Raw genomic sequence first — 57,671 nt, 5'->3', positions numbered from 1 at the left:
ATCGGTACCTGCAGCCGCAGGCTTGGCCTGCAGGATGTTGTTCGCCAGGTTGGTGACGTCACCGACGTTGCGGAACATGTTGTGGATGCCGTCTTCGACGAATTGCGGCGTTACAAATTCGTATCCCTGCGCCAGAGGCTTCAGCGCATAGGTGTCAACGAAGTCGTTGAACTGGAAGATCGGACGGTTAACGCTTTCCCAAGGGTCTTCTTCCGTGGCGGCCTGAGCGGCGAACGGAACCAGCATCACGCCGGCATATATACATAGCTGAGCGAGAGGGTTGCTCAAGCGCATAGAAAAACTCCTTGGATTTGTACTGGCGCTGGCCCCGGGGCCACGGCGGTAAGGCCGCTAGTATAAGACGGAAACACGATTTTAGGCAGTTCCTGAATGAAGCTCCCTGTCAGGGTTTTCCTACGCTTGCATTCATACGCCTGTCATCCAACTGTCACCGCCGTCGCCTAACCTGCTGGTTATTTCAGGGACGTCTCCATGCCACACGCCGAAGCATTGCCTGTTGTTGCGCCAAGCCTGACTGCCGTGCTGTTCGGACTCAGCGGCTGCCTGGTGGACTTCGGTGCGCGCGCTCGTCATCAGCCGAGCGCCACGGCAGAGCACGCAGATGCGACGCCCGGCGCGCTCGACAGCCTGCGCAGTTTGCAGCGTCAGCAAATCCCCTGCGCCTGGCTCGATGAGCTGCCCCCTGCCCTCGCCCAGCCGCTGTCAGCCGCGCTGCCCGAGTGGATCAAATCCTCGCAACATCCGGCAACACTCAAGCCGTGGCCCGCACCCAACGCCTGCTGGCAAGCGCTGATGGCTTTGGGCGTTGAGCGCCTTGACGGCTGCGTGCTGGTCAGCGGCGAGCCACGCCTGCTGCAATCGGGCCTGAATGCAGGTTTGTGGACGATTGGCCTGGCCTCCTGCGGTTCGCTGTGTGGTTTGGCGCCGAGCGAATGGCAGGCATTAGGTCAAAAGGAACGTGAACAACTGCGCGGTAAAGCGACCATGCAACTGTTCAACCTCGGCGTGCATTCGGTGATCGATCATCTGGGCGAACTCGACACCTGTCTGGCGGACATTAGTCTGCGCCGGCTCAAAGGCGAAAAGCCCTGACCGGGATCATGCAGTTTCAGCGCGAGTGGATTAGTCTTAGGGAGAGCCATAGACCTTTGGCGCACGGCTGCGGTCTATGCCTGTGCCTATCGATAAAAGGAAAACACGATGCCCGCTCAAGAACTGCAGAAACAGCTCGATACCCTGCGCGAGCAACTGGAGCAGAATCCGCCGCTGACTGAAGCCGAACGGGACGATCTGCATAGGTTGATGGCGCGGATCGAGCTGGAACTGGATCTCGAAACCAAAACCAAGGATTCCAGTATTGCCGATGGCGTAAACCTCGCCGTCGAGCGTTTTGAAGTCGAACACCCGGCCATTGCCGGCACGCTGCGCGACATCATCAATACGCTGGGCAGCATGGGGATCTGATTCCCGCACAGACAAAAAGCCCTGCCATCACTGGCAGGGCTTTTTTCATGTCCGCGATTTGCTTACTGACGCACGAGCCGGTGATTCGGCAACTGCACGCTTTCAGTGCTGCGGTACGGATTGATATCCAGCCCGCCGCGACGCACATAGCGCGCAAACACGGTCAATTTCTCCGGTTTCAGCAAGCGTTGCAGGTCGAGGAAAATCCGCTCCACGCACTGCTCATGGAAATCCGAGTGCTGGCGGAAACTGACGATGTATTCCAGCAAACTCGCGTGATCCAGCGCCGCGCCGCGGTATTGCACCACCACGCTGCCCCAGTCCGGCTGACTGGTGACCGGGCAGTTGGATTTGAGCAAGTGCGTATGCACGCTCTCCTCCACAATCCGCGAATCATCGCAACGCAGAAGCTCCGGACGCGGATGCTCATAGTTGCTGACGCTGATGTCCAGATCATCGATGCACACGCCCGGCAACGCCACGACGCCCTCGGCTTCGACATCTTTCAGGCTGCGAACCCGTACGCCCACCGGTTTGCCGGCAGCGGCGGACAAGTCCTTGACCAGCGTCGCTTCGAGACCCGCCACATCAGCGAACGGCGTCTGATTCAGCGAGTTCAGATACAGCTTGAATGACTTCGACTCGATGATATTCGGCGAATCCGCCGGAATGCTGAATTCACCGATCGCCACCACCGGTTTGCCCGATGGCAGCAGCCACGACAGCTCGAAGCAGTTCCAGAAATCCACGCCTTTATACGGCAGGGTTTCGGCGGTCAGGCCCAGCTCGGCCCATTTCGCGGTGCGCGGAATCGGGAACAGCAGGGATGGCGTGTACGTGGCGATGTATTCGCTGGATTTGCCCAGCGGCGAATGTTCGGCTGCGGGATGCATGGCGGAAACCTGACTGAATAATCAGCGGATTCTAACAGCCTTTGCCCGCGCCTTTGAGTGCTTACTGACTGACAGTCAATTTGCCGACCATCCCTGCCTGGTAATGACCGGGAATATTGCAGGCAAACTCCAGGCTCGTGGCTTTGCCGAAAGTCCAGGTCAGTTCGGCGGTCTTGCCCGGCTCGACCAGCACGCTATTCGGGTCGTCATGCTTCATGCCATGCCCCATCGCGCCATGATCCATACCGGCCATATCGTGGGACATTTCCTTGATGCCGGTAGGCGTAAGCATGCCGCTTTGCTGCATCTGCAACATTTCCTGCTGGTGCCTGGCATGCATCGCCGCGTCGCCGAGGTTGAATTCGTGCAGCAGCTGTCCCTTATTCACCAACACAAAGCGAACGGTCTCACCGGCCTTGATCTGAATCACCTGCGGATCGAAGCTCATATCGCCCATCACCACTTCGATGCTGCGAGTGGCCTTGGCGGCAGGCGCCGGTTGCCCGAATGCGTAGGTGTGCGCCGGTGCAGCCCAGAGCGGTACACTCAGCGCCAACAAACACGCGGCAACTGCCAGACGGTTACGCAAAAACATAGTCGTACTCCAACAAATCAAGGATCAGCTTGTGGGAAACTCTAGCCCGTGTGCGCTGCCATCAACCTGACAGGCAGATTACAACTTTGTCAGCTTGGGCTGTAGCGCCGGCGCAAACGGTATAAAAGCCACTGTTCCTTTCACCCGAGCCATTGCATGAAACTGCTGATCGTCGAAGACCAAGCGAAAACCGGGCAGTACCTGTGTCAGGGCCTGACCGAGGCCGGCTACAACAGCGAATGGGTGGCCGATGGCAACACCGGTCAACAACGCGCATTGAGCGGCGAATACGCATTGTTGATACTTGACGTGATGTTGCCCGGCCGCGATGGCTGGCAGATCCTGCAAGCAGTACGCAGCGCCGGACTCGACACACCGGTGCTGTTTCTGACAGCCAAAGACGCGGTGGAGGACAGGGTTCACGGCCTCGAACTCGGTGCCGACGATTATCTGGTCAAACCGTTCGCCTTCTCCGAACTGCTGGCGCGAGTGCGCAGCCTGTTACGCCGTGGCAGCAGTACAACCCAGGAAACCAGCCTGCAACTGGCGGACTTGCGCCTGGACCTGATCCGCCGCCGCGTCGAACGCAGCGGTCAACGCATCGACCTGACCGCCAAGGAATTCGCCCTGCTGGAGATGCTCCTGCGCCGTCAGGGTGAAGTGCTGCCTAAATCGCTGATCGCCTCGCAGGTATGGGACATGAACTTCGATAGCGACACCAACGTCATCGAAGTGGCGATCCGCCGCCTGCGCCTGAAGATCGACGACGACTTCCCGAACAAACTGATCCACACCGTGCGCGGCATGGGTTACGTACTCGAAGAGCGTGCCGAGTGATGCGCCGCCTCTCGCTGAGTGGGCGTCTCGCGCTGCTGTTTGCCGCGTGTACGGCCGTGGTGTCGCTGGCCGCCGGGATTTTATTCAACCGGGCCAGCGAGGCGCATTTCGTCGAGCTCGACCAGCAATTGCTCGACAGCAAGCTGATCGGGCTACGTCGGGCGTTACAGGATGTGCAAGCGAGTGAAAGCGCAGCGCGGCTGGCGGATGAACTCAGTCGCCAAGTCGATCTTTCCCTGCGCATCAGTGGCAGCGACGGCCAGCGCTGGTATGACAGTTCGATCCAGATTCCCCAGGATTTGCCGCAGACCACCGGGCTGGCGACCGTCAGTGACAACGGCACCGACTACCGCGTGCTCAACGCCCCGCTTTACCCGCAGAAAACCGACACGCCGCAACTGACCTTGCTGCTCGACATCACTCATCACCAACACTTCCTGCAACGCATGCAGCACCTGATCTGGCTGACTGTTGGCCTGTCGGCGCTGGCCACCGCAGTGCTCGGCGCATGGGCAGCGCGCAGCGGCTTACGGCCGTTGCGCCAGATGAGCGCGGTGGCGCGTGGGATTTCCGCGCAATCGCTGAATGCCCGACTGCCAGAAGCGCAGATGCCACCAGAGCTTGAGGAATTGGCCCACAGCTTCAACGCCATGCTCGGACGTCTGGATGATTCTTTTCAGCGTCTCTCGGCGTTCTCTGCCGACATTGCCCATGAGCTGCGCACACCGTTGTCGAACCTGCTGACTCACACGCAAGTCACCCTGACTCGTCCGCGTGCGATCGAGGACTACCGCGAGGCGCTGCACAGCAATCTCGAAGAACTGCAATGGATGGCGCAACTGGTCAACGACATGTTGTATCTGGCCAAGGCTGATCACGGGTTGTTGATGCCCAAACGTGAAGCGCTGGAACTGGCGGATGAAGCGGATGCGCTGCTGGAGTTTTTTGCGCCGCTGGCGGAGGACGCGCGGGTCAGGCTGATTCGCGAGGGCCACGCGCGCATTGACGGCGACCGCTCGATGTTGCGCCGGGCGTTATCGAATCTGCTGGATAACGCTTTGCGCTTCACGCCCGCCGAAGGCGATGTGCGGCTGCTGATTGTCGAGCAACCGAAGTCTTTGCAGGTGATCGTCGAAAACAGTGGCGAGGGGATTTCTGCGCAGAGGTTGCCGAAGTTGTTCGACCGCTTTTATCGGGCTGATCCGGCGCGGCAAGAAGGGAGTCATGAGCATGCGGGGTTGGGACTGGCGATCACTCAATCAATCGTGCGGGCGCATGGCGGGCAGATTCATTGCGAATCGGCGCAGGGTTGGACGCGGTTTGTGATTGAGTTGCCTAGAGACTGAGGCAAGACGTACCGGCCCTATCGCGGGCTTGCCCGCGATAGCTATTTCAAAGGTTACGAATATCTCAGAGCATGCGCCGGTTCGATCTTGGCCGCGCGCCACGCCGGATACAGCGTCGCCAGGAAGCTCAGCACAAATCCCGCCGAGCAGATCAGCAGCACATCACCACCCTGCAATTCGGACGGCAGATTGCTGACGAAATACACATCGGAACTGAAGATGTGCTGCCCGGAAACCCGTTCGACCCAGCCCACAAGCTCGCTGACATTCAGTGCCGCGATCACGCCGAGCACACCACCAATCAGCGTGCCGACAATCCCGATCACCGTACCCTGCACCATGAAGATCGCCATGATCTGCCGTGGGGTGGCGCCGATGGTGCGCAGGATCGCGATGTCCGCGCCCTTGTCGTTCACCACCATGATCAGCGTTGCGATGATGTTGAACGCCGCCACCGCGACGATCATCAGCAACAGCAGGCCGATCATGGTTTTTTCCATTTTCATCGCGCTGAACAGACTGCCCTGGGTGTGGGTCCAGTCGTCAGCCTTGAACTCGGCGCCCAAACCAGCGGCGATGTCCGAGGAGACTTTCGGCGCGGCGTACAGATCTTTCACCGCCAGGCGCACGCTCTGCACCTGATTCGGTTCCCAATGCTGCATGGTCGCGGCATCGGCCACATGGATCAGGCCCATGGAGCCGTCCAGCTCAGCGCCGACCTTGAACACGCCAACCACATTCAAACGCTGCATGCGCGGAGTGATGCCGCCCGGTGCAGTGCTGACTTCCGGCACGATCAGGGTGATCTTGTCACCGACGTTCAGACGAAAGCGTCGTGCGGTAATTTCACCCAGTACCACGCCGAATTCACCTGGCTTGAGCGCATCAAGACGACCCTGCACGATGTGCTGGGCGACAATCGACACCTTGCCTTCCTGAGCCGGATCGACGCCGCTGATCTGGATCGGCTGCATCAAACCCTTATAGGAAAGCATGCCTTCCATTTCGGTGAACGGCACGGCGGCGGTGACTTCAGGATTTTTCATTGCGGCGGCGGCGACTGGCTGCCAGTCGTCGATCGGCTTGACGCCAACGATGGTCGCATGCGGCACCATACCGAGAATGCGCGAGCTCATTTCGCGCTGGAAGCCATTCATCACCGACAACACCACGATCATCGCCAGCACGCCGAGGGCGAGGCCGATCATCGAGGTCATCGAAATGAACGATACAAAGCGATTGCGACGCTTGGCGCGGGTATAGCGCGCGCCGATGAAGATCGATAACGGTCTGAACATTCGCTGGGGCACCGTATAAAAACAAAAAGACCCGGCGTCTTTTCAGACGTCGGGTTTCGGCCGGTCAGATGGCAGTCAAGCGACCTTCCTGCAGATGCAGGACGCGATCCATCTGGCGAGCCAGGTTCATGTCGTGAGTCACCACCAGAAACGCTGTGCGCATCGAGGTGCTGAGTTCGAGCATCAAGTCCTGAATGCCTTGGGCAGTGTGCGAGTCGAGGTTGCCGGTCGGCTCGTCGAGCATCACCAGTCCCGGCTTGTTCACCAGAGCGCGGGCGATCGCCACACGTTGGCGTTCGCCACCGGACAGTTCGGACGGTTTGTGCTCAAGGCGATGGCCCAGCCCTACCCGCTCGAGCAACGCCGTGGCACGCTGACGCGCTTCCGGGATCGGCGTCTTGCCGATCAGCAGCGGCATGCAGACGTTTTCCAGCGCGGTGAATTCCGGCAGCAAGTGGTGGAACTGGTAGACGAAGCCCAGCGAACGATTACGCAGCAGACCGCGCTTCTTCTCGCTCAGGGCCGAAAGTTCTTCACCATCAAGCCAGACACTGCCCTTGGTCGGTGTATCGAGACCGCCCAGCAGGTTGAGCAACGTACTTTTGCCCGAACCCGAGGTGCCGACAATCGCCACACGCTCGCCCGGGTGCAACTCCAGTTGCAGACCGGCCAACACTTCTACCGATTCCGGGCCTTCCTCGTAGGATTTGCCCAGGTTGCGGCAGCTCAAGATTGCTTGTTCACTCATGCCCGACTCACTCATAACGTAGCGCCTCCGCCGGCTGGGTGCGCGCGGCACGCCAAGCTGGATACAGGGTGGCGAGGAAACTCAGGACCAACGCGGCGGAGCAGACCATGACCACGTCCTGGCTCTGCACCTGCGACGGCAGGTAATCGATGAAATACACGTCGGCGTTCAAAAACTTGTGGCCGATCAAGCCTTCAAGGGCCGAGATCGCGGCGCTGACGTTGAGCGCGGCGAAGATCCCGACCACGGCGCCGATGGCCGTACCGACCACACCGATAACGGTACCCTGAACCATGAACGTGCGCATGATCGTGCCCGGCGTGGCGCCGAGGGTGCGCAGGATCGCGATGTCGCCCTTTTTGTCATTGACCACCATCACCAGCGTGGAAATGATGTTGAACGCGGCAACTGCGACGATCAGCAGCAACAGCAGACCGATCATGGCTTTTTCCATACGGATCGCCTGATACAGATTGCCGTGGGTACGAGTCCAGTCGCGGGCGTAGTAACGGTCTTCGCCGAGCTGCTGGGCGATGTTCCACGCCACACGCGGTGCCTCGAACAGATCGTCGAACTTCAGGCGCAGGCCCTGCACCTGATCAGGTTTCCAGCGGCGCATCTTCGCCAGATCCTGCAGGTTGGTCACGCCCAGATAGCCGTCGAGCTCGCCGGCGCCGACATGGAAAATGCCGACTACGGTGAAGCGCTTCATGCGCGGGAACATCCCTGCCGGGGTCACGCTGACTTCCGGTGCAACAAAGGTGACCTTGTCGCCGATGCCGACGCCAAGCTTGGTCGCGGCCTTGTCACCGATGACGATGCCGAAGCTGCCCGGTGTCAGGTCGTCGAGTTTGCCCTGCTGCATGAAGTTGTCGATGATCGACACGTTGCGCTCAAGCGCCGGATCGATGGCATTGAGCAACACCTTGGACACCTGACCGTCGTTGGTCAGCAGGCCCTGCATCTGGATAAACGGCGCAACGGCCGTCACCTGCGGGTTCTGTTTGACCTTGTCGGCCAGGCTTTGCCAGTCGTTGATGGCTTCGCCGGTTTCCAGGGTCGCGTGGGGCACCATGCCCAGCACGCGGGTGCGCATCTCATGATCGAAGCCATTCATCACCGATAACACCACGATCATCACGACAACGCCAAGGGCGAGCCCGATCATCGAAGTCAGGGAAATGAATGACACAAAATGATTGCGACGCTTTGCACGGGTATAACGCGTGCCGATAAATACGAAGAGAGGTCTGAACATGTCGGGGCTTGTTCGGAGGGAAAAGGAACGTCCTTGTGGCGGGGGTCGGTAACCAGCTTTACACTCAGACCACCGCCGCTACCATGGGTTCGCCATGTCGACATTAGATGAAGAAGATCGCCGCGAATACTACCGTATCGAGGACACGATCGCACTGGAAATTCGGCCCCTGTCCGCTCCCGAAGCCGCAGGCGAGGAAGTGTTGCAGGATGCTTCTCCCCTTTTCAATCTGCTCAGCGAACTGCACCTGAGCGAATTCGAGTCGCAGCACCTGTTGCGCCAGATCAGTGAGCGCGACCGGGCGATTGCTGCGTTCCTGAAATCCCAGAACAAGCGTATCGACTTGCTCAGCCAGGTGGTTGCGCTGACCGTGCTCGGGCAGATCGGCGAGCCGCAACCGGTGATCATTTCCGAGGGTGGCATCGACTTTCAGTATCCGACACCCATCGCTGCCGGCGCGCACCTGTCGGTCAAACTGGTATTGATGCCGCAGGCACTAGGCCTGTTATTGCGCGCGCGCGTCACGCATTGCGACCGCAAAGGTGAAGGCTATGACGTCGGCACCGAGTTCGAACACTTGACCGATGCCCAGCGCCAGTTGCTCGCCCGCTATATCTTGCAGAAGCAGGCCCAGGAACGACGTCTGGCCCGCGAACAGAACGAATCAGGCATTTAAATTAAGGAAGAATCGTGACCCTTATCTACGGCCACCGCGGCGCCAAGGGCGAAGCACCGGAAAACACCCTGACCAGTTTTCAGGAATGTCTCAAACACGGCGTGCGCCGCTGCGAACTGGACTTGCATCTGTCCAAGGACGGCGAGTTGATGGTCATCCACGACCCGACGCTCAAGCGCACCACCGAGCGTCGCGGCAAAGTCGTCGAGCACATGGCTGCCGATCTGGTGACCTACGACGCACGCAAGGGTGGGCCGGGCTGGATCAAACCGTGCCCGATTCCGACACTGGAAGAACTGTTCGAGAAATGTGCTTTCGAGCATTGGCAGCTCGAAGTCAAAAGCGCTTCACGCACGCGCGCCGCAACCACGGTGCTGGCGATCCGCGAAATGGCGGTCAGACACGGCCTGCTCGACAAGGTGACGATCACCTCGAGTTCACGGGAAGTGTTGAAGGCTGCGCTGGATCTGGTGCCGGACGTGTCGCGCGGGCTGGTTGCCGAGTACGCCTGGCTCGATCCATTGAAGGTCGCACAAAGCTACGGCTGCGAGATGCTCGCACTGAACTGGACACTGTGTACGCCTGAGCGTCTGCAAAAAGCCCAGCGTCAGGGTTTGCATGTGTCGGTGTGGACAGTCAACGAGCCTGCACTGATGCGCAGACTCGCCGACTTCGGCGTTGACAGCCTGATTACAGACTTTCCCGGTTTGGCCACTGCCACGCTCGGGAATTGCTGAAATCGGTCTCCCCGGCCGGCTCAGGCCACCGGCCGGAGCCCGTCAAAAAAGCCGGTTGAGGCCGTCGTACGCCGCTACCCGATAGGCTTCAGCCATGGTCGGGTAGTTGAACGTGGTGTTGACGAAGTACTTCAGGGTATTCAGTTCGCCCGGCTGACTCATGATCGCCTGACCGATGTGCACGATCTCCGACGCCTGATAACCGAAGCAGTGAACACCCAGCACTTCCAGGGTTTCACGGTGGAACAGGATCTTCAGCATGCCTTGCGGCTCGCCGGCAATCTGCGCGCGCGCCATGCTCTTGAAGAATGCCTTGCCAACTTCGTACGGCACTTTGGCCTGAGTCAGTTCCTGCTCGTTCTTGCCGATCGAGCTGATCTCCGGAATCGTGTAGATGCCGGTCGGCACATCATTCACAAAGCGCCAGCTACCGTTATCGACGATGCTGCCGGCAGCCGAACGACCCTGGTCGTGGGCGGCACTGGCCAGGCTCGGCCAGCCGATCACGTCACCGGCACCGTAGATGTTCGGTACGCAGGTGCGGTAGTTCTCGTCGACTTCGATCTGGCCACGGCTGTTGACCTTGACCCCGATGTTTTCCAACCCCAACTGATCGGTGTTGCCGGTCCGACCGTTGCACCAGAGCAAGGCGTCGGCCTTGATCTTCTTGCCCGACTTCAAGTGCAGGATCACGCCGTTGTCGACGCCTTCGACACGGTCGTAGTCTTCGTTGTGGCGCACGGTGATGTTGTTGTTGCTGAAGTGGTAGCTCAACGCCTGGGAGATTTCCGAGTCGAGGAAGCTCAGCAACTGGCCACGGTTGTCCACCAGCTCAACCAGTACACCCAGACCGCTGAAGATCGAGGCGTATTCGCAGCCGATCACGCCAGCGCCGTAAACGATCAGTTTGCGCGGGGTGTGGCCGAGGCTGAGGATGGTGTCGCTATCGTAGATACGCGGGTGGTGGAAATCGATGTCCGCCGGGCGATAAGGACGCGAGCCGGTGGCGATGATGATGTGCTTGGCCACCAGTTTTTCGACCACGCCATTGGCGCAGACCACTTCGATGGTTTGCTCGTCGGCGAAGCTGCCAGTGCCGAAGAACACGTCGACGCGGTTACGCGCGTAGTAGCCAGTGCGCGAAGCGACTTGCTTGGAGATGACTTTCTCGGCGCTTTTCAACACGTCCGGAAAGGAGAACCAGCGTGGCTCGCCAATCGCCCGGAACATCGGGTTGGTGTTGAACTGCATGATCTGCCGCACCGAGTGACGCAGGGCCTTGGACGGGATGGTGCCCAGGTGGGTGCAGTTACCGCCGACTTGGCGACGGCTGTCGACCATCGCGACCTTGCGCCCTGCTTTGGCGGCGTTCATTGCCGCGCCTTCTCCCGCCGGGCCGGAACCCAATACCACCACGTCGTAGTTGTAGACAGCCATGCGTACTCCTCAGAACAGGCCGCGGTGCCAGCAGCACCGGCGGCTAAATCACGCCGAACGGCGGCGTGAAGGAACAATTGGGGGTCAGTGCAGAACCCGGACACAGTCTATAGAAGCGTCAACGCCGCGCACATTAACCCTTGGTCGCGTCGTAGGCTACTTTTGCCTGCGCTACAACGCCAGTTTTCGTGAGCATTCACTCAGTTTTCGCGCCGCTGAGGCGCTCGAAAGTCAGCGTGGTGCGGGTGATGAAACCTGTATCAGCACGAATCACAAAGAATGCACCAATCTGATGTTTTTCGGCATAGTCCCAAGCCCTTTCCGGCCCGAGAATCAGCAACAGCGTCGATAGTCCATCGGCCATCAACGCTGAAGGATGAATCACCGTGACTGACGCCAGGTTGTGTAGGACAGGTGCACCTCTGCGCGCATCGAAGGTGTGGGAATAGCGCCGACCACCCTGCTGGAAATAGTTGCGATAGTCGCCGGAGGTGGAAACACCGTAGCCGTCGACATCAATGACGCGTTCGGCGACCTGCTGATCGTCGCGCGGTTCTTCCAGCGCAATGCGCCACGCTGAGCCGTCGGGTTTTCTGCCGGAGGCCTTGAGTTCGCCGGTGACTTCGGCGAGGTAGTCATGGATGCCCAGCGCTTCCAGCCGCGCCGCAATCGCGTCCACCGCGTAGCCGGCGGCGATACTGTTGAAGTCGACCTCGACCGCCGCATCCTTGCACAGCTGTTCATCTTCAATGTGCAGATGCTGATGGCCGACCCGCTGTCGCACCTCGGCCAGTGCAGCGTCACTCGGGAGTTTCGTCTCGCGACCTTGTGGGCCAAAACCCCATAAGTCCATCAGCGGTTCTACCGTCAGGTCGTAGGAGCCTTGGCTTTGTTGCGATAACTGCTCGCCTACGCGGACCAATTCAAGGATCGGCGCGGGCATGCTCTGACAGCGATCCGACGGTAAGGCGTTGAAGCGCGAGATATCCGAATCGGCGCGGTAGGTGGACATCTGCTGATCGACCTCAGCGAGGATCTTCTCCACCTCGCTACGCACCTGTGCAGGCGCGGGCAGATCGGCATGGCGCACGTATTTGATCGAATAAGTGCTGCCCATGGTCGGCCCGCCGAAGCTCTCCATGGTCTCGCCATTGCCGCAGCCAGCCAAAAAAGCCCCAAGCATCACGACTGCGCCAAACCGTCCAATGAACAAATCTTCATCTCCACGTAAAAGCCCGCCAGCCATTATGGGCCACGCGTGAAACGCTTTCTTACAAGATTTAAAAGTGAGTAACCAGACATGTCCTCCACGACCGGCAAAGGCAAGGCGATCTTTCGTGTTGTCAGCGGCAACTTCCTCGAAATGTTCGATTTCATGGTCTACGGCTTCTACGCCACGGCCATCGCCAAAACCTTCTTCCCGACCGACAGCGCCTTCGCCTCCCTGATGCTCTCCCTTGCGACCTTTGGCGCCGGGTTCCTGATGCGTCCATTGGGCGCGATTTTCCTTGGCGCCTACATTGACCGCCACGGCCGCCGCAAAGGCTTGATTATCACTCTCGCAATGATGGCTGCCGGTACGGTGTTGATTGCCTGTGTGCCGGGTTACGCCACGTTGGGCGTGGCCGCGCCGCTGATCGTACTGCTCGGTCGATTGCTGCAAGGCTTCTCGGCCGGCGTGGAACTGGGCGGTGTCTCGGTGTACCTGGCCGAGATTGCCAGTCCGGGCCGCAAGGGTTTCTTTGTCAGTTGGCAGTCTGCCAGCCAACAAGCAGCGGTGGTTTTCGCCGGTTTGCTGGGCGTCGGCCTCAATCACTGGCTGAGTCCGGAACAAATGAGTGACTGGGGCTGGCGTGTGCCGTTCCTGATTGGCTGCATGATCGTGCCAGTGATTTTCTTTATTCGTCGCTCGCTGGAGGAAACGCCTGAGTTCGAGGCCAGAAAGCATCGCCCTACTCTGCGCGAAATCGTCCGCTCGATCGCTCAGAACTTTGGCATTGTCCTCGCCGGCATGGCGCTGGTGGTGATGACCACGGTTTCGTTTTACCTGATCACCGCCTATACGCCAACCTTCGGTAAAGCCGAGCTGCACCTGTCGGATCTGGATGCGCTGCTGGTGACGGTGTGCATCGGCCTTTCGAACTTCTTCTGGCTGCCGGTAATGGGCGCGCTGTCCGACAAGATCGGCCGCAAACCGCTGCTGCTGGCGGCGACGATTCTGGCGATTCTCACGGCTTACCCGGCGCTGTCGTGGCTGGTGGCGAATCCGAGTTTCAGCCATCTGCTGATCGTCGAGCTGTGGTTGTCGTTCCTCTATGGCTCGTACAACGGCGCCGTGGTGGTGGCGCTGACCGAGATCATGCCGGTGGAAGTGCGTACCACCGGATTCTCGCTGGCCTACAGCTTGGCGACCGCAACCTTTGGCGGTTTCACCCCGGTGGCCTGTACGTATCTGATCCATGTGCTGGACAACAAGGCTGCGCCGGGGATCTGGCTGAGTGGCGCGGCGGTGCTGGGGTTGATCGCGACGCTGGTGCTGTTCCGGGGCAATAAGCACGAACTGCGAACCGCGCAAGCCGCTGTTGTCAGCGGCGCCTGACAGGACGCCATCGCTGGCAAGCCAGCTCCCACAGTGTCGGATGGCGCTCACAGGATTTGTATACGACACAAAATCCTGTGGGAGCTGGCTTGCCAGCGATGGGGCCGGCATAGGCAATAGAGATTTACCAGGCATAAAAAAACGCCCCGACCAAAAGTCGGGGCGTTTTCATTTGCAGCTAAGGCTTAGCGCGGGAATGCTGGCGGGTTTACCCCGGCCATGTCTTCCATGACGCGGATCACCTGGCAGCTGTAACCGAACTCGTTGTCGTACCAGACGTACAGAACAACGCGGTTATCCTGAGTGATGGTCGCTTCAGCGTCGACCACACCGGCGTGGCGCGAACCAACGAAGTCGGTGGAAACCACTTCCTGCGAATTGACGAAGTCGATCTGCTTGTGCAGATCGGAGTGCAGCGCCATGTAGCGCAGGTACTCGTTCATCTCTTCACGGGTAGCGGCTTTCTCAAGGTTCAGGTTGAGAATGGCCATCGACACGTTTGGCGTCGGAACACGGATCGCGTTACCGGTCAGCTTGCCGGCCAGCTCAGGCAGAGCCTTGGCAGCAGCGGTGGCAGCACCGGTCTCGGTGATAACCATGTTCAGCGCGGCGCTACGGCCACGGCGATCGCCCTTGTGGAAGTTGTCGATGAGGTTCTGGTCGTTGGTGTACGAGTGAACGGTTTCGACGTGACCGTTGATGATGCCGAACTTGTCATTCACAGCCTTCAGCACCGGCACGATGGCGTTGGTGGTGCAGGAAGCGGCGGACACGATCTTGTCTTCAGCGGTGATTTCAGCGTGGTTGATGCCGTGCACGATGTTCTTCAGCTTGCCTTTGCCAGGCGCGGTCAGAACAACGCGGTCGATACCCGGGCAGGCCAGATGCTGACCCAGGCCCTCGGCATCACGCCATACACCGGTGTTGTCCACCAGCAGCGCGTCTTTGATGCCGTACTGGGTGTAATCCACTTCAGTCGGGTTCTTCGCGTAGATCACCTGGATCAGGTTACCGTTGGCGGTGATGGTGTTGTTTTCTTCGTCGATGGTGATGGTGCCATTGAACGAACCATGCACCGAATCGCGGCGCAGCAGGCTGGCGCGTTTGGTCAGGTCGTTGTCGGCGCCTTTACGCACGACAATGGCACGCAGACGCAGACCGTCGCCGCCACCGGTTTTTTCGATCAGGATGCGCGCCAGCAGACGGCCGATACGACCGAAGCCGTAGAGCACAACGTCAGTGCCTTTTCGTGCAGAAGCGTTCTGCTGGCCAACTACATCGGCCATCTCTTCGCGAACGAATTGCTCGGCGCTGCGGCCATTGCCTTCGTTGCGGAATTTATACGCCAACTTGCCCAGATCCACCGAAGCCGCGCCGAGTTTGAGCTCGCTCATGGCTTTAAGAAGAGGGAATGTTTCGTGGACGGAGAGTTCGCTGTCGTCGGAAGAACGGTGACGCGCAAAGCGGTGGGCTTTGAGAATCGCGATGACAGACTGGTTGATCAGGCTGCGGCCATAGATCGAGCTCACCACGTTGTTATTGCGGTAGAGCTGACCGATAAGCGGAATCATCGCTTCTGCGAGAGCTTCACGGTCGATCCATTCACCAAGACACTGGTCGGGCTTCTGAGTCACGGTAACCTTCCACATGTAGGGGCAGAAAAAAGGGGCTACATTATGCCGCTCGAAAGCACTTGTAGCAATGCGCGCCTGTCGCGCAATCAGTAACAAAATCCTGTTCAAAAAAATTACGCCCTTCTCCAGCCCAGTAAAACCGGGGCTTGCAGCGCAGTCAATTTTTCGACGACTGTCAGACGATGTCTGTAACCCTCCGAAACACCGGCCGCTTTCGGCACTACATAATCGCTAAAAAACCCGGTTTTTTGTTGTTACCACTACATTTCTCGCGAACGGTGCAGATAGACGCACACTGCAACTGACAGGCGGCACCCGACGCCGCTACAATTACCGACTTTGTCGCACCGCCTGGAGCTCAACCTTCCGTGCCCGTCCTGCGTCTACCGCAACTCCCTGCTGCGGCAGGTAAACAGCATTGGGGCAATTTGCCCGGTGCCGCCCTGAGCCTGGCGATTGCCGAGGCTGCCAGCGCTGCCAAGCGCTTCACACTGCTGCTGACCGCCGACAGCCAAAGTGCCGAACGGCTGGAACAGGAGCTGGGCTTCTTCGCCCCGGATTTGCCGGTGCTGCATTTCCCGGACTGGGAAACCCTGCCCTACGATCTGTTCTCGCCCCATCAAGACATCATTTCCCAGCGCATCGCTGCCTTGTACAGGCTGCCGGAGCTGGAACATGGCGTGCTGGTGGTGCCGATCACCACTGCCCTGCATCGCCTGGCGCCGACCAAATTCCTGCTCGGCAGCAGTCTGGTGCTGGATGTCGGCCAGAAACTCGATGTCGAGCAGATGCGCACGCGGCTTGAAGCCAGCGGCTATCGCTATGTCGACACGGTGTACGAGCACGGCGAATTCACCGTGCGTGGCTCGCTGATCGACCTGTTCCCGATGGGCAGCAAACTGCCATTCCGCATCGACTTGTTCGATGATGAAATCGAGACGCTGCGCACTTTCGATCCGGAAAACCAGCGCTCCATCGACAAGGTCGATTCGGTCAAGCTGCTGCCGGCCCGCGAATTTCCGCTGCAAAAAGACGCGGTCACCCGGTTCAAGGCGCGTTTCCGCGAGCGTTTCGACGTTGACTTCCGCCGCTGCCCGATCTTTCAGGATCTGAGCAGCGGGATTACCCCGGCCGGCATCGAGTACTACCTGCCGCTGTTCTTCGACGAAACTTCGACCCTGTTCGATTACCTGCCGCAAGACACCCAAGTGTTCTCGCTGCCGGGCATCGAGCAAGCGGCGGAAAACTTCTGGAACGACGTGCGCAATCGTTATGAAGAGCGCCGCGTCGATCCATCGCGTCCTTTATTGCCACCCGCCGAATTGTTTCTGCCGGTCGAAGACTGCTTCGCGCGCCTGAAGAACTGGCCGCGCGTGGTTGCCAGTCAGCAGGATGTGGAAAGCGGCGCCGGCCGCGAGCGCTTCCCGGCGCAGGTGTTGCCGAATCTGGCGATTGAAGCCAAAGCCACGCAGCCGCTGGCGGCGCTGGCAGCTTTCCTCGACGAATTCCCCGGCCGCGTGCTGTTTACCGCCGAGTCTGCGGGCCGTCGCGAAGTGCTGCTGGAATTGCTCGAACGCTTGAAGCTGCGACCGAAAACCGTCGACAGCTGGCCAGACTTTGTTGCATCAAAAGAGCGTCTGGCGATCACCATCGCCCCGCTCGACGAAGGCCTGATGCTCGACGACCCGGCGCTGGCACTGATTGCGGAAAGTCCGTTGTTCGGTCAGCGCGTGATGCAGCGCCGTCGCCGCGAGAAACGCGCCGACGCCAACAACGATGCGGTGATCAAGAACCTCACCGAGCTGCGCGAAGGCGCGCCGGTGGTACACATCGATCACGGTGTCGGTCGTTACCTCGGCTTGGCGACACTGGAAATCGACGATCAGGCCGCCGAATTCCTCACGCTGCAATACGCCGAAGGCGCCAAGCTCTATGTGCCGGTAGCCAACCTGCATTTGATCGCGCGCTACACCGGCAGCGACGATGCGCTGGCCCCGTTGCACCGCCTCGGGTCGGAAACCTGGCAGAAAGCCAAGCGCAAAGCCGCCGAACAGGTGCGCGACGTCGCCGCCGAACTGCTCGACATCTATGCGCGTCGTGCTGCGCGCGAAGGTTATGCGTTCGCCGATCCGAAAGCCGATTACGCAACCTTCAGCGCCGGTTTCCCGTTCGAAGAAACTCCCGATCAGCAAACCACCATCGAAGCGGTGCGCGCCGATATGCTCGCGCCGAAACCGATGGATCGACTGGTCTGCGGCGACGTTGGTTTCGGCAAGACCGAAGTGGCGATGCGGGCCGCGTTCATCGCCGTGCATGGTGGTCGCCAAGTGGCGATTCTGGTGCCGACCACCCTGCTCGCCCAACAGCACTACAACAGCTTCCGCGACCGCTTCGCCGACTGGCCAGTGACTGTGGAAGTGATGAGCCGCTTCAGGTCGGCCAAAGAAGTCAACGCGGCGATTGCCGAGCTGGCCGAAGGCAAAATCGACATCGTCATCGGCACGCACAAACTGCTGTCCGACGACGTGAAGATCAAAAACCTTGGCTTGGTGATCATCGACGAAGAACACCGTTTCGGTGTGCGTCAGAAAGAACAGCTCAAGGCCCTGCGCAGTGAAGTCGACATTTTAACGCTGACCGCCACGCCGATCCCGCGCACGCTGAACATGGCGGTGTCGGGCATGCGCGATCTGTCGATCATCGCAACGCCGCCGGCGCGACGTTTGTCGGTGCGCACCTTCGTCATGGAGCAGAACAAGAGCACGGTCAAGGAAGCGCTGCTGCGCGAATTGCTGCGTGGCGGGCAGGTTTACTACCTGCACAACGACGTTAAAACCATCGAGAAATGCGCTGCTGATCTGGCCGAACTGGTGCCGGAGGCACGCATCGGCATCGGTCACGGACAGATGCGCGAACGCGATCTCGAACAAGTGATGAGCGACTTCTACCACAAGCGCTTCAACGTGTTGATCGCCTCGACCATCATCGAGACCGGCATCGACGTGCCGAGCGCCAACACCATCATCATCGAGCGTGCCGACAAGTTCGGTCTGGCGCAATTGCACCAATTGCGTGGCCGCGTCGGTCGCAGTCACCACCAGGCTTACGCTTACCTGCTGACGCCACCGCGCCAGCAGATCACAGGTGATGCCGAGAAGCGTCTGGAAGCGATTGCCAACACCCAGGATCTCGGCGCGGGTTTCGTGCTGGCGACCAACGACCTGGAAATCCGTGGTGCCGGCGAACTGCTTGGCGACGGTCAGAGCGGGCAGATTCAAGCCGTCGGTTTCACGCTGTACATGGAGATGCTTGAACGCGCGGTGAAATCGATCCGCAAGGGCGAGCAACCAAATCTCGATCAACCGCTCGGCGGTGGTCCGGAGGTCAATCTGCGGGTCCCGGCGTTGATTCCGGAAAGCTATCTGCCGGATGTGCACGCGCGCCTGATTCTGTACAAACGCATCGCCTCGGCTACCGATGAAGAAGGTTTGAAAGATCTGCAAGTCGAGATGATCGATCGCTTCGGCTTGCTGCCGGAACCGACCAAGAATCTGGTGCGCATCACTGCGCTGAAATTGCAGGCCGAGCAACTGGGCATCAAGAAAGTCGATGGCGGCCCGCAAGGTGGGCGCATCGAGTTCGCCGCGCAGACGCCGGTCGATCCGCTGACCCTGATCAAACTGATTCAGGGTCAGCCAAAACGCTACAAATTCGAGGGCGCCACTGTATTCAAATTCATGGTGCCGATGGAGCGCCCGGAAGAGCGCTTTAATACTGTAGAGGCGCTGTTCGAGCGCCTCATTCCGAAAACTGCTTGAAGGACGCCGCATGCGCCTGTTTCGCTCACTGACTTTATTGCTGACTCTGGTCGCCCCGTCGGCATTTGCCGATGACTTGTATCAAGTCGAAATGATTCTGGTCCGGCAGAACGCTGTGCCGGCGATTGTCAGCCGCGCCGCACCGGAGGACTGGGCCGCTGGCGCCCAGCGCCTGGGCAATGACAGCCAACGCACGCCGGCGCTGGGCGAGGTTGCGAGCAAGCTCGCGGCCAGCGGCGAGTACAGCGTGCTGATGCACAAAGCATGGCAGCAGAACCTTGGCGAAGTGCCGGTGAAAGTTGCGGTCAGCGAAGGTGCGGAGCAATTCGGACAGTTCCCGATCGAGGGCACGCTGGAGATGAAGCTCGGCCGGTTCACCGACGTCAACGCGGATTTCTGGGTCAACCAGATTGACGCCAATGGCCTGGTCACCGCCAGCGAACGCCTCAAGCAAGAGAGCCATACCAAAAACGGTCAACTCAATTTTCTGGATAACGGCCACCTCGGCCTGCTGATCAAGATCACTTCCCTGACGGCGCCAGCGCCTCGCGAAGCGCCTGAAGCCATTCCGGACTGATCGAAGTCCTTATGTCCTCGCCGCTGAGTAAACCGCTGGCATCCTCTTGGGTCAGCCGATTCAAGGAACAGAGCCTGGAGCGCGGTCGCCGCTACGCCCTGGAAAACCGCGTACGCATCGTCCAGGTTGGCGACGCAACCATTACCGCCAGTTGCGAAGGCTCTGGCGGTAACGTCTATCGTCAGACGATTCGCCTGCGCGAGTCGGCCAAAGGCACGCTGCTGATGGTCGACGCCACCTGCACCTGTCCGGTGCACAGCAACTGCAAACACTGCGCAGCGGTGTTGCTGCAAGTGCAGGAAACCCTTGAATACCCGGCCGCGGCGAAAGACGCCGAGCTGCTGGAAAAACTCTCGGCCGTCCTGGAAAACCGCAACCCGAAAGCGCCGCCGCAAGTGCTGGTGGACAACGTACAACCGGTGCCACGCCTGTGGCTGGCCAGTGTCGAGTTCAGCGCGTTCGAGCCGCGCAACGGCAAGATGCAACGCTATATTCAGCACCGCGCAGCGCTGTCGTTCAGCTACTTGGACGAATACGTCAGCGGCCAGAAAAACAGCGACATCCTGATTCGTCAGGAAGCCCAGACCCTGCGGATCAAACGCCACCCGGATGTCGAACAGAACTACCGCGAACAGCTGCGCATCCTCGGTTTCCGCATCGCCACCCGCCAGAGCAAAGCCTTGCCGGAAAGTGCCGGCGAACTCTATGAGATGGTCAATGACAGCGCATGGCTGACCTTCACCCTGAATGATCTGCAGAAGCTGCGCACGCAGGGCTGGGAATTGCAGATCGACGAGGAGTTCGGCTTCGATCTGACGGTCGTCGACGATTGGTACGCCACTGTCGAGCAGGCGCCAGAACGCGACTGGTTCGATCTGGAGCTGGGGATCATCGTCAACGGTGAGCGCCTGAGTCTGCTGCCGATTTTGCTCAATCTGATGCGCTCGCACGCAGAAATCCTCAATCCGGAACGCCTCGCCCGTCGGCGCGATGACGAACTGATTCTGGTGAATATTCCGCAACGCACCCTCGAGAATGGGCCGCTGCAAGTAGCCCTGCCACTCGGTCGCTTGAAACCAGTGCTGGCCACGCTCGGCGAGTTTTATTTGCAGCAACCGGGCGAAACCACGTTACGCCTGAGCAAGGCTGACGCGACGCGCCTGAATTCGCTGGAGGGCATTCCACTGCTGTGGGAGGGCGGCGAGCAGATTCGCGGCTTCGCCCAGCGCTTGCGCGACATCCGCGATTACAGCGCGGTGGCGCCGGAAGGCCTGAACGCGGTTCTGCGGCCTTATCAGCTCGAAGGTTTGAGCTGGATGCAGTCACTGCGTCAACTGGAAGTCGGCGGGATTCTTGCGGATGACATGGGGCTGGGCAAAACCCTGCAGACCCTGGCGCATATTCTCAGCGAGAAAATCGCCGGACGCCTGGATCGGCCGTGCATGGTGGTGATGCCGACCAGCCTGATTCCCAACTGGCTCGACGAAGCGGCGCATTTCACGCCGCAGTTGAAGGTTGTCGCGCTGTACGGTGCCACGCGTAAAAAGCACTTTGAGCATCTGGCCGAATACGACTTGATCCTCACCACCTATGCGCTACTGCCCAAGGACGTCGAACGTCTCGCCCAGCAACCGCTGCACGTGTTGGTGCTGGATGAAGCGCAATATATCAAAAACCCCAACAGCAAAGCCGCGCAGGCTGCGCGCGAACTCAACGCGCGCCAGCGCCTGTGCCTGAGTGGTACGCCACTGGAAAACCACTTGGGTGAACTGTGGTCGCTGTTCCACTTCTTGCTGCCCGGTTGGCTCGGCGACGTGAAAAGCTTCAACGCCGATTACCGTGTGCCGATTGAAAAGCGCGGCAGTGAAGTCAGACTTCAGCACCTGAATGGCCGGATCAAACCGTTCCTGCTGCGCCGCACCAAAGAGCAGGTCGCCACCGAACTGCCGCCGAAAACCGAGATCATCCATTGGGTCGATCTCAACGAAGCGCAGCGCGACGTGTACGAAACCATGCGGCTGGCGATGGACAAGAAAGTCCGCGACGAAATCACACGTAAAGGCGTGGCGCGTAGTCAGATCATCATTCTTGAAGCGCTGCTGAAACTGCGTCAGGTGTGCTGCGATTTGCGCCTGGTCAGCGGCGCCACCCTGCCCGCGCGTGGCAGCACCTCAGGCAAGCTCGACAGCTTGATGGAGATGCTTGAGGAATTGTTTGAAGAAGGTCGACGGATTCTGCTGTTCTCGCAGTTCACTTCAATGTTGTCGCTGATTGAAGACGAGCTGAAGAAGCGCAAAATTTCCTACGCGCTTTTGACCGGTCAGACCCGCGATCGGCGCACGCCGGTGAAGGAATTCCAGAGCGGCACTCGTCAGATTTTTCTGATCAGCCTGAAGGCTGGCGGCGTCGGATTGAACCTGACCGAGGCCGACACGGTGATTCACTACGATCCGTGGTGGAACCCGGCAACCGAGAATCAGGCAACCGACCGCGCGTATCGCATCGGTCAGGAGAAACCGGTATTCGTCTACAAGATGATCGCCCGCGGCACCGTGGAAGAGAAAATCCAGCACTTGCAGCGGGAGAAATCTGACTTGGCGGCAGGTGTGCTGGACGGGCGCAAGGCCGGTGACTGGAAGTTGCAGAACGACGATATTGAAGCGCTTTTCGCACCGCTGCCGGACAAGATCGAAAAACGCTGATCGCTACTTGGTAGTGGGCAGCGGCGCGAACAACGCCTCGATGTCGCTCTGCTCGAGCTTCCAGCCGCCAGTGGTCCCGCCCTCAAGCACCGCGCCGGCCAATGCAGCTTTCTCTTGCTGCAATGCCTGTATCTTTTCCTCGACCGTGCCGCGAGCAATCAGTTTGTAGACGAACACTGGTTTGTTCTGCCCGATCCGATAGGCCCGGTCGGTCGCCTGATTTTCCACCGCCGGGTTCCACCATGGATCGAAATGGATCACGGTGTCCGCAGCGGTGAGATTCAAACCGGTACCGCCGGCCTTCAGGCTGACCAAGAACAGCGGCACCTTACCGCTCTGGAAATCCTTGACCGGCGTGCGCCGATCCGCGGTTTCACCGGTCAGTAATGAGTAGCCAAGCCGCCGCTGTTGCAGCTCTTCCTCGATCAACGCCAGCATCGATGTGAACTGCGAAAACAGCAGAATCTTGCGCCCTTCGCTGAGCAACTCTTCGAGCATTTCCATCAGGCTGAGCAGTTTGCCGCTACCGGCCCGCAGCGCTTTTGCCGTGAGTGGCATTTTCAGCAAGCGCAGATCGCAGCACACTTGGCGCAGCTTGAGCAGCGCATCGAGAATGATGATCTGACTGCGACCCACCCCGTTGCGGCTGATTTCGTCGCGGACTTTCTTGTCCATGGCCACGCGCACGGTTTCATAGACATCGCGCTGCCCGTCGCTGAGATCGACCCAATGCACGATTTCGGTTTTCGGTGGCAGCTCGGTTGCCACCTGATCTTTCTTGCGCCGCAGCAGGAAGGGTTTAATCCGCGCCGTCAGATGGTGCATGCGCTCGGCGTTGCCATGTTTCTCGATCGGCGTGCGGTAGTCGCGATTGAAGCTTTTGTTGTCACCCAGCCAGCCGGGCAGCAGAAAATGGAACTGCGACCAGAGTTCGCCGAGGTGGTTTTCCAGCGGTGTGCCGCTCAGGCACAGACGTTGGTCCGCGTGTAAATCGCGGGCAGCCTGAGCCGCTTTGCTGACCGGATTTTTGATGTTCTGCGCTTCATCGAGAATCAGCACACTCCACACCTGCGCCTGCAATACCTCGAGATCCCGCGGCAGCAGTGCGTAGGTGGTCAGCACCAGATCGTATTGCGCCAGGCTGGCGAAATCTTTTTGCCGCACCGCGCCATGCAGCGCCAGCACTTTCAGCTGCGGAGTGAAGCGCAGCGCCTCGTCGAGCCAGTTGGAGATCAGGCTGGTGGGCATCACAGCGAGGGCCGGACGATCGAGCCGTCCGGCGTGCTTTTCAGTGAGCAAATGCGCCAGGGTTTGCAGGGTTTTGCCCAGCCCCATGTCATCGCCCAAAATGCCACCGACGCCTAACTCGCGCAGGGTCTGCATCCAGTTCAGCCCTTCGAGTTGATACGGGCGCAGGGTTGCCTGGAGGCCCTTCGGAGCCGCTACCTGCGCGTAGGTCGATTCGCGCAGTCTCTGGGCAAAGTTGCGCAGGCGCTCGCCGCCCTGCCAGACCAGATCAACCCCCTCCAGCACGCTCAGACGCGCGGCATCCGGAGCACTCAGGCGCAATGCATCGCCCTGATGATTGCCCAGATACAACTCACCGAGCGTGGCCATCAGCGGTTTGATCCGGCCGTAAGGCAGGGCGACTTTGGTGGTGTCGGTGGAACCCCAGCGGCCGAAACCCAATTCGATCAACAGTTGTTCGTCATCGTCGCGCTCAGCCAGGCTGGAAGGCTCGAGCAGTTTCGGTTGCGTGCGCAACAGGTGCAGCAGAATCGGCAACAGACTGTGACGTTTACCGTTGACGACGATGCCCAATTGCAGATCAAACCATTGGTGTCCGGCCTCCTCCTCGACGTCTGCGTACCAGTGCTCGACTGGCTGCACGTTGAATTGGAAACCGTCGGCGATCTCGACCTGCCAGTTCGCCTCGCGCAAAGCTTCCAGGCCGTCCTGCATGAACGCGAGCCACGCTGGATCGTCGGGCAGTGTGAACATTTCGCCGGGGCGATCCAGGTTGCTCTTGCGCGTGGCTTTCTTGAAGCCGTGCTTCTGCATGAGTTGGCGCAGGACTTTTTCGGCGGCGGGATTGCGTTGGATGCGCTGAGTCTCAGTACCCGACAGGACCAGGACTTCCGGGTTCCTGTCCACGGCGGGATGACCGTTATAGGAAAACGCCAATGCTGCGCGATGCTCCGGCTCATATTTCCAGTTCACGTAGCGCTTGCCGCTGGCGAGTGTGAGGTGCGCCTGAGGCAAGACACCTTCGACCACCCGTTCGGTCAAAACATGCGGAGGGACAACTTGAGTGGTCGCGCTCATTCGATGACTGAACTGCATCGCCTGGTGGGCCGGGATATCCGGAGCCAACGTCAAGTGACAAGCGAGTTTTTCATCGAGCTCGGAGAGAAGCGGCCCGACTTGCAGGCGCTCACGGTCCAGGTAGTAGAGCGGTTCGAGGGCCAGAACGGTTTCCACCGCCGCTTCTTCGCTGCTCCACTGCGGGCGGAAGCTGCCGTTGGATTGTTCGGCCCAAGCGAACTGCCCTGCTCTCTTCTCGCCGGATCTCAATGGCTGCGAGCGCTTGAGATCGAGGAACAGTCGCGCGGTTTTCACCAGCATTTCAAGCAGTTCAGCACCGCTGCTGCCCTGCAACATGTAGCCGCCGTGATAGGCGTGATGGGAATAGACAGCGACCAACAGTCGGGCAATCCGCAGATCCAGCTCCGTCAGGTAACCAGGCTCGCGCATCAGCATGTCCGACAGCGAGTACATCTGCTTGATGTCTTTCAATTCACCGGTCTTGAGCTGCTGGGCGCGGTAAATTTCCAGCGCCCACTTGCCCGCGACGGACGTCGGCCTGAGCTGGCACACCAGACGCGTGCCCGCTGCTTGCGCAGGCTCAGCGTCAGACTTGTTTGCAGAAGGGATATCGGCGAGCCAGCGTTCCAATTCACGGTTCAAATGAACCTGCGGGATGCTTTCAGTGGCCGTTACGGGCTGATCCTGCAGGTGATAGATGGTGGCGGCGCAGTGCTTGCAATCGGACTCCATCGGGCAGGTGCATGAACACATGAGCTCCCAGCGTCCGGTCGGACTTTTGACGAGTTCAATGATCTGATCGTATCTCTGCCGCTCGGAGCCAAGGCACGTCGCGAAAATCACCTGCTCATCGATCTGACGAATCTCCACCCGTCGCTCGTCGGCGTAGAGACGCGCCTTGTCCAGAGTGCGGTTACTGAACATACTTGCCCAAGGTTGCGCATCCAGGTGTTCAGTAATTGTCATCATGGAATCTACGCCGATTGCTCGCGGGTGAATGATGAAGTCCGTTTCGAGCCACTGAAACTCAGCCCTTGAGTACGCGCGCCAAGGTCGATTTCACCTTGCCCATGCCGTCATGCAGCGCCTGCTCGATCTCGGCCATGGTGATCACCTCGGTGGTCTTGCCCGCTGCCGGGTTGACCACCAGTGACAGACAGGCGTAATCCAGCTCCAACTCACGCGCCAGCGCCGCTTCCGGCATGCCGGTCATGCCGACGATGTCGCAGCCGTCACGCTCCAGACGCACAATTTCGGCCACCGTTTCCAGACGCGGACCCTGGGTGCAGGCGTACACGCCTTGATCGCTGTACTCGCAACCCTCGGCAGCCAGCGCGGCGATCAGTTGCTGGCGCAACGGTTCGCTGTAGGGAAAGCTGAAGTCGATATGTGTGACATGTTCCAGGTCATCGGCGAAATAGGTATGTTCGCGACCGCTGGTGTAGTCGACGATCTGATGCGGGACGCAGAAATGTCCGGTGCCCATCGCAGGATGAATCCCGCCGACCGCGTTGACCGCAATGATCGCTTCGGCCCCAGCCTGCTTCAACGCCCACAGGTTCGCGCGGTAGTTGACCTTGTGCGGCGGGAAGCGGTGCGGATGGCCATGACGGGCGAGGAACAGCACTTCCTTGCCGGCGTATTCGCCGATCTGCACCTCGGCCGATGGCGCGCCGTAGGGGGTGTCCACTGCCAGCGACTGACGAATGCTCAAGCCTTCGAGTTGAGTCAGGCCGGTGCCACCGATGATTGCGTAAACCGTCATAGCGAAAAATCCTTAATCAATCAGTTGAGCGTCTTTGAGCGCGCCGACAGCGGTCAGCCAACGCGGATCCTGACGGTATTCGGTGCTGGCGATAGCCTGGCCGCGCATCCGCGCAATACGCGCGGACGGTGTGACTTTCAGCCGTTGAGCCGCGCTCAGGGCCAGTTCGGCCGCAGCGCGATCGTTGCATACCAAACCCATGTCGCAACCGGCGCTGAGGGCTGCTTCGATACGACTGGCGGCGTCGCCGACCACATGCGCACCGGCCATCGACAGGTCATCGCTGAAGATCACACCGTCGAACTGCAACTCGCCGCGCAAAATGTCCTGCAACCAGCGCCGGGAGAAACCGGCAGGCTGTGGGTCGACTTGCGGGTAGATAACGTGGGCCGGCATCACGGCGGCCAATTGTTTGCTCAGCCTGGCGAATGGCACCAGATCGTTGGCGCGGATCTCGTCGAGGCTGCGCTCGTCGTTGGGAATCGCTACGTGGGAATCGGCTTCGGCCCAACCGTGACCGGGGAAATGCTTGCCGGTGGCAGCCATGCCCGCGCTGTTCATGCCCTTGATGAATGCGCCAGCAAGTGTTGCGGCGCGCTCCGGGTTGCCCTCGAACGAGCGGGTGCCGACCACGGCGCTACGCTGGTAATCCAGATCCAGCACCGGGGCGAAGCTCAGGTCGAGTCCGACGGCCAGCACTTCGGTGGCCATGATCCAGCCGCACTGCTCGGCGAGGTATTCAGCATTCGGGTTGTCGGCAATCGCGCGCATGGCCGGCAGACGCACGAAGCCCTGACGCAGACGCTGGACGCGGCCGCCCTCCTGATCCACCGCCAGCAGCAAGTCAGGACGAATCGCACGGATCGAAGCGCTGAGTTCGCGCACCTGACGCGGATGCTCGATGTTGCGCGCAAAGATGATCAGGCCGCCCACTTCGGGCTGGCGCAACAATTGGCGATCTTCGGCCGTCAGCCAGGTACCGGCGACGTCCACCATCAACGAGCCTTGCAGGCCAGCAGTCATAAAAATTCCTTGATAACAAAAAACCCGCCCCACGCAAAATCGCCGCCGGGCACATGGCCCGGCAGGACGGCGATTTCAATGGTAAGCGGGTTCAGAACGAGAGTTGGCATGGGCGGCTAGCTTAGCGGATGTCCACAGCCGCGCCCACTCGTTTACGTTTCAAACCTTGGCAGGCACCGGAGCGGTTTTGCTGCGCGGACGCAACTGTGCGCTGGCCATGGCGGTGTCGGTCACGCCGGTTTCGGCGCGCATGCCGGCGGCGAGGAACGGCACCATCAAGCGCATCACCTGCTCGATGGAAGTGTTGACGCCGAAGTCTGTTTCAGCAATCGCACGTAACGCTTTAATGCCGGACATGCTGAACGCTGCGGCACCGAGCATGAAGTGCACGCGCCAGAACAGCTCGATCGGTGGAATACGCGGCGCGGCCTCATTGACCAGCATCATGTAGCGACGGAACACCTTGCCGTACATGTCCTCCAGATAACGCCGCAAGTGGCCTTGGCTCTGACTGAATGCCAGACCGAGCAACCGCATGAAAATCGACAAGTCGTTGCCGCTGCGTGGCTGCACCACCAAGGCTTGTTCGACGAGGATTTCCAGCAGCTCTTCAAGCGTCGGTTTGTTCTCAGGCTTGGCCTGACGCCGCTCCAACTCTTTGTCGAGGCTGATGCAGAACGGCCCAAGGAAGCGAGAGAAAACCGCCTGAATCAGCGCTTTCTTCGAGCCGAAATGATAGTTCACCGCCGCCAGGTTGACCCCGGCCTTGCTGGTGATTAAACGCAATGAGGTTTCAGCGAAACCTTTTTCCGCGAACAACTGCTCGGCAGCATCAAGAATGCGTTCAACGGTTTCCGACTGGGCCATGGCTACTCCGCCTGACAAACACTTGTTTGAAACATACGTTTCAGCCTATGCCTTGTCAACCCTGCGTGTTCGTTTTGGGAATGGTCGGTCAGTTATTTAACCATATAAGGACGACACTGGAATCTGCGCCTTCATCGACCGTCCGGCGGTATGGCAAAAAACGGCCATTGCCAAGACCGCTTCACTGTATATAATCCCAGTCACTGTATAAAAAGACAGAGCGATCAATATGCTTAAACTGACGCCACGCCAAGCCGAAATTCTGGCCTTCATCAAACGTTGCCTTGAAGACAACGGCTACCCGCCTACCCGCGCGGAGATCGCTCAGGAACTGGGCTTCAAATCGCCCAACGCCGCCGAAGAGCACTTGAAAGCTCTGGCCCGCAAGGGCGCTATCGAGATGACTCCAGGCGCCTCCCGCGGGATTCGCATTCCGGGCTTCGAAGCCAAGGCCGACGACTCGACCTTGCCAATCATCGGCCGGGTCGCCGCCGGCGCGCCGATTCTGGCGCAGCAGCACATCGAAGAATCCTGCAACATCAACCCGGCCTTCTTCCATCCGCGCGCCGACTACCTGTTGCGCGTTCATGGTATGAGCATGAAGGACATCGGGATTTTTGACGGTGACCTGATTGCTGTCCACACCACACGCGAAGCGCGTAACGGCCAGGTTGTTGTTGCCCGCATCGGCGATGAAGTGACGGTCAAACGCTTCAAGCGTGACGGCAGCAAGGTCTGGTTGATTGCCGAAAACCCTGAGTTTGCCCCAATCGAAGTCAACCTGAAAGATCAGGAACTGGTGATCGAAGGCTTGAGTGTCGGCGTAATCCGTCGCTAAAGGAGGCTTTATGCAGTTCCCACACACACCTCAGCAAACACAACTGCCGTTGTTCGAAGCGTTTCTGGCACAACCCATGGCGCCGATCCTGAAAAATGTGGTCGAGCGTCCATGGATCGCCGAACCCGAAGTGTTCAGTGAGCTGTCACTGCGCGGTGCTGCCGGGAACTGCCTGAACCTGCTGGCCCCGATCTTGCGCGAGCTGAGTGACAACCAGGACGCTCGCTGGCTGACCCTGATCGCCCCACCGGCCAGTCTGACCCAGACCTGGCTGCGCGAAGCCGGATTGAATCGCGAGCGCATCCTGCTGCTGCAACCGCGCGGCACGCAGACTCCCCAGCAACTGGCTTGTGAAGCATTGCGTCTGGGTCGCAGCCACACTGTGGTGACCTGGTTGAACCCATTGAACACAGGCTCACGGCAACAACTGATCAGCGCCGCCCGTACTGGGGACGCTCAGAGTTTGAATATTCGTTTGGGTTGATTCAGCAATAAAGCGCGCTGTGTGAAGCGCATGGCTTCTCAAGGGACAGAGAAGCCGATCTACTGGGTCGGGAATCAGTGAAGAACCCGCGTCCCCTCATCCTTGTCAAACTCGCCTTCAACCATACGACCTGCCATCTGCACGCCGACGCTCAACATCGCCTTGGCGATTTCCACGTGCTGACCTTGCAGGAATGCCTTGGCATCCTCGGAGAAATCCAGAGTCACCAAAGTACCTTCGTCCTCAGCTCTGCGCAGCTCGATTCGGCCGTCTGGTAATTCGACAATTTCTAGAAAGGACGTTGGCATGTAGGTCTGTTCTCCACGAAAGGCAGCGATTATATAGACATCGTTCAGGCTTCGCTCAGGATCTTGACCAGCAGCATGCATCTCGTCGGCTCTGGCCACGCCTCCTCAGCACTCGTTCAAGCCTTCACGAAAACGCAGAGCCAGACCCTTGAGGTTCTGCCGCCAGCTCTCCAGTTCTTCGCGACTCAACTCTTCTGGCGTGTTTTCCTCATCTAGGTTAACCGCCTGAATCAACGGCTGCGTTACATCACCCTTGGGCTTGCGTGGCGCGCGCGGCGGCTGAAACAACGCTGAGTGGGCGGCCAGCAATTGCGCCAGCCAGGTTTCCCGATTGCCCGCCAACTCGATCATCTCGGCCAGTTCCGGAATCGCGATCGACTCCAGCACTTCACGGTTCAACAACGCTTCGGCGCGCGGCGCACTGGCCTGCGGTAGCCGGTAGAACCCGGCGATTTCATGACACAGGCCCAGCAACGCCCCATAAAGATGAAACAGCGCCGATTCACGCCCGGCCTGCATCAGCGCCGGTGAATTCATCGCCCGCCCGTCTTCGGCTCTGGCCAAGGCTTCGAGCGACAGGCCGGCGAAGTAGATTTTCTGGTTGGTGCGGGTATAGAGTTCGTGGGCCATGACGGCAGCCTCCACAACGAAATAATTGCTTCACACAGGCCGGACAGTGTCGGGGATCAGCCAATCCGACCGCAAGCACAAAACCAAAAAGCCGCATGAAAACCCGAGGGTCGTCATGCGGCTTTTTTAGCGCTGGCCGATTTGATCGGCCAATGATCAGATCAACCGATCATTCCTTGGCGGCTTTCGCGGGTTTCGCGGCGGTGCGTTTGTCGTCAACGGTCCACTTGCCACCATCGAAGTAAGCCTTCCAGCCGGTAGGCTTGCCGTCGACTTCGGTCTGCACGTATTGCTCCTTGGTCTTGCGGCTGTAGCGGATTACCGCTGGCAGACCATCAGGATCCTTCTGCGGAGCGTCACACAGGAAGTGATACTTCGGATCGATCTCGTCCTTGTGCGGCAGAATCTCGAGCACCAGCGGAGCACGCGTCTCGCGGTTTTTCGGGAACTGACTGGCAGCGAGGAACAGACCAGAAGCACCGTCGCGCAGGATATAGGTGTCGTTGACCTTTTCGCATTTCAGCTCAGGCATCTTCACCGGATCCATCTTCGGCGGCGCTGCGTCACCGCTTTTCAGCAGTTTGCGGGTGTTCTTGCAGGTCGCGTTGGTGCAGCCGAAGAACTTGCCGAAACGGCCGGTCTTGAGCTGCATCTCGCTACCGCATTTGTCGCATTCCAGGCTCGGGCCTTCATAGCCTTTGATCCGGTAGCTGCCTTCTTCGATTTCGTAGCCAGCGCAGTCCGGGTTGTTACCGCAGATGTGCAGCTTGCGCTTCTCATCGAGCAGGTAAGCGTCCATCGCCGTGCTGCAGATCGGGCAGCGATGCTTGCCGCGCAGTACCAGCGATTCCGACTCACCCTCGTCGTCCGCAGCGATTTCATCGCCCGGCACCAGATTGACGGTGGCCTTGCAGCGTTCTTTCGGCGGTAGGCTATAACCCGAACAACCGAGGAACACGCCGGTCGATGCGGTACGAATCTGCATCGGACGACCGCAAGTGGTGCACGGAATATCGGTCATTACCGGCTGGTTGGCACGCATGCCGGATTCCGGATTTTCGGCTACTTCGAGCTTCTTCTTGAAGTCGCCGTAAAACTCGTCCAGCACATTCTTCCAGTCGCGCTCACCCTGAGCCACGTCATCGAGGTTCTCTTCCATGCCAGCGGTGAAGCCGTAGTCCATGAGGTTGGAGAAGCTCTCCGACAAACGCTCGGTGACGATGTCACCCATCTTTTCCGAATAGAAACGACGGTTGTGCAGGGTCACGTAGCCGCGATCCTGAATGGTTGAAATGATCGCTGCGTAGGTCGAAGGTCGACCGATGCCGCGTTTTTCCATTTCTTTCACCAGGCTGGCTTCCGAATAACGCGCCGGCGGCTTGGTGAAGTGTTGAGTCGGATCAAGCTTGATCAGCTTCATCACATCGCCCTGTGCCATGTCGGGCAGAACGTCGTCATCGCCCGGCTTGGTGATTTGCGGCATGACACGGGTATAACCGTCGAACTTCAGGATGCGGCCCTTGGCGCGCAGCTCGAATTCGCTGGCAGCAACAGTGACGGTGGTCGACAGGTATTGCGCCGGCAGCATCTGGCAAGCCAGAAATTGGCGCCAGATCAGCTCGTAGAGGCGCTCAGCATCGCGCTCCATGCCTGCCAGCTTGCTTGGCGTGGTGTTGGCGTCGGATGGACGAATTGCTTCGTGAGCCTCTTGTGCGCCTTCCTTGCTGCTGTAGACGTTCGGCGCTTCCGGCAGGTAATTCTTGCCGAACTCGGTTTCGATGTATTCGCGCGCCATCGTCACGGCATCGGCCGAGAGATTGGTCGAGTCGGTACGCATATAAGTGATGTAGCCGGCTTCGTACAGACGCTGAGCCATCATCATGGTTTTCTTCACGCCGAAGCCCAGGCGGTTGCTCGCGGCCTGTTGCAGAGTCGAGGTGATGAAAGGTGCCGACGGCTTGCTGCTGGTCGGCTTGTCTTCGCGCTTGACGATGCTGTAGCTGGAAGACTTGAGCTTCTCCAGCGCGCCCATGGCCTGCGCTTCGTTGAGCGGCTTGAAGGCTTCACCCTTCTCGCGCGCCACTTCGAAACGTACGGTCGAGCCTTTGGTGGTGCCGAGATCGGCATGCACTTCCCAGTACTCTTCCGGGTTGAACGCGCGAATTTCACGCTCACGCTCAACCACCAGCTTCACGGCTACCGATTGCACGCGACCGGCGGACAGACCACGAGCGATCTTGGCCCAGAGCAGCGGCGAAACCATGTAGCCAACAACGCGGTCGAGGAAACGACGCGCTTGCTGAGCATTGACGCGGTCAATGTCAAGTTCGCCTGGCTTGGAGAAGGCTTCCTGAATCGCCTTCTTGGTGATTTCGTTGAACACCACGCGCTTGTAGCGGCTGTCATCACCACCGATGGCTTCGCGCAGGTGCCAGGCAATGGCTTCCCCCTCGCGATCCAAGTCGGTTGCGAGATAGATGGTGTCAGCATCTTTGGCGAGCCGGCGCAGCTCTTCTATGACCTTTTCCTTGCCCGGGAGGATCTCGTACTGGGCTTTCCAGCCCTGATCGGGATCGACACCCATGCGCGAGACAAGCTGCTTGCGCGCCTTCTCTTTCGGCGTGAGCACCGGCGCTTCACCTGCGGCAGCCTTGCCGCGCTTGGCGGCTGGCTCTTTGCTGGCGCTAGCCGAACCGCTGGTGGGCAGGTCTCGGATATGGCCGATACTCGACTTCACCACGTATTGGTTGCCCAGATACTTGTTGATGGTCTTGGCCTTAGCCGGGGATTCCACAATGACCAGCGATTTGCCCATGGATCAGAAAATTCCTGAATTCTAGAAGTGAAAGGCGGTTGGCGCCTGACGCGGCACCGCTATATATAGTGGCTACAAGGTGAGGTCAAGCGCAGGGTATTGCGCGCACTCGCCTTATGGCCTGGAAAAAAGGCTTGGTTCGGCTTGCACCAAAGCAAAGCGTGGGACCTGCTCGCCGTCAACCTCGACGGACTCCAGAAACATGCTCAAGGGACGCACCCAAAAGCCGTAATCGCCATACAGGGCTTGGTAAAACACTACTTCTTCTTCAGTCTCGGAATGCCGCGCGACGTTGAAAACGCGGTACTGCGGACCTTTGTAATGCTGGTAGAGCCCAGGTTGTATCGGCATGGTTTGGCCCTCCCTCAATTTTTTTCAAAATAAAAACAAAATAAATCCACAAAAACAAAAACCGGGGCACTTGGCCCCGGCTTCCATCGACAAGACGCTTAGACGCGTTCGAAGACGGTGGAGATGCCTTGGCCGAGACCAATGCACATGGTAGCAACCCCGAAGGTGCCGCCATTCTGCTTCATCACGTTGAGCAAAGTGCCGGAAATCCGTGCACCGGAGCAACCGAACGGGTGACCAAGGGCGATCGCGCCGCCGTGCAGGTTAACCTTCTCGTTCATCTTGTCGAGTACTTTCAGATCTTTCAGCACTGGCAGAGCCTGTGCAGCAAAAGCTTCGTTGAGTTCGAAGAAGTCGATATCGTTGATGCCAAGGCCCGCACGCTTAAGTGCTTTCTGGGTAGCCGGTACCGGACCATAGCCCATGATTGCCGGATCCACACCCGCCACCGCCATCGAACGGATTACCGCCAATGGCTGAATGCCGAGATCCTGCGCACGCTGCGCCGACATCACGATCATGCATGAAGCACCATCGGTGATCTGCGACGAAGTACCGGCAGTCACGGTGCCGCCCTTTGGATTAAAGGCTGGCTTCAACGCCGCCAGGCTTTCCAGGGTGGTTTCCGGACGAATGGTTTCGTCGTAGTCGAACAGTTTCAGGAAACCGTTCTCGTCGTAGCCCTGCATCGGGATGATTTCGTCTTTGAACTTGCCTTCCAGGGTCGCCTTGTGAGCGAGCTGGTGCGAGCGCACGCCGAAAGCGTCCTGTTGTTCGCGAGTGATACCGTGCATTTTGCCGAGCATTTCCGCGGTCAGGCCCATCATGCCCGAGGCTTTCGCCGCGTACAGCGACATGTGCGGGTTCGGATCGACACCGTGCATCATGCTCACGTGGCCCATATGCTCGACGCCACCAACCACGAACACGTCACCGTTACCGGTCATGATTGCTTGCGCAGCAGTGTGCAGAGCGCTCATCGACGAGCCGCACAGGCGGCTGACGGTCTGGCCGGCAGCAGTGTGCGGGATCTGGGTCATCAGCGACGCCATGCGCGCGATGTTCCAGCCCTGCTCCAGAGTCTGGTTCACGCAGCCCCAGATCACGTCTTCGACTTCGTTCGGATCAACCTTGACGTTGCGTTCCAGCAATTTGCTGATCAGGTGCGCCGACATGTCTTCGGCGCGGGTGTTGCGGTGCATGCCGCCCTTGGAGCGGCCCATCGGAGTACGACCGAAGTCGACAATCACGACGTCTCTTGGATTCAAGCTCATAAAATTTCACTCTCGCTCAAAAGTTGGGACGCTTAACCGAAGAACCGTTGGCCGGTTTTGGCCATTTCACGCAGTTTCGCGGTCGGGTGGTACAGCGCGCCCAAATCAGCGTACTGGTCAGCCAGGGCAACGAACTCGGCAACACCGACGGAATCGATGTAGCGCAGCGCGCCGCCACGGAATGGAGGGAAACCGATACCGTAAACCAGACCCATGTCGGCTTCGGCGGCGGTCTCGACAATGCCGTCTTCCAGGCAACGCACGGTTTCCAGGCAGAGCGGGATCATCATCCAGTTGATGATGTCTTCGTCGGTAACTTCGCGCTGCTCGTAAACGATCGGCTTGAGCACCTCCAGAACCGACGGGTCAGCAACTTTCTTCTGCTTGCCCTTCTTGTCGGTCTCGTAGGCGTAGAAGCCCTTGCCGTTCTTCTGGCCAAGGCGCTTGGCTTCGTACAGCACGTCGATGGCCGAACGACGGTCATCCTTCATACGATCCGGGAAGCCTTCAGCCATCACGTCACGACCGTGGTGACCGGTGTCGATGCCGACCACGTCCATCAGGTATGCCGGGCCCATCGGCCAGCCGAATTTTTCCATGACCTTGTCGATACGGACGAAGTCCACACCGGCGCTGACCAGCTTGGCGAAACCGCCGAAGTACGGGAACAGTACGCGGTTGACCAGGAAGCCCGGGCAGTCGTTGACGACGATCGGGTTCTTGCCCATCTTCTTGGCGTAGGCAACGGTGGTGGCGACAGCCAGCTCGCTGGACTTCTCACCACGGATCACTTCCACCAGCGGCATCATGTGCACCGGGTTGAAGAAGTGCATGCCGACGAAGTTTTCCGGACGCTTGAGGGCTTTGGCCAACAGGCTGATGGAAATGGTCGAGGTGTTGGACGCGAGGATGGTGTCCTCTTTGACCTTGTCTTCAACTTCAGCCAGTACCGCTTGCTTGACCTTCGGGTTCTCGACCACTGCTTCAACCACCAGATCGACGTGACCGAAGTCGCCGTAGGACAGGGTCGGACGAATGCCGTTGAGCACTTCAGCCATTTTTGCTGGAGTCATGCGACCTTTATCAACGCGGCCAACCAGCAGTTTGGCGGCTTCAGCCAGACCCTGCTCGATACCGTGCTCGTTGATATCCTTCATCAGGATCGGTGTACCTTTGGAGGCCGACTGATAAGCGATACCGCCACCCATGATGCCAGCGCCCAGTACGGCGGCCTGCTTCACGTCTTTGGCTATTTCGTCGTAGGCCTTGGCCTTTTTCTTCAGTTCCTGATCGTTCAGGAACAGACCGATCAAGCTCTGCGCGGCAGAGGTCTTGGCCAGTTTGACGAAACCGGCAGCTTCGACTTCCAGCGCTTTGTCGCGACCGAAGTTCGCAGCCTTCTGGATGGTCTTGATCGCTTCAACCGGCGCCGGGTAGTTCGGGCCAGCCTGACCAGCCACGAAACCTTTGGCGGTTTCGAAAGCCATCATTTGTTCGATTGCGTTCAGCTTGAGCTTTTCCAGCTTCGGCTGGCGCTTGGCCTTGTAGTCGAACTCGCCGGAAATGGCGCGCTTGATCAGCTCCAGGGCAGCCTCTTGCAGCTTCTCGGGAGCAACTACGGCATCGACTGCGCCGACTTTCAGCGCGTCTTCAGGACGGTTTTCCTTGCCTGCGGCAATCCACTCGATGGCGTTGTCGGCACCGATCAGGCGCGGCAGACGCACGGTACCGCCGAAGCCCGGGTAGATGCCCAGTTTGACTTCCGGCAGACCGATCTTGGCCTTGGTGGACATGACGCGGTAGTCCGCCGCCAGACACATTTCCAGACCGCCACCGAGGGCGATGCCGTTGATCGCGGCGACAGTCGGAACGTTGAGGTCTTCGAAATCGCTGAAGATCTTGTTGGCTTCGAGATTGCCAGCAACCAGCTCCGCATCCGGCAGCTTGAAGTTCTCGACAAATTCGGTGATGTCGGCGCCGACGATGAATACGTCTTTGCCACTGCTGACGATCACGCCCTTGATCGAAGCATCTGCCTTGATGGTGTCTACGGCCTGACGCAGTTCGTTCAGGGTTAGACGGTTGAACTTGTTGACGGACTCACCCTTGAGGTCGAATTTCAATTCGACGATGCCACTTTCAAGAGCTTTAACCGTGATGGCTTTACCTTCGTAAATCATCAACTGATCTCCACGATATGGAAGCTGAACAGTACACGTCGGACGCAGGCGAACGGTTTGGCAGGACGTTGTTTCGTCGCTGCTGACACCAATCCACCCGGCACACCCGCCAACGCGATAGTCGGGATTTTGTAGGAGCGGTCTGCAATACAAACGCTCAATTCATACGGCCGTTTGATTTGGGTACGTCACCTTCACGGAATTTCCGACAATTGTCAATCGCCCGAAATACGGGTTGAAATGCGACTTTGCAGTCATTTCCGTAGGACGCAGCCCTGCGACACCTCGCCGCACGCAAAGCCATTCATAAGATCAATTGTTAGAAATGTCGCCCTAATTCGCGGCGGGACTTGTTTAAAAGGCTACGCTGGCAGGACTACAAAGAAAAACGCCCAACAGATTTACCGGCCTGCCTGGCCTACCCCGCCCGATGAATCATGTCGGGCTTTTTATTGCGCGTCTGCCGGACGTTTCGCACCGTTGCAGTGCGAAATGTCCGCGAGTCATGCCAGCGCTTTCAGAGTGGCATCGATATTCTGCAAAACCGTCGCCTCGCCCTTCTCACCCCAGTACAAGGCGATCATTTGCTTGTCGGCTTCAACCTTGAACACGTTGTCCGGCAATTTTTCGAAATGATTGAGCAACGCCAGATCTTCACACGGCTCCTGCCATTGATTGACCCACAAACCCGGAGATTTCTGCCAGTAGCTCCAGCACGCCGGCCGACTGCCGCGCCGTGGCCGAATGTACTGCGCACACGGGTTCGGCGGCTCCTGAGCGAGCCAGTGCGGCCACTCCTGCTTCGCGAGTTGCATGGTCAGGCCGATACGGCGCGCCTCTGCTCTGAGGGCGATCCGTCCGCTCTGCGCGCGCGAGGGGCGCAACCATGCCAGCGGACTCAAGACCACCAGCAGGATTGACACCACTAACCAGACCGTCATATCTCTACTCCCGATTTTTCGAATGAGCGCATTGCGTCACTTTGGAACCAATGCGCTTGAAACCAGCCATACTTAACAATATTGAACCCTCACGAGGAGCACCTCATGCCCTACCACCACATCCTGGTCGCCGTAGACCTGACCGAAGAGTGCGACCCTGTGATCCACCGCGCCCGTGAGCTGTCGGTGAGCAACACGGCCAAGCTGTCGCTGGTGCATATCGTCGAGCCGATGGCCATGGCGTTCGGCGGCGATGTGCCAATGGATCTGTCACAACTGCAACAACAGCAGTTCGATCAGGCCAAGGAGCGGCTTGAGCGCTTGAAGCAAAAGTACCCTGAGCTTGTGGGCGCCAATTGCCACCTGACCTACGGCCAGCCGCGTCAGGAAATCCACCACTTCGCCAAAGAACAGACTTGCGATCTGATCGTGGTCGGCAGCCATGGTCGTCACGGCCTGGCACTGCTGCTCGGTTCGACCGCCAACGATGTGCTGCACGGCGCACCTTGCGATGTGCTGGCGGTGCATCTGGTCAAGCGCTGATATTTCAGCAGCGCTTGCAAAAAGCCCGGCCTCACGCAAATGAGGCCGGGCTTTTTTAAGGCGCGATCAATCAGGCATCCAGCTCAGCCCAACGCTCGACCAATACTTCCAGCTCAGCCTGCAACTGCTCCAGCGAAGCGATCACCTTGGCCGTCTCTGCCGCAGGACGCTGATAGAAGCCGCCATCGGCCATCTCGGCTTCGACTGCAGCAATCTGCTGCTCCTTGGCATCGATGTCGCCCGGCAACGCTTCCAGCTCGCGCTGCAGCTTGTAGCTCAGCTTCTTCTTGGCAGCAGGCGCGGCAGCAGCGGCCGGAGCCGGCGCAGCGGTGACTACGGCCGAGTTCAAGTCAGCCTTGCCGGATTTGCTTTCAGTCACGCCGAGCAGGCGCGGCGAACCGCCCTGACGCAGCCAGTCCTGATAACCACCGACGTACTCGCGAACCTTGCCTTCACCTTCGAAGACCAGGGTGCTGGTCACCACGTTGTCGAGGAATGCCCGGTCGTGGCTGACCATCAGCACGGTGCCGTTGAAGGTCAACAGCACTTCTTCAAGCAGTTCGAGGGTTTCCACGTCGAGGTCGTTGGTTGGTTCGTCGAGCACCAGCAAGTTCGCCGGTTTGCTGAACAGCTTGGCCAGCAGCAGACGCGCACGCTCGCCGCCGGACAAGGCTTTGACCGGAGTCCGGGCACGTTGCGGGCTGAACAGGAAGTCGCCCAGGTAGCTCAAGACGTGGCGGCTTTGGCCGTCTATGTCGATGAAGTCGCGACCTTCGGCAACGTTGTCGATCACGGTTTTTTCCAGATCCAGCTGATGGCGCAACTGGTCGAAGTACGCGACGTCGATCCGCGTGCCCTCTTCCACTTTGCCGCTGGTTGGCTGCAAGCCGCTGAGCATCAGTTTCAGCAGCGTGGTCTTGCCGGTACCGTTGGCGCCGAGCAGACCGATACGGTCGCCGCGCTGCAGGACCATGGAGAAATCCTTGATCAGGAACGGGCCGCCCGGGTGCGCGAAGCTCACGTTATCGAGCACCATCACCTGCTTGCCGGACTTGTCAGCGGTGTCCAGCTGAATGTTGGCCTTGCCGGTGCGCTCGCGACGCTCACTGCGCTCAACACGCAGGGCTTTCAACGCACGCACGCGGCCTTCGTTACGGGTACGACGGGCCTTGATGCCCTGACGGATCCACACTTCTTCCTGGGCCAGACGCTTGTCGAACAACGCGTTGGCGGTGGCTTCGGCAGCCAGTTCGGCTTCTTTGTGCACGAGGAAGCTGGCGTAGTCGCCGTTCCAGTCGATCAGGCCGCCGCGATCCAGTTCCAGAATGCGCGTGGCGAGGTTTTGCAGGAAAGAACGGTCGTGCGTGATGAACAGCACGGCGCCCTGGAAATCCTTCAGCGCTTCTTCGAGCCAGGCAATCGCACCGATGTCGAGGTGGTTGGTTGGTTCGTCGAGCAACAGCAGATCCGGCTCGGACACCAACGCCTGCGCCAGCAGCACGCGACGACGCCAGCCGCCGGACAACTCGGCGAGAGTCTTGTCAGCGGGCAGTTGCAGGCGGCTCAGGGTGCTGTCGACCAGGGTCTGCAAGCGCCAGCCGTCACGGGCTTCGAGGTCGTGCTGAACGTGCATCAGCTTGTCCAGATCCGCGTCGGTGACGATGTTCTGGCTCAGGTGATGGTATTCGGCAAGCAGCGCGCCAACGCCGTCGAGGCCCTCGGCCACCACGTCGAATACTGTCCGCTCGTCGGCCACGGGCAATTCTTGCGGCAATTCGCCGATTTTCAGACCGGGGGCACGCCAAACGGAGCCGTCATCGGGCTTCTGGTCGCCCTTGACCAGTTTCATCATGCTGGACTTGCCAGTGCCGTTGCGGCCGATGATGCACACCCGCTCACCACGGGCGATCTGCCAGGACACCTTGTCCAACAACGGCATCGCGCCGAATGCAAGGGACACATCGCTGAATTTGAGCAGGGTCATGAGCTTCTCCAAAAACCGGGGGCGCATTCTACCTGAATCGAGACCCGAACAGGCCGGCAATTTCACCGCTGAAGCACTCTGCACAACATTTGTTGCGATCTTGTGCAACAAGGCCGGCAAAGCTTTCGCCGCTTGCTGGCAAAAGGCTAAGCTACAGACAATTCAGTGCCGGTTTGATCGCCGGTGCTTGTCATGATTTCTCTGCCCGGATGTCTCATGCGCAGTCGCCTTTTCAGTGTTTTGTCCTGTTTGCTACTTTCCGCCGCTGCCGTTCAATCCGCCCAGGCGGTGGACCTGTCCACCCAACGTCAGTATTACGATGAAGCCAAGCGCGCTCTGGCCAAGGGCGATACCGGCCCGTATTTCCGTTACAGCCAGGCCTTGGCCGATTACCCGCTCGAGCCGTATCTGGCCTACGACGAGCTGACCGCCCGCCTGAAAACCGCGAGCAACGCGGAAATCGAGAAATTCCTCGCCGAACACGGTGACCTGCCTCAGGCAAACTGGATGAAGCTGCGCTGGTTGCGCTGGTTGGCCGATCGCGGCGACTGGGCGACCTTCGTCAAGTACTACGACCCGAAACTCAATTTCACCGAGCTAGACTGCCTGAACGCGCAGTACCAGATCAGCCACAACCAAAAGACTCAAGGTTACGCCAACGCCGACAAGCTTTGGCTGACCGGCAAATCGCAGCCGGCCGCGTGCGATGCACTGTTCGGCATCTGGGCCGCCGAAGGTCAACTGACCGAACAGAAACGCTGGGAGCGCACCAAACTCGCCGCACAGAATCGCAACTATCCGCTGGCTAACAGCTTGGTCAACGGCCTGACCACCCTAGCCCCGCGTGGTCGTTTGTTGGTGGATGTGGCGCAAAAACCTGAGCTGCTCAACCAACCGTCGCGCTTCACCCCGGCCGACGAGCCGATGTCCGACGTGGTCAGCCTCGGCCTGCGCCGTCTGGCGCGTCAGGACCCGGACAAGGCCATGGCCCTGCTCGACGGTTACGCCAGCAGCATGCATTTCTCTCGCGATGAGAAAGTCGCGATTGCCCGGGAAATCGGCCTGACCCTGGCCCGGCGTTTCGACAGTCGCGCGCTGGACGTGATGACCAAGTACGACCCGGAACTGCGCGACAACACCGTTTCCGAATGGCGCCTGCGTCTGCTGTTGCGTCTGGCGCGTTGGGACGATGCCTATCAGTTGACCCGCCGTCTGCCACAGGATCTGGCCACCACCAATCGCTGGCGCTACTGGCAGGCGCGCAGCCTCGAGCTGGCCCAACCGCAGAACCCTGAAGCCCAGACTCTGTACAAAAACCTGTCCCGCGAGCGTGATTTCTACGGTTTCCTCGCCGCCGACCGTTCGCAATCACCGTACTCGCTGAACAACAAACCGCTGGTGCTCAGCCAAGCGCTGATCAACAAGGTTCGCAACACGCCGGGCGTACGCCGTGCGCTGGAATTTCACGCACGCGGGCAGATCGTCGATGGTCGTCGCGAGTGGTACCACGTCAGCCGGCATTTCAACCGCGATGAAATGGTTGCTCAAGCCAAATTGGCTTACGACCTGAAATGGTATTTCCCGGCAATCCGCACTATCAGTCAGGCGCAGTACTGGGACGACCTGGACATCCGCTTCCCGATGGCCCACCGCGAGACGCTGGTACGCGAAGCCAAGGTGCGTGGCCTGCATTCGAGCTGGGTGTTCGCTATCACGCGTCAGGAAAGCGCATTCATGGACGATGCTCGCTCTGGCGTTGGCGCCAGCGGCCTGATGCAACTGATGCCCGGTACGGCCAAGGAAACCGCACGCAAGTTCAGCATCCCGCTCGCCTCACCACAGCAAGTGCTCGACCCGGACAAGAACATCCAGCTCGGCGCCGCTTACCTGAGCCAGGTGCACAGCCAGTTCAACGGCAACCGCGTGCTCGCCTCGGCCGCCTACAACGCCGGCCCCGGCCGCGTGCGTCAGTGGCTGCGCGGCGCCGATCATCTGAGTTTCGATGTCTGGGTGGAAAGCATCCCGTTCGACGAAACCCGCCAGTATGTGCAGAACGTGCTGTCTTACTCGGTGATCTACGGTCAGAAACTCAACTCGCCGCAGCCGCTGGTGGATTGGCATGAGCGGTATTTTGATGATCAGTAAGTACGCAGTGATTTATAGACTGCTCGCGTAAACAAAAAATGCCCGCATCGAGAGATGCGGGCATTTTCTATGACGCTCTACTTGGTCGGTGACTTAGTCGGTTACTGGGTCGGTCGAAGCACTTGGCCCATCACTGAACTGCAACGCCGCCAATCGCGCATACAGCGGATTGCTCGCGATCAGTTCCTGGTGCGTACCAATGGCCACTAACTTGCCCTGATCCATCACCGCAATCCGGTCGGCGTTTTTCACCGTGGCCAGGCGATGTGCGATCACCAGGGTGGTGCGGTTTTTCATCAGGCTCGGCAGAGCTTCCTGAATCAGGTGTTCGCTCTGTGCGTCGAGGGCGCTGGTGGCCTCGTCGAGCAGCAGAATCGGTGCGTCCACCAGCAATGCGCGGGCGATGGCCAGGCGTTGGCGCTGACCGCCGGACAGGCCGAGGCCGCCGTCACCCAGATGGGTCTGGTAGCCGTTGGGCATTTGTTCAATGAAGTCGTGGGCGTGGGCGATCTTCGCCGCCTCCACTACTTGCTCCAGCGTCGCGTTCTGACAGCCGTAACGGATGTTTTCCTCGACGCTGCCGAAGAACAGCGCCGGGGTCTGCGATACCAGTGCAAAGCAACGGCGTAAATCCAGCGGATCGAGGCTGGTCAGCGGCACGCCGTCGATCAGGATTCGACCTTCACTGGGATCGTAGAAGCGCAGGAGCAAGTCGTACACCGTGGACTTGCCCGCACCTGACGGCCCAACCAACGCCAGGGTTTCGCCCGCATTGATCGTCAGATTCAAGCCGTCAACGGCGTATCTTTCTGGACGCGAAGGGTAGGAAAAACGCACGTCCTGCAATGCCAGTTCGCCTCTGACCCGTTCCGGCAATTTCACCAGACCACTGGCCGGAGGCTGAATGATGTTCTCCGAACGCAGTAGTTCGGCGATCCGCTCCGCCGCACCCGCAGCGCGCTGCAGCTCACCAATCACTTCGCTCAAGGTGCCGAAAGCGCTGCCGACGATCAGGCTGTAAAACACGAACGCCGCCAGCTCACCGCCAGAAATGCGTCCGGCGATGACGTCCATGCCACCGACCCAAAGCATTACAGCGACAGCGCCGAGCACCAGCACAATCACCATGGTGATCAACCATGAGCGCTGGTAGATGCGTTTGCGTGCAGTGTCGAACGCCTGCTCGACCGTCGTCGCAAAACGCTGCTCATCCTGCACCTGATGGTTATAGGCCTGAACGGTTTTGATCTGACTGAGGGTTTCGGAAACATAGCTGCCGATGTCGGCCACCCGATCCTGGCTCAGCCGCGACAGGTTGCGCACACGACGTCCGAAAATCAGAATCGGCGCGACCACCAGCGGTAACGCAATCACCACAATGCTGGTGAGTTTCGGATTAGTGATGAACAGCAGGACGATCCCGCCGATCACCATCAACAGGTTGCGCAGGAACATCGACAGCGACGAACCGATCACCGATTGCAGCAGCGTGGTGTCGGCGGTCAGGCGCGACTGGATTTCCGAACTGCGGTTGTCTTCATAGAATCCGGGATGCAGATACACCAGATGATTGAACACTTGCCGACGGATATCCGCGACCACGCGTTCACCAATCCATGAGACCCAGTAAAACCGCGCAAACGTGCCGATTGCCAGACCAACGACCATCAACATGAACAGGCCGATGGACTGATTGAGCAAATGTGGCGACTGGGTCATGAACCCGCGATCCACCATCAACTTGATGCCCTGCCCCATCGACAACGTGATGGCAGCAGTGACAATCAGCGCGAGCAGCGCCCACAGCGCTTGCCACCGGTATGGCGCGAGAAACCGGCTCGTCAGGCGGATGGCGCGACGGTGTCGGGGAGTCAGCAGTGAGATCATTCAGGTTCACATCCATGTTGAGGAATAGGCCAGCCTAGACCATCTAAATGGGGTGGAACTCTGTAAATCACAATGAGTCAGGTTAATTATGACCGTCAAGACTAGGGCCTAGATGCTATTGGTCTAAAGCCCCGGTTGAGACAAACGGTCATTTCTGTTTGAGTGGAGATGCCGTTGGGAACGACCGCAGGGAGCTGTCACAGCCCGGTCACCTGACGGTTTTAACCTAGGCGCACAACCTGATGAGGAGACAGGCCATGTCCTTGCAACACAGCAGCGAAGACAAGATTGAAGTGATCCGCACCAAACCCGGCCAGACTCTGGGTTGCTCGATTATCGATGAGCATGGGCGCGAAGTACCGATCACTGAAGACATGATCCAGCAAGCATGCAGCGAACTGGAAAAGCGATTGGTCAAGCCTGCCGAACAAGAGTGATATAGCCAACGTCTTCCTGACCCGGCCCCTTTTGGCCGGGTTTTTTCTGTCTGCGTTTTAGATCGTGAGCGCGCCGAGTGCAGAAACAATCTGGCGCAATTTCGGCGAGTCGCCTTCGATCCGCACTTTCAGCCCTTCGATCTCGCGCCGCGCCGGATACTGCTTGCGCAACACATCGAACGCCGCACGCTGTTCACCGACATTACCTACAAGACTGCGGCGAAAATCCGCATCGTCACGGCGCGGGTCGTACACGCCACGGCATAACATCGCCAGCGCCCAGGCCGGATCGGTCTCGGCATGCAGGGAAACTTCTGACAACCATGGTGCCGGCAGCAAATCACTGAGCTGGATGCTCGCAGGCTGGCCGATGAAATCGCAGTACGCCTGATAGATCTGCGCCGTCCCGCGCTGTTTGCCGTCGAGGCTGTAGCCGGCAATGTGCGGGGTCGCCAGCACGCAAAGATCGGCCAGCGCCACATCGACCTCAGGTTCTGCTTCCCAGACATCGAGCACCGCTTGCAAGTCTTCGCGCTCCAGCAAGACTTTGCGCAGTGCGGCGTTATCCACCACCGGGCCGCGAGCCGCGTTGATCAGCCAGGTTCCGGACTTGAGTTGCTGCAAACGCTGCTGATCAAACAGGTGCCAGGTCGCGCCTTCACCGCTGCGGGTCAGCGGGGTGTGCAGGCTGATCACGTCGCACTGCTCGATGATCTGCTCGAGGCTGACATAGTCGCCCCCCTCGGCAGCCTGACGCGGCGGATCGCAGACTTTTACGTTCCAGCCCAAGCCTTGCAGGACCGTGATCAATCGCCCGCCGACTTCACCGGCACCCACGACGCCATAGGTGCGCTGATTCAGATCGGCGCCTTCGATTTCGGCCAACGTCAGCAAACTGCCGAGCACGTAATCGACCACGCCACGGGCATTGCAGCCGGGCGCACTGGACCAGGTAATGCCAGCCTCGTTGAAATAGTCGAGATCCAGATGATCAGTGCCGATGGTGCAGGTGCCGACAAAACGCACCTGGCTGCCCTCAAGCAGCGCGCGGTTGACGTTAGTCACGGAACGCACCAGCAACACGTCGGCCTCGGCGACCGTGGCGCGATCGATGGAGCGGCCCGGCACGCGGCGGATCTCGCCGAAACCGGCAAAAAAGGCGTCGAGCAGCGGGATGTTTTCGTCGGCAACAATCAGCATGGCGGGGCTCCTTGGGCGGATCGGCAGTTTAGGTGCAGATCCGTTGATGAGCCAGCAGGCTATACGATTACAAATGCGCAACAGAGGATTTTTCCTGACCATGGCGTCAGCGGCGTAGAATGCCCCGCCTTGCGTATCAACCCCTAGTGGACGCTTTGCCTGTGAATTCCGTAACTGAACAACCTGCCGTTGCCCTGAATCGCCCCGCCCGAATTCGCCTCGAGCTGAAGACGCTGCTGACCCTCGCGCTGCCGATCATGATCGCGCAACTGGCGACTACCGCCATGGGCTTCGTCGATGCGGTGATGGCCGGCCGCGTCGGGCCCAAAGATCTGGCGGCAGTCGCGCTGGGCAACTCGATCTGGGTGCCGGTGTTTCTGCTGATGACCGGTACCCTGCTGGCCACCACACCGAAAGTCGCCCAACGCTTTGGCGCCGGTACGCACAGCGAAATCGGCCCGATTGTGCGGCAGGCATTGTGGCTGGCATTGGTGGTCGGCTTGATCGCCACCGCCATGCTGATCTGCGCCGAACCGATCCTGCATCTGATGAAGGTCGATCCCGAATTGATCGGCCCGTGCATGCAGTATCTGCATGGCATCGCCAGCGGTTTGCCTGCGGTGGCTTTCTACCATGTGCTGCGCTGCTTCAGTGATGGCCTCGGTCGCACCCGTCCGGCAATGGTGCTGGGGCTGTGCGGTCTGGCGCTGAATATTCCGCTGAACTACGTGTTCATTTATGGCCACTTCGGCGTGCCGGCCATGGGCGGCGTCGGTTGCGGCTGGGCCACGGCGATTGTGATGTGGGTGATGACGCTGGGTCTGGCCGGTTATGAGCGCTGGGCGCCGGCCTACAAATCCAGTGAGCTATTCAGCCGCTTCGACTGGCCGCAATGGGCGGTGATCAAGCGCTTGCTGGCAATTGGTCTGCCGATCGGTGTAGCGGTGTTTGCCGAGTCGAGCATCTTCGCGGTGATCGCGCTGTTGATCGGCAGCCTCGGCGCCACCGTGGTCGCCGGGCATCAGATCGCGCTGAACGTCAGTTCACTGGTGTTCATGATTCCGTATTCGCTGGGCATGGCCGTCACCGTACGCGTCGGCCAGGCATTGGGCCGGGAAGAACCGCGTGAAGCGCGGTTTGCCGCAGGTGTCGGCATGGGCACCGCGCTGGCTTACGCGTGTCTGTCGGCGAGCATGATGCTGCTGATGCGCGAGCCCATCGCTGCGATCTATACCGCCGATCCGACGGTCATTCACATCGCGGCGATGCTGATCGTGTACTCGGCGCTGTTCCAGTTTTCCGATGCGATTCAGGTCACCGCCGCTGGCGCCCTGCGTGGTTATCAGGACACCCGCGTGACGATGATCCTCACCCTGTTCGCTTATTGGGGCATCGGGCTGCCAGTGGGTTACGCCCTCGGCCTCACCGACTGGCTCGGCGAGCCACGCGGCCCGAGCGGTTTGTGGCAAGGCTTGATCGTTGGGCTGAGTTGCGCGGCGGTGATGCTGTCGATCCGCCTCGCCCGCAGCGCTCGCAAGCGCATTCGAGTCAGCCGTTCGCCGGGCTGATCGGGCATAAAAAAAGACCTGCAGATGCAGGTCTTTTTTTGCCTTGCGATCAACCGGACTTCTTGCGAATCCAGTACAGATACGTGCCGGCATCTTCGTGCTGGCCGACCAGTTCGTGGTCGAGAAACACGCAGAACTTGGGAATGTCACGGCGGGTCGAGGGATCGGTGGCGATCACCTTGAGCAGCCCACCAGGCACCAGGTCACGGATGTGCTGGTGCAGCATCATCACCGGCTCCGGGCAGTTGAGCCCGGTGGCGTCGAGGGTGCCATCGACCGGCGTATCGATCATTTCACTCATGATTCACTCCTGAAACTGGCCGGCATTGTCGCGCATTGCCGGGTGTTTGGTCACCTGTCGCACCCTCAGCGGGTTTTCGGTTTCTTCATGTCATGCCGACGCAAATGGCAGGTCACTTCCTCGCGGTCGTGATACAGCTGCTTGCAGCCGATATCGACCTTGATCCCGCGCGCCTTGAAGCCATCGGCGATGCGTTCGAGCAGGCGCTTCACTTCGGCATAACGCTGCTTCATCGGCAACTTGAGGTTGACCACCGCTTCACGGCAATGGCCCTCGCCGATCCACTCTTCGAGCATCGCCGCGTTGCGTGCCGGTTTCTCGACGATGTCGCAGACCATCCAGTCCACCGGTTGACGCGGTTTGAAGGTGAAGCCATCGGCCATCAAGTGCTGCACCAGACCGGTGTCCATCAGGCTTTCGGCCATCGGGCCGTTGTCGATGGCAGTCACCAACATGCCACGGTTGACCAGTTGCCAGGTCCAGCCACCGGGCGCTGCGCCGAGGTCAACGCCGGTCATGTCGCTGTGCAGACGCTCATCCCACTGATCGCGCGGGATGAAATGGTGCCACGCCTCTTCCAGCTTCAAGGTCGAGCGGCTTGGCGCGTCGCGCGGGAACTTCAGGCGCGGAATGCCCATCGGCCACATCGCCGAATTGCCCGGCTCAGCGAGGCCGAGAAACACTTCGCGGCCACTCTTGAAGGTCAGCAGCAGACGCGGCTTGCTGGCGTCGTCCACCAGTTTGCCGGCGCCGGTCAGGGCCTTGCGCAGCGGGCCTTCGAATTTCTTGCAGAAGTTCGACAGTTCTTTGCCATCGTTGGTATCGACGACTTCCAGCCACAGGCTGCCGCACACCGGGAAATCGGCCATCTGCGCGAGGATCACGCTGATGCGATCGGTTTCCGGCAGATCGATGAACAATCCGCGCGCCCATTGACGCGGGAAGATCAGCTCGGCGAAACGCTGGCCGCGCATCAGGCGCTCGGCGCCATCGGCCTCAGTGCAGACGAATTCGGCGCAAGCGCTGACCGCTTTGGCCTTTGCGTAGCCGGACACGTTCAACTGTGCGGCGAGATCGGAAATTTCCGAACAGACTTCGCCTTCGAAACCTGGCCGGCAATGCATGAATAGGGTGTTCATTCTTACTCCTGGGCAGAGGGCGGACATTCGGCCCCTGCGCGATGCCCAGACTTGCGTTGAAGCAAAGCCTGTCACGAAAACCGGCGCATGATAGCCGATGTCGGAACCTTGGACTCGCCCATAGAGTCCAGTAATTAGCCTTAAGCGCCAAACGGGACTAGGTTTAAGCCTCAGTCCGAGCCCTCAATCCGTAGCCGTGCGGATTCGAAAGGAGTCATTTCAATGCCGTCCCTCGATAGCCTGAAAACCCTTAAAACCCTGCAAATCGATGCCAAGACCTACCACTATTTCAGCCTGCCGGAAGCCGCCAAGACCTTGGGCGATCTGGACCGGCTGCCGATGTCACTGAAAGTTCTGCTGGAAAACCTGCTGCGCTGGGAGGACGAAAAAACCGTCACCGGCGCCGACCTCAAGGCGATTGCCGCCTGGCTCAAGGAGCGCCGCTCCGACCGCGAAATCCAGTACCGCCCTGCTCGCGTATTGATGCAAGATTTTACCGGCGTCCCGGCGGTGGTCGATCTCGCGGCGATGCGCGCCGCCATGGCCAAGGCCGGCGGCGATCCGCAGCGAATCAATCCGTTGTCGCCGGTGGATCTGGTGATCGACCACTCGGTGATGGTCGACAAGTTCGCCAGTCCCAGTGCGTTCGAGCAGAACGTCGACATCGAGATGCAGCGCAACGGCGAGCGCTACGCCTTCCTGCGCTGGGGACAGAGCGCTTTTGACAACTTCAGCGTCGTGCCGCCAGGCACCGGGATCTGCCATCAGGTCAACCTTGAATACCTCGGGCGCACGGTGTGGACCAAGGACGAAGACGGCCGCACCTATGCGTTCCCCGATACGTTAGTGGGCACCGACTCGCACACCACCATGATCAACGGCCTCGGCGTGCTTGGCTGGGGTGTCGGCGGGATCGAAGCCGAAGCGGCGATGCTCGGGCAACCGGTGTCGATGCTGATTCCGGAGGTGATTGGTTTCAAGCTCACCGGCAAGCTCAAGGAAGGCATCACCGCCACCGACCTGGTGCTGACCGTCACCCAGATGCTGCGCAAGAAAGGCGTGGTCGGCAAATTCGTCGAGTTTTATGGCGACGGTCTGGCCGAGCTGCCGCTGGCGGATCGCGCGACCATCGCCAACATGGCACCGGAATATGGTGCCACCTGCGGTTTCTTCCCAGTCGACGACGTCACCCTTGAATACCTGCGCCTGTCCGGTCGCCCGACTGAAGTGGTGCAACTGGTCGAGGCTTACACCAAAGCCCAGGGCCTGTGGCGTCTGCCGGGGCAAGAGCCAGTATTTACTGACAGCCTGGCGCTGGACATGGGCAGCGTCGAGGCCAGCCTCGCCGGGCCGAAACGTCCGCAGGACCGGGTTTCGCTGCCGAATGTCGCACAAGCCTTCAGCGATTTTCTCGACCTGCAATTCAAACCGACCAGCAAAGAAGAAGGACGCCTGGAAAGCGAAGGCGGCGGCGGTGTCGCGGTGGGTAATGCCGATCTGGTCGGCGAAACTGATTACGAGTCTGAAGGGCGCACCTATCGCCTGAAAAACGGCGCGGTGGTGATCGCCGCGATCACTTCCTGCACCAACACCTCGAACCCGAGCGTGATGATGGCCGCCGGTCTGCTGGCGAAAAAAGCCGTGGAGAAAGGCCTGACGCGCAAACCGTGGGTCAAGACTTCGCTGGCGCCGGGTTCGAAAGTGGTTACTGATTACTACAAGGCTGCCGGGCTGACGCAGTATCTTGATCAACTGGGTTTTTCACTGGTCGGTTATGGCTGCACCACGTGCATCGGCAATTCCGGGCCGCTGCCGGAGCCGATCGAGAAAGCTATCCAGAAAGCCGACCTCGCCGTGGCGTCGGTGCTGTCCGGTAATCGCAACTTCGAAGGACGCGTACATCCGCTGGTGAAAACCAACTGGTTGGCGTCGCCACCACTGGTAGTCGCTTATGCGTTGGCCGGTAGCGTGCGCACCGATATCAGCAGCGAACCGCTGGGCACTGACCAACAGGGCAATCCGGTATACCTGCGCGATATCTGGCCGAGCAGTAAAGAGATCGCCGATGCGGTCAGCCAGGTCAGCACCGCGATGTTCCACAAGGAATATGCCGAAGTGTTTGCCGGCGACGAACAGTGGCAAGCCATCGAAGTGCCGCAGGCGGCGACCTATGTGTGGCAGGACGATTCGACGTACATCCAGCACCCACCGTTTTTCGATGACATTGGCGGGCCGTTGCCGGTAATCAAGGATGTGCAAGGCGCGCGAGTACTGGCGCTGCTTGGCGACTCGGTGACCACCGACCACATCTCCCCTGCCGGCAACATCAAGACTGATAGTCCCGCCGGGCGGTACTTGCGTGAGAAAGGTGTGGAGCCGCGCGACTTCAACTCTTACGGCTCACGTCGAGGAAATCATGAGGTGATGATGCGTGGCACCTTTGCCAATATCCGCATCCGTAACGAGATGCTCGGCGGCGAAGAAGGTGGCAACACGATCTATATTCCGACCGGGGAGAAACTGCCGATTTACGACGCAGCTATGCGCTATCAAGCCTCTGGCACGCGGCTGGTGGTGGTTGCCGGCCAGGAATACGGCACTGGCTCGAGTCGTGACTGGGCGGCTAAAGGCACCAATCTGCTTGGCGTGAAAGCGGTGATCGCTGAAAGCTTTGAGCGCATCCATCGTTCCAACCTGGTGGGCATGGGTGTGTTGCCGCTGCAGTTCAAACTGGATCAGAACCGCAAGAGCCTTAACCTCACGGGCAAGGAGACCTTCGAGATTCAGGGGCTGACAGGTGTCGAGCTGATGCCCCGGATGAATCTGCCGCTGGTGATCACCCGCGAAGATGGGCGCCAGGAGAAAATCGAGGTGTTGTGCCGCATCGATACGCTGAATGAAGTCGAGTACTTCAAGGCTGGCGGGATTTTGCATTATGTATTGCGCCAGTTGATCGCCTCGTAAAACTGCCAGATACGCAAACACCGCCAATTGGCGGTGTTTGTTGTTTGGGACGGACGCTTTTCGACAGACGAAAAAAACCCGCCGAAGCGGGTTTTCCCAAGACCATTATCGACTCCCTGTCGGCAGCGATCCTTGCTAATGGTCGATCATCCATGATCCTGAAACACTCCCTGTGCTTCAGTTGATGTAGCTAGATTACGCGCTGGATCCAATCGGCAATAGTCGTCAAAGCTACCATCGCGTGTAAGACATTCGCTATAGCGCTCCTTCCGTAAACCCCTAGGGATGTCAGGCCTCAAGCGCCGAAGCCGCGAGTTGTGCGACTTGCAGCTGTCCGGCAGCCGCTTTTTGATCATCATCCTCCAAAAACCACGCAGCGGATAATCCGGCGAATGCCAGCACCCATTGCAGCAACCTTTCACGATCCAGCGCCGCTGCCTCGACGATGACGTCGATTTGTCGCAGGAAACGCTCGGGATCGGTGGCGGTCGGCAGCTCCGGGTTGCAGATCAGGTTGGCGTAGTCATAACCGCGCTCACCCCGGACGCGTTTAGGGTCGATGGCCAACCAGCCGCGCGGACCGAAATCGAGAACGTTGTCGTGGTGCATGTCGCCGTGCAGCACGACAACGTCCTGGGGGCTGGCGAGCAAGGCTTCCGCAGTTTGCAGGCTGCGGGCGTAATGTCCTGACGCACCGGTAACAGACGACTACCGGGCGTGGTGATCGGCGCGCCGTCCGGCACCAATGCCCAGCGCCTCAGCCACACATCAAACACATCGAGTTCAGCCACCTTCACGTTCGCGGGCACTCTCGATCAGGAAATGTTCGAGTCGACTCAATTGCTCTTCCCAGCCACGGCTGTCCATGTAGTACGCCTCTTTCTGACGAATGTCTGGAATGTGCGCAAAACCGGACTCGGAGACCTTGAGCAGTGTGCCTTCCTCGTAGTCTTCCAGTTCGAACTTGACCAGCGTGGTCGGCTCCTGGGAGTAATCGATCTTCGGGTTGACCGCATACGGATGCCAGCGAAAGGAAAACAACTGCTGCGGCTCGACTCGCTCGACCAGCACATTCCACAGCACATGTTCATAACCGGGATATGTGACCTGCCCCTGTGTCCACTCCCCCGCAATAAACCGCCGGCCCTCCAGCGCAACGCCAAACCACTGGCCGAACGCCTCGGCATCCACCAGAGCGCGCCACACATGAGAGCGCGGCGACTTAAGCGTGATTTTCCGTTCAAAGCTATTAGGTACTGGTTTCATACGTCACCTCCTGTTCTGAACAGTAGGCTTGTATGACCACATGTCCAACCTGAAGTTGTATCAATCCAGTGCAACAGGCTCGCTTCAAGGCAACATCTGGCGGCATTAACTGGCGCCTGTTTTGCAGATTGTGGGCAATTCTTAGCGTCGAACCTGCTACCGTTTGTAGCGATTTTGCACAACACAAGGATGTAACCATGCAGCCTTCCCTTCTCGAACGCTACCGTGGCGCCCTGCTCGGGCTGGCTTGCGGCGACGCAGTGGGAACCACTGTCGAATTCCAGCCGCGCGGTTCGTTCCAGCCGCTGACCGACATGGTCGGTGGTGGGCCCTTCCGCCTGAAGCCGGGTCAATGGACCGATGACACCTCGATGGCGTTATGCCTCGCAGAAAGTCTGTTGAATAAAAACGCGTTCGACGCAGCTGATCAGATGGGGCGTTATCTCAATTGGTGGCAGTGGGGTTATCTGAGTTCGACCGGCGAATGCTTCGACATCGGTATGACAGTGAGCCGGGCGCTCGCCCGTTATCAAAATACGGGAGAGCCTTTCGCTGGCTCCACCGATCCCGACACCGCCGGCAATGGTTCACTGATGCGTCTGGTACCGGTCGTTCTGTTTTACTTTCCCGATATGCTGCCAATCAAACAGTTCGCGGCTGAGAGCTCGCGAACCACGCACGGCGCGCCCGAGGCTATCGAGTGCTGCGAATTGTTTGCAGAACTGATCGGCAAGGCACTGCAAGGGGCTTCAAAGACCGATCTGCGCAGCCTGCCGCACACAGTCTTCAGCCAGCCAAAAGTTGCCGCGATTGCACATGGTGATTACCTGGAAAAAAACCTGAGTGAAATACGCGGCAGCGGCTACAGCGTGGACTCTCTGGAAGCAGCGCTATGGTGTTTCCAGCACACAGAGAGCTTCGCTGAGGCAGTCCTGCAAGCGGCCAATCTGGGGGATGACGCCGACACCACCGCTGCTATCGTTGGTCAATTGGCGGGGGCTTATTATGGAGTCCGCGCAATACCGTCCAACTGGTTGGCACAATTGCATGAGGGTGAAGACATCGCGGCGATCGCGGAACAGCTGTTCGACGCATCGAGACTGCGCGGACATTGTTAAGCAAGCAGAATCCGGGACTTGTGTAGACTCAGTGATTACTCCAACGATCCCCCCGGAGTTGAGCATGCAGCTCTAGCGAAATACCAGCTTGTGCTTAGCGCTGCTGAGCCTGCCATGCATGCCTTTCCAGACTTTGACGACAGAGAGATGCTCCATGTCCCCACGCCTGCTGCTGACTTTGACACCATTATTCTTGACCCCCCTCGCCCATGCAGCCGTCGACTGCGCCCATGCCAGTGATCAGGCGACCATGAATCAGTGTGCATCGCAGGAAAACAAAGCGGCGGACAAGGAACTGAACACGGTGTATCAGCAGATCATCGCGCGATTGAAGGACAATCCAGACAGCAAAAAGCTGCTGGTAAGCGCACAGAAGGCGTGGATTGGATTTCGGGATGCCGAATGCAAGTTTTCCGCATCGGGAGTTGAAGGTGGGAGTGTTTACCCGCTGATCCTCAATAACTGCATCACCGGGGTAACCAAGGTCAGAACCGAGGCTCTCAAGCAGTATTTGAAGTGCGAAGAGGGTGACATGAGCTGCCCGGTACCCGGCGCCTGATCATCGCTACTGCTCGAGGGCCTGCCTCAGGCCTGCCTCACTCTGCATGACGTTCAGAGCTAAACGTGAGGATCACCGGGTGCTTTGGCAGGGGCTGCATATTGCGGCTTGAGGTGACCATCCTGGTCGAGCAGCCAGGCGTCCATGATCTTTCGCACGACAGGGCCGGCAACACGACCACCCGCCTCGCCGTTTTCGATCATCACTGATATTGCGATCTTCGGATGCTCGGCCGGGGCAAACCCAACGAACAAGGCGTTGTCGCGGTGACGTTCGAGGGTTTTCGCACGGTTGTAACGCTCACCCTGCTTGATCGCCACCACTTGCGCGGTACCGCTCTTGCCAGCGATGCGATATTGCGCGCCGGCCGCTGCTGCCCGCGCAATGCCGCGGGCGTCGTGCATGACCATCTGCATACCGTGGTTGACCTGCTCCCAGTCGCGCGGGTCCTTGAGCAGGATGTTCGGCATCGGGTGTTCGTCCACTGGCGCTAAGCCGTCGACGGTTTTCGCCAGATGTGGACGGTTCCATACGCCTTTGTTGGCGATCAGAGCGGTGGCCTGGGCCAGTTGTAGCGGTGTGACTTGCATATAGCCCTGACCGATGCCGAGGATCACCGTCTCACCGGGGAACCAGGCTTGGCGACGGGTTGCGCGTTTCCAGGCTTGAGACGGCATCAGACCGGAAGACTCTTCGAACATATCCAGCGAGACCTTTTCGCCCAAGCCGAACATCGCCATGTAATCGTGCAGACGATCAATGCCGAGCTTGTGTGCGAGGTCGTAAAAGTAAGTGTCGTTGGAGCGCATGATCGCCGCGTCCATGTCCACCCACCCATCACCGCTATGGTTCCAGTTGCGGTACTTGTGATCGAAATCCGGCAGTTGGTAGTAGCCGGGATCGAAGACGCGGGTCTGCGGGGTGACTACGCCGGAGTCGAGGCCGGCAATCGCAACTTCTGGTTTGATGGTCGAACCTGGCGCGTACAGGCCACGCAGCACTCGATTGAACAGCGGTCGGTCGATAGAATCGCGCAGTGCTGAATATTCCTTCGAACTGATGCCGGTCACAAACAGGTTCGGGTCGAAGCTCGGGTTGCTGACCATGGCCAGCACCTCGCCGGTGGACGGATCGAGTGCGACTACCGATCCACGACGATCACCCAATGCGGCTTCGGCGGCTTGCTGGAGTTTTACGTCGAGGCTCAGAACTATGTTTTTCCCAGGCACAGGATCCGTGTGTTTGAGCACTCTTAATACGCGGCCCTGCGCATTGGTTTCTACTTCTTCGTAACCGACGTGGCCGTGCAGTTGCGGTTCGTAGAATCTTTCGATACCGGTTTTGCCGATGGACTGAGTACCACGGTATTCCACGGAGTCGAGGATCTTCGATTCTTTTTCGTTGATACGACCGACGTAGCCGATGGAGTGCGCGAATTGCGCGCCAAATGGGTAGTTGCGAACGAATTGCGGCTCGACGTCCAAACCTGGCAGACGGAACTCATTGACCGCCAACACAGCGATTTGCTCCTCGGTGAGTTCATAGAACAACGTCACCGGCGTGAACGGATGGCGCGATTGCTTCATGGCCTTGTCGAACACCGAGCGATCTTCGCTCGGGAGGTGCAACAGGCTGATGACTTCGTCCAGTTCTTGATTGACGTTGTCGGCGCGCTCGCGGGTGATGGTCAGGTTGTAGCTTGGGCGGTTGTCCGCGAGCAGCACGCCGTTGCGATCGTAGATCAGGCCACGTGTCGGGGGAATCGGCAGGACATGAACACGATTGTTCTCGGAGATGGTTGAGTGGTAGTCGAATTCCACAACTTGCAGGATGTAAAGACGCACCACCAGCGCACAGCTGATCGCGAAGACGAGTAAAGCGCAAGCAATCAGCCGCTTGTTGACCAGCCGCGTCTCTTTCTCATGATCCTTGATGGGTATTGGTTCAGGCATTTCTGCAGCAACTCTTTGAAAAATTAAGCCGATCCTTGAGCGTGACATCAGTCCGTTAAAAAACGAGCTGCACCATACCAAAAACCCGACAGTCCTTCAGAGAGAATTCCCTGAATGCTTGGAGTGGCGACGGCGAGAGGATGGAATTCGAGCGCTTTTTCGCGGCC

Annotated in this window: 46 protein-coding genes and 1 pseudogene (1 of these 47 running past the window's edge); 19 read left to right on the top strand and 28 right to left on the bottom strand. The window is 59.2% G+C overall.

The genetic code is table 11. The annotated features are described in order from the left end of the window. A protein-coding gene (locus ACOI8A_RS18265; protein ID WP_420650695.1) for a VacJ family lipoprotein crosses the window boundary here: on the bottom strand, nucleotides 1–246 show its 5' end (the start). It extends 396 nt beyond the left edge of the window; only the first 246 of its 642 coding nucleotides appear in the window; the start codon lies at nucleotides 244–246; its stop codon lies beyond the left edge, outside the window. A 246-nt stretch (nucleotides 247–492) separates the two neighbouring features. Between ACOI8A_RS18265 and ACOI8A_RS18260 the strand changes: the two genes are divergently transcribed. Continuing rightward, nucleotides 493–1,113 (top strand): HAD family phosphatase, encoded by a 621-nt coding sequence (locus ACOI8A_RS18260; protein ID WP_420650667.1) that lies wholly within the window; start codon nucleotides 493–495, stop codon nucleotides 1,111–1,113. Between the two features lie 108 nt (nucleotides 1,114–1,221). Next, entirely contained in the window at nucleotides 1,222–1,485 is a 264-nt protein-coding gene (locus tag ACOI8A_RS18255) for a DUF4404 family protein (protein WP_420650666.1), read from the top strand. 62 nt (nucleotides 1,486–1,547) lie between these two features. Here the strand turns inward: ACOI8A_RS18255 and queF are convergent, their stop codons facing one another. Further along, on the bottom strand, nucleotides 1,548–2,378 hold the full coding sequence (gene queF, locus ACOI8A_RS18250; RefSeq protein ID WP_420650665.1) for an NADPH-dependent 7-cyano-7-deazaguanine reductase QueF: 831 nt from the start codon (nucleotides 2,376–2,378) through the stop codon (nucleotides 1,548–1,550). A 61-nt stretch (nucleotides 2,379–2,439) separates the two neighbouring features. Then, on the bottom strand, nucleotides 2,440–2,973 hold the full coding sequence (locus tag ACOI8A_RS18245) for a cupredoxin domain-containing protein (protein WP_420650664.1): 534 nt from the start codon (nucleotides 2,971–2,973) through the stop codon (nucleotides 2,440–2,442). 156 nt (nucleotides 2,974–3,129) lie between these two features. Here ACOI8A_RS18245 and ACOI8A_RS18240 point away from each other — a divergent pair, with 156 nt between their 5' ends. Together ACOI8A_RS18240 and ACOI8A_RS18235 are read left to right on the top strand one after the other, a co-directional pair. Then, nucleotides 3,130–3,810, top strand: a complete 681-nt coding sequence (locus ACOI8A_RS18240; RefSeq protein WP_420650663.1) for a heavy metal response regulator transcription factor — start codon at nucleotides 3,130–3,132, stop codon at nucleotides 3,808–3,810. After that, on the top strand, nucleotides 3,810–5,156 hold the full coding sequence (locus ACOI8A_RS18235) for a heavy metal sensor histidine kinase (protein ID WP_420650662.1): 1,347 nt from the start codon (nucleotides 3,810–3,812) through the stop codon (nucleotides 5,154–5,156). The genes ACOI8A_RS18240 and ACOI8A_RS18235 overlap by 1 nt, the downstream gene beginning before the upstream one ends. A 53-nt stretch (nucleotides 5,157–5,209) precedes the next feature. Here the strand turns inward: ACOI8A_RS18235 and ACOI8A_RS18230 are convergent, their stop codons facing one another. The 3 genes from ACOI8A_RS18230 to ACOI8A_RS18220 all read right to left on the bottom strand — a co-directional run bounded on the left by ACOI8A_RS18230 (nucleotide 5,210) and on the right by ACOI8A_RS18220 (nucleotide 8,460). After that, nucleotides 5,210–6,454 carry a lipoprotein-releasing ABC transporter permease subunit gene (locus ACOI8A_RS18230; RefSeq protein WP_420650661.1) on the bottom strand — a complete coding sequence of 415 codons (1,245 nt, stop codon included), beginning with the start codon at nucleotides 6,452–6,454 and terminating at the stop codon, nucleotides 5,210–5,212. Nucleotides 6,455–6,518: 64 nt separating this feature from the next. After that, nucleotides 6,519–7,217, bottom strand: a complete 699-nt coding sequence (lolD, locus tag ACOI8A_RS18225; RefSeq protein WP_420650660.1) for a lipoprotein-releasing ABC transporter ATP-binding protein LolD — start codon at nucleotides 7,215–7,217, stop codon at nucleotides 6,519–6,521. After that, nucleotides 7,210–8,460 carry a lipoprotein-releasing ABC transporter permease subunit gene (locus ACOI8A_RS18220; protein WP_420650659.1) on the bottom strand — a complete coding sequence of 417 codons (1,251 nt, stop codon included), beginning with the start codon at nucleotides 8,458–8,460 and terminating at the stop codon, nucleotides 7,210–7,212. The genes lolD and ACOI8A_RS18220 overlap by 8 nt, the downstream gene beginning before the upstream one ends. A gap of 94 nt (nucleotides 8,461–8,554) precedes the next feature. Here ACOI8A_RS18220 and ACOI8A_RS18215 point away from each other — a divergent pair, with 94 nt between their 5' ends. Together ACOI8A_RS18215 and ACOI8A_RS18210 are read left to right on the top strand one after the other, a co-directional pair. Continuing rightward, nucleotides 8,555–9,136, top strand: coding sequence for a PilZ domain-containing protein (locus ACOI8A_RS18215; protein WP_420650658.1), 582 nt, complete (start codon nucleotides 8,555–8,557; stop codon nucleotides 9,134–9,136). Between the two features lie 14 nt (nucleotides 9,137–9,150). Next, complete coding sequence (locus tag ACOI8A_RS18210; protein WP_420650657.1) at nucleotides 9,151–9,873, top strand: glycerophosphodiester phosphodiesterase; 723 nt, start codon at nucleotides 9,151–9,153, stop codon at nucleotides 9,871–9,873. A 42-nt stretch (nucleotides 9,874–9,915) separates the two neighbouring features. On the opposite strand, the gene sthA is transcribed toward ACOI8A_RS18210, so the two are convergent. Continuing rightward, on the bottom strand, nucleotides 9,916–11,310 hold the full coding sequence (sthA, locus tag ACOI8A_RS18205; RefSeq protein ID WP_103305077.1) for a Si-specific NAD(P)(+) transhydrogenase: 1,395 nt from the start codon (nucleotides 11,308–11,310) through the stop codon (nucleotides 9,916–9,918). A 196-nt stretch (nucleotides 11,311–11,506) separates the two neighbouring features. Continuing rightward, nucleotides 11,507–12,556 carry an FAD:protein FMN transferase gene (locus ACOI8A_RS18200; RefSeq protein ID WP_420650656.1) on the bottom strand — a complete coding sequence of 350 codons (1,050 nt, stop codon included), beginning with the start codon at nucleotides 12,554–12,556 and terminating at the stop codon, nucleotides 11,507–11,509. A gap of 54 nt (nucleotides 12,557–12,610) precedes the next feature. On the opposite strand from ACOI8A_RS18200, the gene ACOI8A_RS18195 reads away from it, so the two are divergent. After that, on the top strand, nucleotides 12,611–13,909 hold the full coding sequence (locus ACOI8A_RS18195; protein WP_420651433.1) for an MFS transporter: 1,299 nt from the start codon (nucleotides 12,611–12,613) through the stop codon (nucleotides 13,907–13,909). A gap of 185 nt (nucleotides 13,910–14,094) precedes the next feature. Here the strand turns inward: ACOI8A_RS18195 and ACOI8A_RS18190 are convergent, their stop codons facing one another. After that, nucleotides 14,095–15,558: a glyceraldehyde-3-phosphate dehydrogenase gene (locus ACOI8A_RS18190; RefSeq protein ID WP_420650654.1), complete on the bottom strand. Its 1,464-nt coding sequence runs from the start codon at nucleotides 15,556–15,558 to the stop codon at nucleotides 14,095–14,097. Between the two features lie 353 nt (nucleotides 15,559–15,911). Here ACOI8A_RS18190 and mfd point away from each other — a divergent pair, with 353 nt between their 5' ends. The 3 genes from mfd to ACOI8A_RS18175 are packed head-to-tail and all read left to right on the top strand — an operon-like array spanning nucleotide 15,912 to nucleotide 22,640. Next, entirely contained in the window at nucleotides 15,912–19,361 is a 3,450-nt protein-coding gene (gene mfd, locus ACOI8A_RS18185) for a transcription-repair coupling factor (protein WP_420650653.1), read from the top strand. A gap of 10 nt (nucleotides 19,362–19,371) precedes the next feature. After that, complete coding sequence (locus tag ACOI8A_RS18180) at nucleotides 19,372–19,938, top strand: CsiV family protein (RefSeq protein ID WP_420650652.1); 567 nt, start codon at nucleotides 19,372–19,374, stop codon at nucleotides 19,936–19,938. 11 nt (nucleotides 19,939–19,949) lie between these two features. Then, the gene (locus ACOI8A_RS18175; RefSeq protein ID WP_420650651.1) at nucleotides 19,950–22,640 is read left to right on the top strand and encodes an SNF2-related protein; all 2,691 of its coding nucleotides are present in this window, start codon (nucleotides 19,950–19,952) and stop codon (nucleotides 22,638–22,640) included. 3 nt (nucleotides 22,641–22,643) lie between these two features. On the opposite strand, the gene ACOI8A_RS18170 is transcribed toward ACOI8A_RS18175, so the two are convergent. The 4 genes from ACOI8A_RS18170 to ACOI8A_RS18155 all read right to left on the bottom strand — a co-directional run bounded on the left by ACOI8A_RS18170 (nucleotide 22,644) and on the right by ACOI8A_RS18155 (nucleotide 28,620). Next, nucleotides 22,644–25,934 (bottom strand): SNF2-related protein, encoded by a 3,291-nt coding sequence (locus tag ACOI8A_RS18170; RefSeq protein ID WP_420651432.1) that lies wholly within the window; start codon nucleotides 25,932–25,934, stop codon nucleotides 22,644–22,646. 58 nt (nucleotides 25,935–25,992) lie between these two features. Next, nucleotides 25,993–26,730: an S-methyl-5'-thioinosine phosphorylase gene (locus ACOI8A_RS18165; protein WP_420650649.1), complete on the bottom strand. Its 738-nt coding sequence runs from the start codon at nucleotides 26,728–26,730 to the stop codon at nucleotides 25,993–25,995. Between the two features lie 12 nt (nucleotides 26,731–26,742). Further along, the gene (gene nagZ / locus ACOI8A_RS18160) at nucleotides 26,743–27,753 is read right to left on the bottom strand and encodes a beta-N-acetylhexosaminidase (protein ID WP_420650648.1); all 1,011 of its coding nucleotides are present in this window, start codon (nucleotides 27,751–27,753) and stop codon (nucleotides 26,743–26,745) included. A 159-nt stretch (nucleotides 27,754–27,912) separates the two neighbouring features. Beyond that, on the bottom strand, nucleotides 27,913–28,620 hold the full coding sequence (locus tag ACOI8A_RS18155; RefSeq protein ID WP_420650647.1) for a TetR/AcrR family transcriptional regulator: 708 nt from the start codon (nucleotides 28,618–28,620) through the stop codon (nucleotides 27,913–27,915). A 229-nt stretch (nucleotides 28,621–28,849) separates the two neighbouring features. Here ACOI8A_RS18155 and lexA point away from each other — a divergent pair, with 229 nt between their 5' ends. Together lexA and sulA are read left to right on the top strand one after the other, a co-directional pair. Then, the gene (gene lexA / locus ACOI8A_RS18150) at nucleotides 28,850–29,458 is read left to right on the top strand and encodes a transcriptional repressor LexA (RefSeq protein ID WP_420650646.1); all 609 of its coding nucleotides are present in this window, start codon (nucleotides 28,850–28,852) and stop codon (nucleotides 29,456–29,458) included. A gap of 10 nt (nucleotides 29,459–29,468) precedes the next feature. Beyond that, nucleotides 29,469–29,942, top strand: a complete 474-nt coding sequence (sulA, locus tag ACOI8A_RS18145) for an SOS-induced cell division inhibitor SulA (RefSeq protein WP_420650645.1) — start codon at nucleotides 29,469–29,471, stop codon at nucleotides 29,940–29,942. Between the two features lie 74 nt (nucleotides 29,943–30,016). Here sulA and ACOI8A_RS18140 read toward each other — a convergent pair whose 3' ends face one another. The 7 genes from ACOI8A_RS18140 to ACOI8A_RS18110 form a co-directional block, all read right to left on the bottom strand. After that, nucleotides 30,017–30,250: a hypothetical protein gene (locus ACOI8A_RS18140; RefSeq protein ID WP_420650694.1), complete on the bottom strand. Its 234-nt coding sequence runs from the start codon at nucleotides 30,248–30,250 to the stop codon at nucleotides 30,017–30,019. Between the two features lie 105 nt (nucleotides 30,251–30,355). After that, on the bottom strand, nucleotides 30,356–30,880 hold the full coding sequence (locus ACOI8A_RS18135; RefSeq protein WP_420650644.1) for a DUF6586 family protein: 525 nt from the start codon (nucleotides 30,878–30,880) through the stop codon (nucleotides 30,356–30,358). 169 nt (nucleotides 30,881–31,049) lie between these two features. After that, the gene (gene topA / locus ACOI8A_RS18130; RefSeq protein ID WP_420650643.1) at nucleotides 31,050–33,695 is read right to left on the bottom strand and encodes a type I DNA topoisomerase; all 2,646 of its coding nucleotides are present in this window, start codon (nucleotides 33,693–33,695) and stop codon (nucleotides 31,050–31,052) included. 114 nt (nucleotides 33,696–33,809) lie between these two features. Beyond that, nucleotides 33,810–34,046: a DUF1653 domain-containing protein gene (locus ACOI8A_RS18125; protein WP_095165329.1), complete on the bottom strand. Its 237-nt coding sequence runs from the start codon at nucleotides 34,044–34,046 to the stop codon at nucleotides 33,810–33,812. 98 nt (nucleotides 34,047–34,144) lie between these two features. Further along, nucleotides 34,145–35,320, bottom strand: coding sequence for an acetyl-CoA C-acyltransferase FadA (gene fadA, locus ACOI8A_RS18120; RefSeq protein ID WP_010456360.1), 1,176 nt, complete (start codon nucleotides 35,318–35,320; stop codon nucleotides 34,145–34,147). Between the two features lie 32 nt (nucleotides 35,321–35,352). Next, nucleotides 35,353–37,500, bottom strand: a complete 2,148-nt coding sequence (fadB, locus tag ACOI8A_RS18115) for a fatty acid oxidation complex subunit alpha FadB (RefSeq protein WP_420650642.1) — start codon at nucleotides 37,498–37,500, stop codon at nucleotides 35,353–35,355. A gap of 503 nt (nucleotides 37,501–38,003) precedes the next feature. After that, complete coding sequence (locus ACOI8A_RS18110; RefSeq protein ID WP_420650641.1) at nucleotides 38,004–38,441, bottom strand: hypothetical protein; 438 nt, start codon at nucleotides 38,439–38,441, stop codon at nucleotides 38,004–38,006. Between the two features lie 105 nt (nucleotides 38,442–38,546). Here ACOI8A_RS18110 and ACOI8A_RS18105 point away from each other — a divergent pair, with 105 nt between their 5' ends. After that, nucleotides 38,547–38,984, top strand: coding sequence for a universal stress protein (locus ACOI8A_RS18105; protein WP_420650640.1), 438 nt, complete (start codon nucleotides 38,547–38,549; stop codon nucleotides 38,982–38,984). A gap of 70 nt (nucleotides 38,985–39,054) precedes the next feature. Here the strand turns inward: ACOI8A_RS18105 and ACOI8A_RS18100 are convergent, their stop codons facing one another. Further along, nucleotides 39,055–40,968: an ATP-binding cassette domain-containing protein gene (locus tag ACOI8A_RS18100; protein WP_420650639.1), complete on the bottom strand. Its 1,914-nt coding sequence runs from the start codon at nucleotides 40,966–40,968 to the stop codon at nucleotides 39,055–39,057. Nucleotides 40,969–41,184: 216 nt separating this feature from the next. Between ACOI8A_RS18100 and ACOI8A_RS18095 the strand changes: the two genes are divergently transcribed. Continuing rightward, a complete protein-coding gene (locus tag ACOI8A_RS18095) occupies nucleotides 41,185–43,113 on the top strand; it encodes a transglycosylase SLT domain-containing protein (protein ID WP_420650638.1) in 1,929 nt (642 codons plus the stop codon). 93 nt (nucleotides 43,114–43,206) lie between these two features. Here ACOI8A_RS18095 and ACOI8A_RS18090 read toward each other — a convergent pair whose 3' ends face one another. After that, nucleotides 43,207–45,000: an ABC transporter transmembrane domain-containing protein gene (locus ACOI8A_RS18090; RefSeq protein WP_420650637.1), complete on the bottom strand. Its 1,794-nt coding sequence runs from the start codon at nucleotides 44,998–45,000 to the stop codon at nucleotides 43,207–43,209. 257 nt (nucleotides 45,001–45,257) lie between these two features. On the opposite strand from ACOI8A_RS18090, the gene ACOI8A_RS18085 reads away from it, so the two are divergent. Next, entirely contained in the window at nucleotides 45,258–45,437 is a 180-nt protein-coding gene (locus tag ACOI8A_RS18085) for a PA1571 family protein (protein ID WP_420650636.1), read from the top strand. A 57-nt stretch (nucleotides 45,438–45,494) separates the two neighbouring features. Here the strand turns inward: ACOI8A_RS18085 and pdxB are convergent, their stop codons facing one another. After that, nucleotides 45,495–46,637, bottom strand: a complete 1,143-nt coding sequence (pdxB, locus tag ACOI8A_RS18080; RefSeq protein WP_420650635.1) for a 4-phosphoerythronate dehydrogenase PdxB — start codon at nucleotides 46,635–46,637, stop codon at nucleotides 45,495–45,497. 161 nt (nucleotides 46,638–46,798) lie between these two features. On the opposite strand from pdxB, the gene ACOI8A_RS18075 reads away from it, so the two are divergent. Then, nucleotides 46,799–48,205 carry an MATE family efflux transporter gene (locus tag ACOI8A_RS18075; protein ID WP_420650634.1) on the top strand — a complete coding sequence of 469 codons (1,407 nt, stop codon included), beginning with the start codon at nucleotides 46,799–46,801 and terminating at the stop codon, nucleotides 48,203–48,205. Nucleotides 48,206–48,254: 49 nt separating this feature from the next. On the opposite strand, the gene tusA is transcribed toward ACOI8A_RS18075, so the two are convergent. Next, complete coding sequence (gene tusA / locus ACOI8A_RS18070; protein ID WP_420650633.1) at nucleotides 48,255–48,506, bottom strand: sulfurtransferase TusA; 252 nt, start codon at nucleotides 48,504–48,506, stop codon at nucleotides 48,255–48,257. A 65-nt stretch (nucleotides 48,507–48,571) separates the two neighbouring features. Next, complete coding sequence (gene rlmM, locus ACOI8A_RS18065) at nucleotides 48,572–49,645, bottom strand: 23S rRNA (cytidine(2498)-2'-O)-methyltransferase RlmM (protein ID WP_420650632.1); 1,074 nt, start codon at nucleotides 49,643–49,645, stop codon at nucleotides 48,572–48,574. Nucleotides 49,646–49,867: 222 nt separating this feature from the next. Between rlmM and acnA the strand changes: the two genes are divergently transcribed. Then, nucleotides 49,868–52,609, top strand: a complete 2,742-nt coding sequence (acnA, locus tag ACOI8A_RS18060; RefSeq protein WP_420650631.1) for an aconitate hydratase AcnA — start codon at nucleotides 49,868–49,870, stop codon at nucleotides 52,607–52,609. Between the two features lie 288 nt (nucleotides 52,610–52,897). Here the strand turns inward: acnA and ACOI8A_RS18055 are convergent. After that, a pseudogene (locus ACOI8A_RS18055) lies at nucleotides 52,898–53,296 on the bottom strand (aminoglycoside phosphotransferase family protein); the annotation flags it as partial. Between the two features lie 96 nt (nucleotides 53,297–53,392). Beyond that, complete coding sequence (locus ACOI8A_RS18050; RefSeq protein WP_420650630.1) at nucleotides 53,393–53,875, bottom strand: SRPBCC family protein; 483 nt, start codon at nucleotides 53,873–53,875, stop codon at nucleotides 53,393–53,395. 197 nt (nucleotides 53,876–54,072) lie between these two features. Here ACOI8A_RS18050 and ACOI8A_RS18045 point away from each other — a divergent pair, with 197 nt between their 5' ends. Both ACOI8A_RS18045 and ACOI8A_RS18040 read left to right on the top strand, forming a co-directional pair. Beyond that, nucleotides 54,073–54,993 (top strand): ADP-ribosylglycohydrolase family protein, encoded by a 921-nt coding sequence (locus ACOI8A_RS18045; RefSeq protein ID WP_420650629.1) that lies wholly within the window; start codon nucleotides 54,073–54,075, stop codon nucleotides 54,991–54,993. 154 nt (nucleotides 54,994–55,147) lie between these two features. Next, nucleotides 55,148–55,552 (top strand): lysozyme inhibitor LprI family protein, encoded by a 405-nt coding sequence (locus ACOI8A_RS18040; protein WP_420650628.1) that lies wholly within the window; start codon nucleotides 55,148–55,150, stop codon nucleotides 55,550–55,552. 59 nt (nucleotides 55,553–55,611) lie between these two features. Here the strand turns inward: ACOI8A_RS18040 and mrdA are convergent, their stop codons facing one another. Further along, entirely contained in the window at nucleotides 55,612–57,504 is a 1,893-nt protein-coding gene (mrdA, locus tag ACOI8A_RS18035; RefSeq protein ID WP_420650627.1) for a penicillin-binding protein 2, read from the bottom strand. Between the last annotated feature and the right edge of the window lie 167 nt (nucleotides 57,505–57,671).

Origin of the sequence: Pseudomonas sp. P4795, assembly GCF_048822895.1 — a bacterium.
In the GTDB taxonomy this organism is placed as follows: Bacteria; Pseudomonadota; Gammaproteobacteria; order Pseudomonadales; family Pseudomonadaceae; genus Aquipseudomonas.
Note: the sequence above shows the minus strand (reverse complement) of the source record. Positions and strands in the feature narration are given on the sequence as shown.

Coding starts and splice junctions, on each gene's coding strand:
- ACOI8A_RS18240 (WP_420650663.1), top strand. CDS start 3,130: ATGAAACTGCTGATCGTCGAAGACCAAGCGAAAACCGGGCAGTACCTG.
- ACOI8A_RS18095 (WP_420650638.1), top strand. CDS start 41,185: ATGCGCAGTCGCCTTTTCAGTGTTTTGTCCTGTTTGCTACTTTCCGCC.
- ACOI8A_RS18245 (WP_420650664.1), bottom strand. CDS start 2,973: ATGTTTTTGCGTAACCGTCTGGCAGTTGCCGCGTGTTTGTTGGCGCTG.
- ACOI8A_RS18125 (WP_095165329.1), bottom strand. CDS start 34,046: ATGCCGATACAACCTGGGCTCTACCAGCATTACAAAGGTCCGCAGTAC.
- fadA (WP_010456360.1), bottom strand. CDS start 35,320: ATGAGCTTGAATCCAAGAGACGTCGTGATTGTCGACTTCGGTCGTACT.
- lexA (WP_420650646.1), top strand. CDS start 28,850: ATGCTTAAACTGACGCCACGCCAAGCCGAAATTCTGGCCTTCATCAAA.
- ACOI8A_RS18050 (WP_420650630.1), bottom strand. CDS start 53,875: ATGAAACCAGTACCTAATAGCTTTGAACGGAAAATCACGCTTAAGTCG.
- ACOI8A_RS18255 (WP_420650666.1), top strand. CDS start 1,222: ATGCCCGCTCAAGAACTGCAGAAACAGCTCGATACCCTGCGCGAGCAA.
- sthA (WP_103305077.1), bottom strand. CDS start 11,310: ATGGCTGTCTACAACTACGACGTGGTGGTATTGGGTTCCGGCCCGGCG.
- mrdA (WP_420650627.1), bottom strand. CDS start 57,504: ATGCCTGAACCAATACCCATCAAGGATCATGAGAAAGAGACGCGGCTG.
- sulA (WP_420650645.1), top strand. CDS start 29,469: ATGCAGTTCCCACACACACCTCAGCAAACACAACTGCCGTTGTTCGAA.
- lolD (WP_420650660.1), bottom strand. CDS start 7,217: ATGAGTGAGTCGGGCATGAGTGAACAAGCAATCTTGAGCTGCCGCAAC.
- ACOI8A_RS18085 (WP_420650636.1), top strand. CDS start 45,258: ATGTCCTTGCAACACAGCAGCGAAGACAAGATTGAAGTGATCCGCACC.
- acnA (WP_420650631.1), top strand. CDS start 49,868: ATGCCGTCCCTCGATAGCCTGAAAACCCTTAAAACCCTGCAAATCGAT.
- ACOI8A_RS18090 (WP_420650637.1), bottom strand. CDS start 45,000: ATGATCTCACTGCTGACTCCCCGACACCGTCGCGCCATCCGCCTGACG.
- ACOI8A_RS18155 (WP_420650647.1), bottom strand. CDS start 28,620: ATGGCCCAGTCGGAAACCGTTGAACGCATTCTTGATGCTGCCGAGCAG.
- ACOI8A_RS18195 (WP_420651433.1), top strand. CDS start 12,611: ATGTCCTCCACGACCGGCAAAGGCAAGGCGATCTTTCGTGTTGTCAGC.
- ACOI8A_RS18190 (WP_420650654.1), bottom strand. CDS start 15,558: ATGTGGAAGGTTACCGTGACTCAGAAGCCCGACCAGTGTCTTGGTGAA.
- ACOI8A_RS18105 (WP_420650640.1), top strand. CDS start 38,547: ATGCCCTACCACCACATCCTGGTCGCCGTAGACCTGACCGAAGAGTGC.
- ACOI8A_RS18135 (WP_420650644.1), bottom strand. CDS start 30,880: ATGGCCCACGAACTCTATACCCGCACCAACCAGAAAATCTACTTCGCC.
- ACOI8A_RS18140 (WP_420650694.1), bottom strand. CDS start 30,250: ATGCCAACGTCCTTTCTAGAAATTGTCGAATTACCAGACGGCCGAATC.
- fadB (WP_420650642.1), bottom strand. CDS start 37,500: ATGATTTACGAAGGTAAAGCCATCACGGTTAAAGCTCTTGAAAGTGGC.
- tusA (WP_420650633.1), bottom strand. CDS start 48,506: ATGAGTGAAATGATCGATACGCCGGTCGATGGCACCCTCGACGCCACC.
- ACOI8A_RS18235 (WP_420650662.1), top strand. CDS start 3,810: ATGCGCCGCCTCTCGCTGAGTGGGCGTCTCGCGCTGCTGTTTGCCGCG.
- ACOI8A_RS18165 (WP_420650649.1), bottom strand. CDS start 26,730: ATGACGGTTTACGCAATCATCGGTGGCACCGGCCTGACTCAACTCGAA.
- nagZ (WP_420650648.1), bottom strand. CDS start 27,753: ATGACTGCTGGCCTGCAAGGCTCGTTGATGGTGGACGTCGCCGGTACC.
- ACOI8A_RS18100 (WP_420650639.1), bottom strand. CDS start 40,968: ATGACCCTGCTCAAATTCAGCGATGTGTCCCTTGCATTCGGCGCGATG.
- rlmM (WP_420650632.1), bottom strand. CDS start 49,645: ATGAACACCCTATTCATGCATTGCCGGCCAGGTTTCGAAGGCGAAGTC.
- ACOI8A_RS18045 (WP_420650629.1), top strand. CDS start 54,073: ATGCAGCCTTCCCTTCTCGAACGCTACCGTGGCGCCCTGCTCGGGCTG.
- ACOI8A_RS18220 (WP_420650659.1), bottom strand. CDS start 8,460: ATGTTCAGACCTCTCTTCGTATTTATCGGCACGCGTTATACCCGTGCA.
- pdxB (WP_420650635.1), bottom strand. CDS start 46,637: ATGCTGATTGTTGCCGACGAAAACATCCCGCTGCTCGACGCCTTTTTT.
- ACOI8A_RS18230 (WP_420650661.1), bottom strand. CDS start 6,454: ATGTTCAGACCGTTATCGATCTTCATCGGCGCGCGCTATACCCGCGCC.
- ACOI8A_RS18175 (WP_420650651.1), top strand. CDS start 19,950: ATGTCCTCGCCGCTGAGTAAACCGCTGGCATCCTCTTGGGTCAGCCGA.
- topA (WP_420650643.1), bottom strand. CDS start 33,695: ATGGGCAAATCGCTGGTCATTGTGGAATCCCCGGCTAAGGCCAAGACC.
- ACOI8A_RS18260 (WP_420650667.1), top strand. CDS start 493: ATGCCACACGCCGAAGCATTGCCTGTTGTTGCGCCAAGCCTGACTGCC.
- ACOI8A_RS18040 (WP_420650628.1), top strand. CDS start 55,148: ATGTCCCCACGCCTGCTGCTGACTTTGACACCATTATTCTTGACCCCC.
- ACOI8A_RS18110 (WP_420650641.1), bottom strand. CDS start 38,441: ATGACGGTCTGGTTAGTGGTGTCAATCCTGCTGGTGGTCTTGAGTCCG.
- queF (WP_420650665.1), bottom strand. CDS start 2,378: ATGCATCCCGCAGCCGAACATTCGCCGCTGGGCAAATCCAGCGAATAC.
- ACOI8A_RS18215 (WP_420650658.1), top strand. CDS start 8,555: ATGTCGACATTAGATGAAGAAGATCGCCGCGAATACTACCGTATCGAG.
- ACOI8A_RS18180 (WP_420650652.1), top strand. CDS start 19,372: ATGCGCCTGTTTCGCTCACTGACTTTATTGCTGACTCTGGTCGCCCCG.
- ACOI8A_RS18200 (WP_420650656.1), bottom strand. CDS start 12,556: ATGGCTGGCGGGCTTTTACGTGGAGATGAAGATTTGTTCATTGGACGG.
- ACOI8A_RS18170 (WP_420651432.1), bottom strand. CDS start 25,934: ATGATGACAATTACTGAACACCTGGATGCGCAACCTTGGGCAAGTATG.